The sequence below is a fragment of the Devosia equisanguinis genome (genome assembly GCF_900631955.1).
Lineage (GTDB): Bacteria > Pseudomonadota > Alphaproteobacteria > Rhizobiales > Devosiaceae > Devosia > Devosia equisanguinis.
On the sequence record NZ_UZWD01000025.1, the window covers coordinates 110,262 to 162,961 of the forward strand.

The 52,700-nt window shown below is 63.5% G+C and carries 63 protein-coding genes (2 of these 63 cut by a window edge); 24 read left to right on the plus strand and 39 right to left on the minus strand.

Going from position 1 to position 52,700, the window contains the following annotated elements:
- Positions 1–93 carry the start of an iron chaperone gene (locus tag DEVEQU_RS10015; protein ID WP_126150431.1) on the minus strand. The gene continues 306 nt to the left of window position 1, outside the view, so the window shows 93 of its 399 coding nt (coding positions 1–93); it begins with the start codon at positions 91–93; its stop codon lies off the left edge, out of view.
- Between the two features lie 93 nt (positions 94–186).
- Between DEVEQU_RS10015 and ispG the strand changes: the two genes are divergently transcribed.
- Positions 187–1,428 (plus strand): flavodoxin-dependent (E)-4-hydroxy-3-methylbut-2-enyl-diphosphate synthase, encoded by a 1,242-nt coding sequence (gene ispG / locus DEVEQU_RS10020; RefSeq protein WP_126150432.1) that lies wholly within the window; start codon positions 187–189, stop codon positions 1,426–1,428.
- A gap of 87 nt (positions 1,429–1,515) precedes the next feature.
- Here ispG and DEVEQU_RS10025 read toward each other — a convergent pair whose 3' ends face one another.
- The 6 genes from DEVEQU_RS10025 to DEVEQU_RS10050 all read right to left on the minus strand — a co-directional run bounded on the left by DEVEQU_RS10025 (position 1,516) and on the right by DEVEQU_RS10050 (position 5,159).
- Positions 1,516–1,830 (minus strand): hypothetical protein, encoded by a 315-nt coding sequence (locus DEVEQU_RS10025; protein WP_126150433.1) that lies wholly within the window; start codon positions 1,828–1,830, stop codon positions 1,516–1,518.
- A 42-nt stretch (positions 1,831–1,872) separates the two neighbouring features.
- Entirely contained in the window at positions 1,873–2,301 is a 429-nt protein-coding gene (locus tag DEVEQU_RS10030; protein WP_126150434.1) for a PACE efflux transporter, read from the minus strand.
- A gap of 124 nt (positions 2,302–2,425) precedes the next feature.
- Positions 2,426–3,058, minus strand: coding sequence for a class I SAM-dependent methyltransferase (locus DEVEQU_RS10035; RefSeq protein WP_223214167.1), 633 nt, complete (start codon positions 3,056–3,058; stop codon positions 2,426–2,428).
- Positions 3,040–3,507 carry a YbaK/EbsC family protein gene (locus DEVEQU_RS10040; RefSeq protein WP_126150436.1) on the minus strand — a complete coding sequence of 156 codons (468 nt, stop codon included), beginning with the start codon at positions 3,505–3,507 and terminating at the stop codon, positions 3,040–3,042. The genes DEVEQU_RS10035 and DEVEQU_RS10040 overlap by 19 nt, the downstream gene beginning before the upstream one ends.
- Positions 3,508–3,621: 114 nt before the next feature.
- On the minus strand, positions 3,622–4,254 hold the full coding sequence (locus tag DEVEQU_RS10045; RefSeq protein ID WP_164550340.1) for an MOSC domain-containing protein: 633 nt from the start codon (positions 4,252–4,254) through the stop codon (positions 3,622–3,624).
- A 2-nt stretch (positions 4,255–4,256) separates the two neighbouring features.
- Entirely contained in the window at positions 4,257–5,159 is a 903-nt protein-coding gene (locus DEVEQU_RS10050; RefSeq protein WP_126150438.1) for a polyprenyl synthetase family protein, read from the minus strand.
- Positions 5,160–5,240: 81 nt separating this feature from the next.
- Between DEVEQU_RS10050 and DEVEQU_RS10055 the strand changes: the two genes are divergently transcribed.
- From DEVEQU_RS10055 to DEVEQU_RS10080, 6 genes are all read left to right on the plus strand, one after another.
- Complete coding sequence (locus tag DEVEQU_RS10055; protein ID WP_126150439.1) at positions 5,241–5,951, plus strand: biosynthetic peptidoglycan transglycosylase; 711 nt, start codon at positions 5,241–5,243, stop codon at positions 5,949–5,951.
- Positions 5,952–6,003: 52 nt separating this feature from the next.
- On the plus strand, positions 6,004–6,243 hold the full coding sequence (locus DEVEQU_RS10060) for a type II toxin-antitoxin system VapB family antitoxin (RefSeq protein ID WP_126150440.1): 240 nt from the start codon (positions 6,004–6,006) through the stop codon (positions 6,241–6,243).
- Entirely contained in the window at positions 6,243–6,644 is a 402-nt protein-coding gene (locus tag DEVEQU_RS10065; RefSeq protein ID WP_126150441.1) for a type II toxin-antitoxin system VapC family toxin, read from the plus strand. Before DEVEQU_RS10060 ends, DEVEQU_RS10065 begins: the two co-directional genes overlap by 1 nt.
- Before the next feature lie 194 nt (positions 6,645–6,838).
- A complete protein-coding gene (rpmF, locus tag DEVEQU_RS10070; RefSeq protein WP_126150442.1) occupies positions 6,839–7,018 on the plus strand; it encodes a 50S ribosomal protein L32 in 180 nt (59 codons plus the stop codon).
- A 120-nt stretch (positions 7,019–7,138) separates the two neighbouring features.
- Positions 7,139–8,539 (plus strand): class II fumarate hydratase, encoded by a 1,401-nt coding sequence (fumC, locus tag DEVEQU_RS10075; protein WP_126150443.1) that lies wholly within the window; start codon positions 7,139–7,141, stop codon positions 8,537–8,539.
- Between the two features lie 118 nt (positions 8,540–8,657).
- Positions 8,658–9,089 (plus strand): nitroreductase/quinone reductase family protein, encoded by a 432-nt coding sequence (locus tag DEVEQU_RS10080; RefSeq protein WP_126150444.1) that lies wholly within the window; start codon positions 8,658–8,660, stop codon positions 9,087–9,089.
- Between the two features lie 38 nt (positions 9,090–9,127).
- On the opposite strand, the gene DEVEQU_RS10085 is transcribed toward DEVEQU_RS10080, so the two are convergent.
- Complete coding sequence (locus DEVEQU_RS10085; RefSeq protein ID WP_126150445.1) at positions 9,128–9,607, minus strand: VOC family protein; 480 nt, start codon at positions 9,605–9,607, stop codon at positions 9,128–9,130.
- A 141-nt stretch (positions 9,608–9,748) separates the two neighbouring features.
- On the opposite strand from DEVEQU_RS10085, the gene DEVEQU_RS10090 reads away from it, so the two are divergent.
- Positions 9,749–10,198, plus strand: a complete 450-nt coding sequence (locus DEVEQU_RS10090) for a hypothetical protein (RefSeq protein ID WP_223214168.1) — start codon at positions 9,749–9,751, stop codon at positions 10,196–10,198.
- 90 nt (positions 10,199–10,288) lie between these two features.
- Here the strand turns inward: DEVEQU_RS10090 and DEVEQU_RS10095 are convergent, their stop codons facing one another.
- Positions 10,289–11,260 (minus strand): DUF2125 domain-containing protein, encoded by a 972-nt coding sequence (locus DEVEQU_RS10095; RefSeq protein ID WP_126150446.1) that lies wholly within the window; start codon positions 11,258–11,260, stop codon positions 10,289–10,291.
- A gap of 156 nt (positions 11,261–11,416) precedes the next feature.
- Here DEVEQU_RS10095 and DEVEQU_RS10100 point away from each other — a divergent pair, with 156 nt between their 5' ends.
- A complete protein-coding gene (locus DEVEQU_RS10100) occupies positions 11,417–11,986 on the plus strand; it encodes a gamma-glutamylcyclotransferase (protein WP_126150447.1) in 570 nt (189 codons plus the stop codon).
- Here the strand turns inward: DEVEQU_RS10100 and DEVEQU_RS10105 are convergent.
- From DEVEQU_RS10105 to ftsE, 5 genes are all read right to left on the minus strand, one after another.
- The gene (locus tag DEVEQU_RS10105) at positions 11,974–12,315 is read right to left on the minus strand and encodes a hypothetical protein (protein WP_126150448.1); all 342 of its coding nucleotides are present in this window, start codon (positions 12,313–12,315) and stop codon (positions 11,974–11,976) included. The genes DEVEQU_RS10100 and DEVEQU_RS10105 overlap by 13 nt on opposite strands.
- Positions 12,316–12,434: 119 nt before the next feature.
- Positions 12,435–13,238, minus strand: coding sequence for a lysophospholipid acyltransferase family protein (locus DEVEQU_RS10110; protein ID WP_126150449.1), 804 nt, complete (start codon positions 13,236–13,238; stop codon positions 12,435–12,437).
- 28 nt (positions 13,239–13,266) lie between these two features.
- Positions 13,267–13,791 carry a YcxB family protein gene (locus DEVEQU_RS10115; RefSeq protein WP_126150450.1) on the minus strand — a complete coding sequence of 175 codons (525 nt, stop codon included), beginning with the start codon at positions 13,789–13,791 and terminating at the stop codon, positions 13,267–13,269.
- A 5-nt stretch (positions 13,792–13,796) separates the two neighbouring features.
- Positions 13,797–14,726 carry a cell division protein FtsX gene (locus tag DEVEQU_RS10120; RefSeq protein WP_126150451.1) on the minus strand — a complete coding sequence of 310 codons (930 nt, stop codon included), beginning with the start codon at positions 14,724–14,726 and terminating at the stop codon, positions 13,797–13,799.
- A complete protein-coding gene (gene ftsE / locus DEVEQU_RS10125; RefSeq protein WP_126150452.1) occupies positions 14,719–15,381 on the minus strand; it encodes a cell division ATP-binding protein FtsE in 663 nt (220 codons plus the stop codon). The genes DEVEQU_RS10120 and ftsE overlap by 8 nt, the downstream gene beginning before the upstream one ends.
- 213 nt (positions 15,382–15,594) lie before the next feature.
- On the opposite strand from ftsE, the gene DEVEQU_RS10130 reads away from it, so the two are divergent.
- Together DEVEQU_RS10130 and DEVEQU_RS10135 are read left to right on the plus strand one after the other, a co-directional pair.
- Positions 15,595–16,566: a zinc-ribbon domain-containing protein gene (locus tag DEVEQU_RS10130; RefSeq protein ID WP_126150548.1), complete on the plus strand. Its 972-nt coding sequence runs from the start codon at positions 15,595–15,597 to the stop codon at positions 16,564–16,566.
- 12 nt (positions 16,567–16,578) lie between these two features.
- Entirely contained in the window at positions 16,579–16,986 is a 408-nt protein-coding gene (locus DEVEQU_RS10135) for a response regulator (protein WP_126150453.1), read from the plus strand.
- A gap of 1 nt (position 16,987) precedes the next feature.
- Here the strand turns inward: DEVEQU_RS10135 and lysA are convergent, their stop codons facing one another.
- The 3 genes from lysA to argH form a co-directional block, all read right to left on the minus strand.
- Positions 16,988–18,247 carry a diaminopimelate decarboxylase gene (gene lysA, locus DEVEQU_RS10140; RefSeq protein ID WP_126150454.1) on the minus strand — a complete coding sequence of 420 codons (1,260 nt, stop codon included), beginning with the start codon at positions 18,245–18,247 and terminating at the stop codon, positions 16,988–16,990.
- A 180-nt stretch (positions 18,248–18,427) separates the two neighbouring features.
- On the minus strand, positions 18,428–19,147 hold the full coding sequence (locus DEVEQU_RS10145; protein WP_126150455.1) for a gamma-glutamylcyclotransferase: 720 nt from the start codon (positions 19,145–19,147) through the stop codon (positions 18,428–18,430).
- A 355-nt stretch (positions 19,148–19,502) separates the two neighbouring features.
- Positions 19,503–20,948: an argininosuccinate lyase gene (argH, locus tag DEVEQU_RS10150; protein WP_126150456.1), complete on the minus strand. Its 1,446-nt coding sequence runs from the start codon at positions 20,946–20,948 to the stop codon at positions 19,503–19,505.
- Between the two features lie 22 nt (positions 20,949–20,970).
- Here argH and DEVEQU_RS10155 point away from each other — a divergent pair, with 22 nt between their 5' ends.
- Positions 20,971–21,633: a TlpA family protein disulfide reductase gene (locus tag DEVEQU_RS10155; protein ID WP_223214169.1), complete on the plus strand. Its 663-nt coding sequence runs from the start codon at positions 20,971–20,973 to the stop codon at positions 21,631–21,633.
- Here the strand turns inward: DEVEQU_RS10155 and DEVEQU_RS10160 are convergent.
- The 6 genes from DEVEQU_RS10160 to DEVEQU_RS10185 form a co-directional block, all read right to left on the minus strand.
- Entirely contained in the window at positions 21,630–21,839 is a 210-nt protein-coding gene (locus DEVEQU_RS10160) for a hypothetical protein (RefSeq protein ID WP_126150457.1), read from the minus strand. The genes DEVEQU_RS10155 and DEVEQU_RS10160 overlap by 4 nt on opposite strands.
- Before the next feature lie 18 nt (positions 21,840–21,857).
- Complete coding sequence (locus tag DEVEQU_RS10165; protein WP_126150458.1) at positions 21,858–22,040, minus strand: putative motility protein; 183 nt, start codon at positions 22,038–22,040, stop codon at positions 21,858–21,860.
- A gap of 68 nt (positions 22,041–22,108) precedes the next feature.
- Positions 22,109–22,792: a rhomboid family intramembrane serine protease gene (locus tag DEVEQU_RS10170; RefSeq protein ID WP_126150459.1), complete on the minus strand. Its 684-nt coding sequence runs from the start codon at positions 22,790–22,792 to the stop codon at positions 22,109–22,111.
- Positions 22,793–22,853: 61 nt separating this feature from the next.
- The gene (locus DEVEQU_RS10175) at positions 22,854–23,450 is read right to left on the minus strand and encodes a cob(I)yrinic acid a,c-diamide adenosyltransferase (protein ID WP_126150460.1); all 597 of its coding nucleotides are present in this window, start codon (positions 23,448–23,450) and stop codon (positions 22,854–22,856) included.
- 16 nt (positions 23,451–23,466) lie between these two features.
- Positions 23,467–23,661 (minus strand): twin transmembrane helix small protein, encoded by a 195-nt coding sequence (locus tag DEVEQU_RS10180; protein WP_126150461.1) that lies wholly within the window; start codon positions 23,659–23,661, stop codon positions 23,467–23,469.
- Positions 23,662–23,668: 7 nt separating this feature from the next.
- Positions 23,669–24,583, minus strand: coding sequence for a LysR family transcriptional regulator (locus DEVEQU_RS10185; RefSeq protein ID WP_126150462.1), 915 nt, complete (start codon positions 24,581–24,583; stop codon positions 23,669–23,671).
- A gap of 87 nt (positions 24,584–24,670) precedes the next feature.
- Here DEVEQU_RS10185 and DEVEQU_RS10190 point away from each other — a divergent pair, with 87 nt between their 5' ends.
- A complete protein-coding gene (locus DEVEQU_RS10190; RefSeq protein WP_164550341.1) occupies positions 24,671–25,633 on the plus strand; it encodes an NAD-dependent epimerase/dehydratase family protein in 963 nt (320 codons plus the stop codon).
- Here the strand turns inward: DEVEQU_RS10190 and gluQRS are convergent.
- On the minus strand, positions 25,630–26,475 hold the full coding sequence (gene gluQRS, locus DEVEQU_RS10195; protein WP_126150464.1) for a tRNA glutamyl-Q(34) synthetase GluQRS: 846 nt from the start codon (positions 26,473–26,475) through the stop codon (positions 25,630–25,632). The two genes, DEVEQU_RS10190 and gluQRS, sit on opposite strands and share 4 nt — an antisense overlap.
- A gap of 22 nt (positions 26,476–26,497) precedes the next feature.
- Here gluQRS and DEVEQU_RS10200 point away from each other — a divergent pair, with 22 nt between their 5' ends.
- The 6 genes from DEVEQU_RS10200 to DEVEQU_RS10225 all read left to right on the plus strand — a co-directional run bounded on the left by DEVEQU_RS10200 (position 26,498) and on the right by DEVEQU_RS10225 (position 31,761).
- Entirely contained in the window at positions 26,498–27,172 is a 675-nt protein-coding gene (locus DEVEQU_RS10200) for a DNA-3-methyladenine glycosylase family protein (protein WP_223214170.1), read from the plus strand.
- 22 nt (positions 27,173–27,194) lie between these two features.
- Positions 27,195–28,277 (plus strand): helix-turn-helix transcriptional regulator, encoded by a 1,083-nt coding sequence (locus DEVEQU_RS10205; protein ID WP_126150465.1) that lies wholly within the window; start codon positions 27,195–27,197, stop codon positions 28,275–28,277.
- A gap of 9 nt (positions 28,278–28,286) precedes the next feature.
- The gene (locus DEVEQU_RS10210; RefSeq protein ID WP_126150466.1) at positions 28,287–29,378 is read left to right on the plus strand and encodes a helix-turn-helix transcriptional regulator; all 1,092 of its coding nucleotides are present in this window, start codon (positions 28,287–28,289) and stop codon (positions 29,376–29,378) included.
- A gap of 130 nt (positions 29,379–29,508) precedes the next feature.
- The gene (locus tag DEVEQU_RS10215) at positions 29,509–30,321 is read left to right on the plus strand and encodes an outer membrane protein (RefSeq protein WP_126150467.1); all 813 of its coding nucleotides are present in this window, start codon (positions 29,509–29,511) and stop codon (positions 30,319–30,321) included.
- A gap of 136 nt (positions 30,322–30,457) precedes the next feature.
- Complete coding sequence (locus DEVEQU_RS10220; RefSeq protein WP_126150468.1) at positions 30,458–31,114, plus strand: alpha/beta hydrolase; 657 nt, start codon at positions 30,458–30,460, stop codon at positions 31,112–31,114.
- An 89-nt stretch (positions 31,115–31,203) separates the two neighbouring features.
- Positions 31,204–31,761 (plus strand): HNH endonuclease, encoded by a 558-nt coding sequence (locus tag DEVEQU_RS10225; RefSeq protein WP_126150469.1) that lies wholly within the window; start codon positions 31,204–31,206, stop codon positions 31,759–31,761.
- A gap of 12 nt (positions 31,762–31,773) precedes the next feature.
- Here DEVEQU_RS10225 and DEVEQU_RS10230 read toward each other — a convergent pair whose 3' ends face one another.
- Positions 31,774–32,277 carry a disulfide bond formation protein B gene (locus DEVEQU_RS10230; protein ID WP_164550342.1) on the minus strand — a complete coding sequence of 168 codons (504 nt, stop codon included), beginning with the start codon at positions 32,275–32,277 and terminating at the stop codon, positions 31,774–31,776.
- Between the two features lie 79 nt (positions 32,278–32,356).
- Positions 32,357–33,187 carry a DUF72 domain-containing protein gene (locus DEVEQU_RS10235; protein ID WP_223214171.1) on the minus strand — a complete coding sequence of 277 codons (831 nt, stop codon included), beginning with the start codon at positions 33,185–33,187 and terminating at the stop codon, positions 32,357–32,359.
- A 264-nt stretch (positions 33,188–33,451) separates the two neighbouring features.
- Here DEVEQU_RS10235 and DEVEQU_RS10240 point away from each other — a divergent pair, with 264 nt between their 5' ends.
- Both DEVEQU_RS10240 and DEVEQU_RS10245 read left to right on the plus strand, forming a co-directional pair.
- Entirely contained in the window at positions 33,452–34,264 is an 813-nt protein-coding gene (locus tag DEVEQU_RS10240; RefSeq protein ID WP_223214172.1) for a thermonuclease family protein, read from the plus strand.
- Complete coding sequence (locus tag DEVEQU_RS10245) at positions 34,261–35,739, plus strand: M48 family metalloprotease (RefSeq protein WP_164550343.1); 1,479 nt, start codon at positions 34,261–34,263, stop codon at positions 35,737–35,739. The genes DEVEQU_RS10240 and DEVEQU_RS10245 overlap by 4 nt, the downstream gene beginning before the upstream one ends.
- A gap of 14 nt (positions 35,740–35,753) precedes the next feature.
- Here DEVEQU_RS10245 and DEVEQU_RS10250 read toward each other — a convergent pair whose 3' ends face one another.
- The 4 genes from DEVEQU_RS10250 to argJ all read right to left on the minus strand — a co-directional run bounded on the left by DEVEQU_RS10250 (position 35,754) and on the right by argJ (position 38,515).
- On the minus strand, positions 35,754–35,957 hold the full coding sequence (locus DEVEQU_RS10250) for a Flp family type IVb pilin (RefSeq protein ID WP_126150473.1): 204 nt from the start codon (positions 35,955–35,957) through the stop codon (positions 35,754–35,756).
- Positions 35,958–35,987: 30 nt separating this feature from the next.
- Positions 35,988–36,395 (minus strand): 8-oxo-dGTP diphosphatase MutT, encoded by a 408-nt coding sequence (gene mutT / locus DEVEQU_RS10255; protein ID WP_126150474.1) that lies wholly within the window; start codon positions 36,393–36,395, stop codon positions 35,988–35,990.
- Entirely contained in the window at positions 36,392–37,144 is a 753-nt protein-coding gene (locus DEVEQU_RS10260; RefSeq protein WP_126150475.1) for a GNAT family N-acetyltransferase, read from the minus strand. The genes mutT and DEVEQU_RS10260 overlap by 4 nt, the downstream gene beginning before the upstream one ends.
- 135 nt (positions 37,145–37,279) lie before the next feature.
- Positions 37,280–38,515: a bifunctional glutamate N-acetyltransferase/amino-acid acetyltransferase ArgJ gene (gene argJ / locus DEVEQU_RS10265; RefSeq protein WP_126150476.1), complete on the minus strand. Its 1,236-nt coding sequence runs from the start codon at positions 38,513–38,515 to the stop codon at positions 37,280–37,282.
- Positions 38,516–38,693: 178 nt separating this feature from the next.
- On the opposite strand from argJ, the gene DEVEQU_RS10270 reads away from it, so the two are divergent.
- Positions 38,694–39,128: a VOC family protein gene (locus DEVEQU_RS10270; protein WP_126150477.1), complete on the plus strand. Its 435-nt coding sequence runs from the start codon at positions 38,694–38,696 to the stop codon at positions 39,126–39,128.
- A gap of 81 nt (positions 39,129–39,209) precedes the next feature.
- Here DEVEQU_RS10270 and DEVEQU_RS10275 read toward each other — a convergent pair whose 3' ends face one another.
- On the minus strand, positions 39,210–40,139 hold the full coding sequence (locus DEVEQU_RS10275; RefSeq protein ID WP_223214173.1) for a peptidylprolyl isomerase: 930 nt from the start codon (positions 40,137–40,139) through the stop codon (positions 39,210–39,212).
- 395 nt (positions 40,140–40,534) lie between these two features.
- On the opposite strand from DEVEQU_RS10275, the gene secA reads away from it, so the two are divergent.
- The gene (secA, locus tag DEVEQU_RS10280) at positions 40,535–43,231 is read left to right on the plus strand and encodes a preprotein translocase subunit SecA (protein WP_126150478.1); all 2,697 of its coding nucleotides are present in this window, start codon (positions 40,535–40,537) and stop codon (positions 43,229–43,231) included.
- A gap of 91 nt (positions 43,232–43,322) precedes the next feature.
- Here the strand turns inward: secA and DEVEQU_RS10285 are convergent, their stop codons facing one another.
- From DEVEQU_RS10285 to DEVEQU_RS10310, 6 genes are all read right to left on the minus strand, one after another.
- On the minus strand, positions 43,323–44,033 hold the full coding sequence (locus tag DEVEQU_RS10285; protein WP_126150479.1) for a hypothetical protein: 711 nt from the start codon (positions 44,031–44,033) through the stop codon (positions 43,323–43,325).
- Positions 44,034–44,112: 79 nt separating this feature from the next.
- Positions 44,113–45,120 (minus strand): L,D-transpeptidase family protein, encoded by a 1,008-nt coding sequence (locus tag DEVEQU_RS10290; RefSeq protein ID WP_126150480.1) that lies wholly within the window; start codon positions 45,118–45,120, stop codon positions 44,113–44,115.
- A 198-nt stretch (positions 45,121–45,318) separates the two neighbouring features.
- The gene (locus DEVEQU_RS10295) at positions 45,319–46,308 is read right to left on the minus strand and encodes an esterase-like activity of phytase family protein (protein WP_126150481.1); all 990 of its coding nucleotides are present in this window, start codon (positions 46,306–46,308) and stop codon (positions 45,319–45,321) included.
- Positions 46,305–48,194 (minus strand): cobaltochelatase subunit CobT, encoded by a 1,890-nt coding sequence (gene cobT, locus DEVEQU_RS10300; protein ID WP_126150482.1) that lies wholly within the window; start codon positions 48,192–48,194, stop codon positions 46,305–46,307. Before cobT ends, DEVEQU_RS10295 begins: the two co-directional genes overlap by 4 nt.
- A 177-nt stretch (positions 48,195–48,371) precedes the next feature.
- A complete protein-coding gene (gene cobS, locus DEVEQU_RS10305) occupies positions 48,372–49,355 on the minus strand; it encodes a cobaltochelatase subunit CobS (protein ID WP_126150483.1) in 984 nt (327 codons plus the stop codon).
- Positions 49,356–49,451: 96 nt separating this feature from the next.
- On the minus strand, positions 49,452–50,075 hold the full coding sequence (locus DEVEQU_RS10310; RefSeq protein WP_126150484.1) for a J domain-containing protein: 624 nt from the start codon (positions 50,073–50,075) through the stop codon (positions 49,452–49,454).
- Positions 50,076–50,120: 45 nt separating this feature from the next.
- Here DEVEQU_RS10310 and DEVEQU_RS10315 point away from each other — a divergent pair, with 45 nt between their 5' ends.
- Positions 50,121–50,384 carry a BolA family protein gene (locus DEVEQU_RS10315; RefSeq protein ID WP_126150485.1) on the plus strand — a complete coding sequence of 88 codons (264 nt, stop codon included), beginning with the start codon at positions 50,121–50,123 and terminating at the stop codon, positions 50,382–50,384.
- Here DEVEQU_RS10315 and DEVEQU_RS10320 read toward each other — a convergent pair.
- Both DEVEQU_RS10320 and aroB read right to left on the minus strand, forming a co-directional pair.
- A complete protein-coding gene (locus DEVEQU_RS10320; protein ID WP_126150486.1) occupies positions 50,381–51,670 on the minus strand; it encodes an HlyC/CorC family transporter in 1,290 nt (429 codons plus the stop codon). The two genes, DEVEQU_RS10315 and DEVEQU_RS10320, sit on opposite strands and share 4 nt — an antisense overlap.
- Positions 51,667–52,700 carry the 3' portion of a 3-dehydroquinate synthase gene (aroB, locus tag DEVEQU_RS10325; protein ID WP_126150487.1) on the minus strand. It continues 82 nt past the right edge of the window, so only the last 1,034 of its 1,116 coding nucleotides appear in the window; the start codon falls outside the window, past its right edge — the gene reads right to left on this strand; its stop codon occupies positions 51,667–51,669. Before aroB ends, DEVEQU_RS10320 begins: the two co-directional genes overlap by 4 nt.

Sequence of the window (52,700 nt, forward strand, 5' to 3'; positions counted from 1 at the left end):
GGCGCGCAGATGGCTCAGCGCCGCGCGGAAGGGTGGCTCCAGCCCGTCAAGATAGGCATCGATGCGGACCGTGGCATCGGTCTCTTCGCTCATCCTCTCCTCCTTCTGCGCCCCGTCACTTTATTGTTCAGTTGCGCGCGCAAAAGGGAAGGCCTATCTCGGAGACGATATTGAACGGGGTGTGAAATGGCCGGTCCAGCACAGCGCAGGCAGTCGGTTGGCGTCAATGTCGGTGGCGTCATGGTGGGCGGCGGCGCGCCGGTCGTGGTGCAATCCATGACCAATACGGACACTGCCGATATCGATGCGACCGTAAAACAGGTCATGCAGCTGGCCCGCGCCGGCTCGGAAATCGTGCGCATTACCGTCGATCGCGACGAGAGCGCCGCGGCCGTACCCATCATCCGCGATCGCCTGGCCTTTATGGGCTATGACGTGCCGCTGGTGGGTGACTTCCACTATATCGGCCACAAGCTGCTGACCGACCATCCGGCCTGTGCCGAGGCTCTGGCCAAGTACCGCATCAATCCGGGCAATGTGGGGTTCAAGGCCAAGCGCGACACGCAATTCGCGACGCTGATCGAGATCGCCAACCGCTATGACAAGCCGGTGCGCATCGGGGTCAATTGGGGCTCGCTGGATGAAGAACTGCTCACCCGGCTGATGGACGAGAATGCCGTCTCGGCCAATCCGATTTCGGCCGCCGCCGTGCAGCGCGAAGCGATCATCCAGTCGGCGCTGCTCTCGGCCGCTCGTGCAGAAGAGCTGGGCATGCGCCGCGACCAGATACTGCTCTCCACCAAGGTTTCCGACGTCCAGCACCTGATCGCGGTCTATCAGGACCTCGCCGCGCGCTGCGACTATGCGCTCCATCTCGGTCTCACCGAGGCGGGCATGGGCTCCAAGGGCATCGTCGCTTCATCAGCCGCGCTGGGCATCCTCTTGCAGCAGGGCATTGGCGACACCATCCGCATTTCGCTCACGCCAGAGCCGGGCGGGGATCGCACCACCGAGGTCAAGGTGGCGCAGGAATTGCTGCAGACCATGGGCTTTCGGCAGTTCCTGCCGGTTGTCGCCGCCTGCCCGGGCTGCGGCCGCACCACCTCGACGACGTTCCAGACCCTGGCCAAGGATATCCAGGATCACCTCAACACCTCGATGCCGGAATGGCGCGAGCGCTATCCGGGCGTCGAGACGCTGTCGGTGGCGGTGATGGGCTGCATCGTTAATGGGCCGGGCGAGAGCAAGCATGCCAATATCGGCATTTCGCTGCCCGGTACTGGGGAAACCCCGGCCGCGCCGGTGTTTGTCGATGGCGAGAAGGTGGCCACGCTGCGCGGGGCAGACGTGGCCGACCAGTTCAAGGTGATGGTGGCCGACTATATCGAAAAGAAGTTCGGCACTGGCCGGCAGGACGCCGCCGAATGATGAACGAACGCAATCAGCGCCGACTGTTCTGGATGGCCATGCTGTTGCTCGTGCTGGGCGGGCTCAAGCTGATGGGCCAGATCTGATCTATTCGGCGTCCTGCGACATCACCATGACAGGCAGCTCGCCGCCGATCTCGACGGTCTTGGCTTGCTTGTCGAAGACGCAGATAATGGCGCCCTCGCCGCCGCTCGGAAAGGCGCCGGAGACCAGTGCAAGCCCATAGCTCTCGCTGCCGAAAGGATCGACCGTCGCCGTGGGTTCGGTGAAGACGCCTTTAGTCGCGGTGAGGCAGGCATCCTCCACCTCTTTGGCGAATTCGGCCCAGGCGTCGTCCGACGCAGCGGTGGCGAGGGAGACGCCGCCAAGGGTGATGGCAAGGATGGCGAGGGGTTTCAGCATGATGTGGTCCTGGTTGCGCAGAAAGCTATGCTGACCGCACAATCAGGCATTTTCTTGCCATTCGGGCAGCGGAAACACCCGATCATAGGCCCAGTTGAAGACGAAGGCATAGGCCATATAGAAAACCGCCAGCGCGATATCCATGACCAGCGCCTGCCAGATCGAAATCTGCAGATACCAGGCGATGGCCGGCAGCATGATGGCGAGCAGGCCCAACTCGAAGAACACCGCATGGGCGACGCGAATGGGCGTGGTCTTTTCGGTGGTGCGGCGCACGCGCACCATCAGATGGTCGAAGCCAAGATTGTAAACATAGTTCCAGATCATGGCGACGGTGGCGCTGGCCACGACGATGACGGCGCTGTTTTCACCGGGCAGGTGGAAGGCGAAGGCGGCCAAGGGGGTCGCCAGAATAATGCCTATGACTTCGAAGGAAATGGCGTGGCGGATACGGTCGGCGGTGGTGCGCATGGCGCTCTCCAAAACTGCCGGGCCGTCCCGAAACGATACCCATGACGGGGGAGGTCGTCCTCACGCGGGGAGATATAGGACAGGGCGGCTAAGGCGGCAAGATCGCCGGGGCATATCCGATATTCTAGGGGCGCAGGGCAAAGATACCCGCTCGCACCAAAGCGGCGGAGCCCATGTCAGGCACGTCATACGCGCCAATCTGCTCGATCCGGTCGCGTGGCAGGTCGCGGCGAAAGGGATCGCCGATAAGAACAGTGGCGCCGCGGGCGGCATGGGCGGCAAGCGTCGGCAGCGTGCGCGCGGCGACATCGGCGTCATAAAAGACGTCGCCGGCAAGGACGATGTCAGCCGCGGCGTCGGCATTGGCCGATGTTATGCGCACGCCATTGGCGTCGGCATTGAGCGCCAGTGCTGTCTGCCCCAAGGGGTCGGGCTCGAAGGACAGCACCTTAGTCGCGCCGGCCTTGGCGGCCGCGATGCCAACGAGGCCTGAGCCCGCCCCGAAATCCAGCACCGAGCGGCCGTCCACGATCTCCTGATGGTCGCGGAGATACAGCGCCAGGGCGGCCCCACCTGCCCAGGCATAGGCCCAAAAAGGCGGGTCATCGGTGCGGCCCTGGCTGGCCAGAAAGGCGATCAGGCCTGACTTCGGCGTGGGTTGATGCAGCGCGATATCGGGACGGAAGGAGAGCGGCACCAAAGGCAGGCGCGTGCGGATAAAGTCTGCTGGCGAGGGGCCTATTCCGGCAGCTGGCACGCATCCACCCATTGTCTGCCGCACAGCTCGGCCAGGCGCTCGACCGAAAGTTTGACCGAGGCATGGGTGTCGCCGCCGGCCGGCAGCACCTGGTCGTAGATCTTGAGCGAGACGTCGAGATAGATCGGCAGCGGCGCCGGCAGGCCGAAGGGGCACACCCCGCCCACTTCATGGCTGGTCAGCCGCAGCACATCCTCGGCGCCCAGCATGCGCGGGCGGCCGCCAAAGGCGGACTTGGATTTGGCATTGTCGAGCCGCGCATCGCCGCGCGTGACGAGCAGAAATTCTTCGTCTCGCACCCGGATGCACAAGGTCTTGGCGATCTGGCCCGGCTCGACCCCATGCACTTCGGCGGCCAGTTGCACGGTGGCGGTCGAGGCCTCGGTGACGATGACCGAGAGGTCGGGGGCGCGGGCGGCGAGATCGGTTTGGACGGAAGAAAGGCTCATTGGGATAGCTCTAAAACTCTGATGGACGTCATTGCCCGGCTTGACCGGGCATTCCAGCGTCCTGGGCATGGACCCCAAGGTCAAGCCGGGTGGCGACGATCGTTGGGGCTTGGCTCAAAACAAGCTCGCCAGCCGGTTTTCGTATTTGAACCGCGTCTTGTCGCGGATGGGCGTGGTGAGTGCCCGGCTCATGAAATCGCGCGGGATATCGGCCACGCCGTCAAAGCCCATGAGTTCGGCCACCGAAATGCGCTCGCCGGCAAAGGGCATTGCGATCACCGCCATGCCCGCCGCGACGCTGCCAGGCTGGAGCACCCGGCAATAGGCGCCGGGCCGCCGGGCCTTGTGGAAGCGTTTCAGCCAGCGCGGATCGCCCATCTTGGCGGAAAAGGTCATGCAGGGCGTGCGGTGATAACTCACTTCCAGCACGCAATCGCCGATGGCGAAGCGGTCGCCAATGCAGGCCGAGGCGCTGTCTGGTCCTTCAATGGTGACGTTTTCGCCGAAGAGGCCGGGAAAGGTTGTTACGCCTTGGTCGGCCCAAAAGTCGTAATCGGCCTGGAAATAGACATAGATGGCCTGGTCCACGCCGCCATGGTGGCGCCGGTCGGCAATGACATCGCCAGGAATGCCGTCGCGGGTGATGGCGACCGGGCCGGATACGGGCTCCTTATAGATGCCCGTGAGCGTGCCGGTGCCGGGGATGTTGCGCGGCGCGCCGATATTGACGCTGAGGAGGCTGGCCATGCTCATTTTTCCCGGCTGGCGAAATAGCGCGCCGTGGCGCGCAGGCCATCGGCCCTGGGGCCAAAGGTGCGCAGCGCCGAAACGGCTTCGCTAACAGTGCGGTCCAGCATTTCCCTGGCGCCCTCGAGCCCGAGCCGGGCGACCACGGTCTGCTTTCCCGCCTCGGCATCCTTGCCGGTGGCCTTGCCCATGGTTTCGGGAGTTGCCGTCACGTCCAATATGTCGTCGGCCAATTGGAAGGCACGGCCGGCGGCCTCGGCATAGGCGGTGAGCGCGGAAAGGGCGCGGGCATCCGCACCGCCGATCAGCGCGCCCATCCGCACCGAGGCCCGGATCAGGGCGCCGGTTTTCATCGCCTGCATGACGGCGATCTCGGCCTCGGTAAAACCGCCCTTTTCCCCCTCGATATCACGCATCTGCCCGCCCACCATGCCGCCGGTGCCAGACCCAGCCGCCAGTTCGGCCACCAGCCGAATGCGCACTTCGGCATCGGGGTGGGTTCCGGGATTGGCGAGCAGCGCAAAGGCCTCAGTGAGCAATGCGTCGCCGGCAAGGATAGCGGTGGCCTCGTCGAAGGCCTTGTGCACGGTCGGTCGGCCGCGTCGCAGATCGTCATCGTCCATGGCCGGCAGGTCGTCATGGATCAGCGAATAGCAATGGATCATTTCCACGGCGAGCCCTGCGGGCAGGGCCTGTTCACGCGGCACTGAGAAAATGGCGGCCGCTTGCCGCACCAGCAGCGGCCGCAGGCGCTTGCCACCTTCGAGGCTGCCATGGCGCATCGCCGCAATGACGCGGTCGGCAGCCGGGCCGGGGCCGGACAGGCGCGCGCCGGTCAGGTATTCGGACAGCCCGGCCTCCACGGCGCGGGCGCAATCGGCACTGTCGGCAGCAAAGTCATACATGGAGGTGTTGCTAGCCCTTTGCCGCAGGGGCGGCAAGGGGTGAGGGCTTGCATCCGCTTCGCGAGCCGGTCATGAACACCCATGGCTCGCCGCATTCGCAAATTCTGGCGCTTCCTGCGCATTCCCCTCGGCATTCTGGCTGTGCTGGTGGCCATTCCGCTGCTGCTGACCCCGCTTTACCTGGTGGTGCAGCCGGTCTCGGTGCCCATGCTGGAGCGCTATGTCACCGGGCGGCCGGTGGTGCGCGTTTGGCGCGATATCGACGACATTTCCGACCGGCTGAAGGCCGCCATCATCCTGTCCGAAGATGGCCAGTTCTGCCGCCATTGGGGCATCGATCTCGGCGCCTTGCGCGATGAGGTCGACAATTACCTCGCCGGCCGGGAAACGCGCGGCGCCTCGACCATCACCATGCAGGTGGCGCGCAATCTCTTCCTCTGGAACCGGCAGAGCGCTTTGCGCAAGGCGCTGGAAGTGCCGCTGGCCGCCTATATCGACCTGGTCATGCCCAAGAAGCGGATCATGGAGATCTATCTCAACATCGCCGAATGGGGCCCTTCGGGGCAGTTCGGCGTCGCCGCCGGTTCCGAACATGCCTTCGGGCGGGAGCCGCAGAACCTGGACTGGCAGACGGCGAGCCTTCTCGCCGTGACCCTGCCCAATCCCCTGGTTCGCAATCCCGCCCGGCCCAATGCCGGCCTCAGCCGCGTTGCTTCCATCGTCGAGGAGCGTACGCGCCAATATGGCGACCGCGCCGCCTGCGTCGGCAAGGATGGACGGCTGGCCTTGTGAGCTTGAAGGTCGATGGATGCTTTTGTATATATTCTTTCGAAGGAGAGTATATATGGCTTTCTATGTTCGGGATGAAGCGACGGATGACGCGGTGCGCAAGCTGGCGCGGTTGACCGGCCAGAGCCTGACCGTGACTGTCCGGCATGCGGTGGAAGCCGAATATGCTCGGCGTAAGCAGGCGGTTCCGCTCATGGAGCGGCTGAAACCGCTGGTTGACCGCTATCAGGCCTTTCCGGCCTCCGGCGAGCAGGCCGACAAGGCTTTCTTCGACGCGCTTTCGGGCGATGAGTGATGTTTGTCGATGCCTCGGCGATTATCTCTATGCTCAGCGGCGAAGAGGATGCACCGTCTCTGGCTCGCGCGCTTGAGCAGGCGCCCAAAATCCTGATTTCGCCGATGGCGATCTATGAGGCCGTTGCGGGTCTGGCGCGAAAGCGGGCATGCCCGATAGACGAGGCGCAGGCGCTGGTCGATCTCTTTGTGGCAGAGACAGATGCCCAAATGGTCGAGATCACTGAAAATGTGGGCCGGCTGGCGGTCGAGGCCTTTGCGCGTTTCGGCAAGGGGCGCCACCGTGCAGACCTCAATATGGGCGATTGCTTTGCCTATGCCTGCGCACGTGCCAACCATGTGCCGCTGCTGTTCAAAGGCAATGACTTCATCCACACCGATATCGAGCAGGCCCAGCACTAGCACCCGCCATTCGCGCTGAGCTCTCATGGGCTTGTCACCCAAAATCGTTCCGCTGGAGCGAATTTGCCGTCGGCACGGCGCGAAGCCCCTAGCCAAGCCTCGCGTCTTCCTCTATAGAGCCCCCCAATCCCATCAGAGATACGTCTCTGGGCCGCTTTCGGCGGCGCAACGATATTGAATTCGGAGTACCGACCATGGCAGTGCCAAAACGCAAGACTTCGCCGATGAAGCGCGGTTTCCGCCGCTCGCACGACGCGATTGCCAACCCCACCTATGTCGAAGACAAGGATTCGGGTGAGCTGCGCCGTCCGCACCACGTCGATCTCAAGACCGGCATGTATCGCGGTCGCCAGATCCTGGCTGCGAAGAACTAAGCCGAAAGGCTGTTTGGCGCAGATGCGCTTTATCTGATATTCGAGCGGCCGGCCCCCACAAGGGTCGGCCGTTTTCTTTTTCGCCGCCAACAGAAGCGGCCCAAATGGAGCAAGAGGCATATGAGCACGCGCGTCGAATCGGACACCATGGGCACGATCGAAGTCCCGACCGATAAGTATTACGGCGCGCAGACCGCTCGCAGCCTCATGAATTTCGATATCGGCGGGGAGAAGATGCCCGTCGAGATCATCCGCGCCTTCGGCATTCTCAAGAAGGCGGCGGCACTGGCCAATTTCAAGCTCGGCCTGATGGACGAAAAGACCCGTGACCTCGTGGTCGCGGCCGCCGACGAGGTGATTGCGGGCAAGCTTGCCGCCCATTTCCCGCTTGTCGTCTGGCAGACCGGTTCGGGCACCCAGTCCAACATGAATGTCAACGAGGTCATTTCCAACCGCGCCATCGAGATGGCCGGCGGCACCATGGGTTCCAAGAAGCCCGTGCACCCCAATGACCACGTCAATATGAGCCAGAGCTCGAACGACACCTATCCCACCGCCATGCATATTGCGGCGGTCGAGGCGGTCGAAAACTATCTCTATGAGCGCGTCCAGTTGCTGCGCGATACGCTCAATGCCAAGGCCGAAGCCTATATGGACGTGGTCAAGATCGGCCGCACCCATTTGCAGGACGCAACGCCCCTGACCCTGGGCCAGGAAATCTCCGGCTGGGTGGCGCAGATCGACTATGCCATGGCCGCCATCAAGGCCAGCATGCCTCAGCTCAAGGAACTGGCGCTGGGCGGCACAGCCGTCGGCACCGGGCTCAATGCCCATCCCGACTATGCCGTCACCGTTGCCAAGGAAATCGCCGATCTCACCGGCCATGACTTCGTCACCGGGCCGAACAAGTTTGCGCTCCTGGCCGGTCACGACGCCTTTGTCGGCACTTCGGGGGCGCTGAAGCAGCTGGCCGTCGCCTTCATGAAAATCGCCAATGACGTGCGCTGGCTCGCCTCGGGCCCACGCTCGGGCCTGGGTGAAATCACCATTCCCGAAAACGAGCCCGGCTCCTCGATCATGCCGGGCAAGGTCAATCCGACCCAGTCCGAGGCCATGACCATGGTCGTCGCCCAAGTGATGGGCAATGATGCCGCTATTGGTTTTGCAGCCTCGCAGGGCAATTTCGAGCTCAACGTCTTCAAGCCGGTCATCGCCTATAATTTCCTGCAATCGGTGCGCCTGCTGGCAGACGCCGCCAAGAGCTTTAACGACAATTGCGCCATCGGCATCGAGCCGGATCGCAAGCGCATCAAGCAGTTGGTGGACCAGTCGTTGATGCTGGTGACGGCGCTCAACCGCAAAATCGGCTATGACAACGCCGCCAAGATCGCCAAGACCGCGCACAAGAATGGCGGCACGCTGCGCGATACGGCCATCGAACTGGGCCTGCTCACCGGCGAAGAATTCGACGCCGAAGTAAAGCCCGAACAGATGGTCGGCCCGCTCAAGCTCAAGAAGTAAACTGGTTCAGCGATCCAAAAAGAATGCCGCCCCCACCGGGCGGCATTTTGCTGTCTGTGGCCTTGTTCGGCGGCCCTGCGACACCTAGCTTTAACCGCAGCGAGCTACGAGAGCAGACATGAGCAATTTCAACGACCAGGTGATCGCCGATTTTAATGCCAATGGCGGACAGCCGGGCGGCTATTTCGAAGGCAAGCCGGTGCTGCTGCTGCATGCCATCGGTGCCAAATCCGGCGTCGAGCGCACCCAGCCGCTGATGTATCTGCGCGAGAACGATACCGGCCCCTGGTATGTCTTCGCCTCCTATGGTGGCGCACCCAACAACCCGGCCTGGTATCACAATGTGCTCGCCCATCCCGATTTCGACATCTCGGTGGGCGATGGCAAGACCATCAGCCGCCTGCCTGTCCGCGCCAGCGTCGTCGATGGGGAAGACCGCGACACCATCTATGCCCGGATGGCCAGCCTCTTCCCGCAGTTTGCGGACTACGAGAAAAAGACCACGCGCGAGGCCATTCCGGTCATCGCATTGACCCCTCGCGCCGCCTGACCAGAGCGGGGCCCGCCGATCGCGCCGAACCGGAGAGCCTAGCCCTTTGCCGCTGCCTCGATCGCGGCCACGTCGATCTTTTTCATCGTCATCATTGCCTCAAAGGCCCGTTTTGCGCTGGGCCCGCCTGCCGCCATGGCGTCGGAAAGCGCGCGCGGGGTGATCTGCCAGGAAATGCCCCATTTGTCGCGGCACCAGCCGCACATGCTTTCCTCGCCGCCATTACCGACAATGGCGTTCCAGTAGCGGTCGGTCTCTTCCTGGTTCTCGGTGGTGACTTGGAAGGAAAAGGCTTCCGAATGCTTGAAGGCCGTGCCGCCATTGAGCCCGATGCAGGGAATGCCCATGACGGAAAATTCCACCGTCAGCACCGCGCCTTGCTTGGTCGAGGGATTATCGCTGGGGGCGCGGCTTACGGCGCCGACATGGCTGTCGGGAAAGGTCTGGGCATAGAAGCGGGCGGCGGCTTCGGCTTCAGTGTCGTACCAGAGACAGACGATATTTTTGGCGCTTTGCATGATGCTCTCCTCAAAAGCGTTGCGTGTATCCAAGCAACGATTGGCCCATCCTCGCTTCGACAGCGCAACACCCAAAAATTCCCGTTCCGCGCTTGATAAAGCTCTGGCATGGTGCCGGTCCCGATGCGGAGACTGAAAGATATGACCGAAACCGTCGTCCTTCCCACCCATCCGGCGCCACGGCGCAAGGGCACGTTCATTCCGCCGCTGCTGGTCTTCCCGTTCCTGGCCTATAACCTGATCGTCTTCGTGTTTTTCGGCGGCAATCCGGTCAATTGGGGGTTCGGCATGTTCTCCCTGCCCATGCCCTCGGGCATGCCCTGGGCGATCACCGCCGGCGACTTCCTCCTCGTCGTCGGCATTATTCTGCTGTTTTTCGAAGTGCTCAAATCCACCGGCACGGCGCGCGCCTCGATCATCGAGCACATGCTCTCCATGGTGCTGTTCGTGATTTTCCTGGTGGAGTTCCTGCTGGTCGGCGCAGCCTCGAGCTCGGTCTTCTTCCTGCTCATGGTGATGAGCCTCATCGACGTCGTCGCCGGCTTCACCGTCTCGATCACCAGCGCCAGCCGCGATGTGTCAATGAGCTAAGGCGTTTCCAGGGTTCGGTGGATGCAATGATCGCTCCTTTGCCACAAGGGGAGGGGCGATCAGTGTCAGGTCAAGCGAGCTCTGGAATGGCTAGAACAGTGGCGGCAGGGTGGTTATGGGGACGAGGCCCGAGGATAGATTGCCGTTGCTGAAATTGAGCTGGTTGGTGTGCCGGCCATCGGCGCCGGGGGTGCCGAGGACCAGGGTGCGCCAGGGTTCCTCGATCATCGGGCCGATGCGTTCGGCGACGCCGGCCGAGGAGATGTCGATCTTGCCATTGGGCCGGCCCTGATCGTCCAACTGCACCTGGCCGGAGGCCTCGAGATCGGCGCTGGCATCCTTGGCGCGCAGCGAGACCAGGTTCAGCGTGCCGCCATTGCGCTGCCAGAGCGGCAGGATGGGTTCGGCGCCGATCCTGCGCAGATCGTCGGGCAGGCCGCTCAGTTCGGCTTCAAGCTCGATATCGGCCGCTGCCAGCGTCATCATCGGCACATCCAGCGCCTGGGTTCGCAGATAGACGGCGAGGGCCGAGAGGCCGCGTTCGGCATCGTGCATTTCCGGGATGTCGAGCAGATGCAGTTCCAGCGCATCGGTCTTGGCCAGCAGCGCGTCGCCGAACAGGCGGTCGGTCCAGGAAACCTCTGAGCCGACGATCGACAGGCGGGCGATGCGCCAGTTCTCGACGCGCAGGCTGCCATTGAGCTCGGCCCAGGCCAATTCGCTCTGCTGGCCGGTAAAGGCGTCGGAAATCTGCGCCGGGCCCCGCGCTGAGGCCAGCACATGATTGGGCCGGTAGATGAGGGCGCTGGCGCGCACCGCCGGGATTTCGGCCATGACGTCGCCCGACACCACGACGGCATCGACACATTCGACATCGACGCTGAAGGGATAGCCGGAGATGTTGAGCGTGGCGCAGGTCAGCTGCGGGCTGGTCTCACCATCGGCGAAGGCAAGGGCATCGATCTGCTGGCGCAGCTGATTGGCCAGGAACAGCCAGCCGCCGCTCCAGGCGAGGGCCACGACAAGGACGACGACGCCCAGAATGATGATTCGTTTCTTCATGGCTTCAGTCTTAACGCTCCAGCCGGCTTGTCAGAAGCGGGTTTCCGCCACTGGCGTTCATCTGCGATCAATCCGAGATGCGGCATATTTGCATCAAGGGCCTGCGCGCTCCCCGCTTGCCGCCTGGTTTGCACACGAATAGGTTTTGGTCGACACATGGCACTGATCGAAGAGCATGAGGGCACTGCGGCCCATTGGGTTTTCGGGTACGGATCACTGATCTGGAATCCGGGCTTTGCCTATGTCAGCGCCCATCTTGGTCTTTTGCGTGGCGCCCACCGCTCGCTTTCCATCATTTCCCACCATCACCGCGGCACGGTCGAGCGCCCGGGCCTGGTGTTCGGGCTGACGCGTGGCGGCTCCTGCCGGGGCATGGCCTTCGAGGTGGCGCCGGCAGACTGGCCGGCGGTGCGGGCCTATCTCGAGGAACGCGAGCAGGTAACCTCGGTTTATCGTGATGTGATGCGGCCGGTTACCCTGGCCGATGGGCGGCGTGTCGCGGCGCTGGCCTTCGTGGTCGATGAAAGCCATGACCAGTTTGCCGGGCTGCTGAGCCCGGAACAGCAATTGGCCATGGTGCGCAATGGCGTGGGAATATCGGGCCGCAATATCGACTATGTGGTCAATACCGCCCGGCATCTGGCGCAACTGGGCATTCGCGACCATGCCTTGATGGCGCTCGTGGCTCAGCTCGAGGCCCTGGAGGCGGAGGGTCAGGCCGCCTGAGCCGACGTCTCCGGCAGCGGCATGGCGCCTTCGAGATCCCAGATAGTGCTGAGGCGATTGCCCTCGGCGGGGTCCGTCGCCAGGCGAAAGACCCGGTCGGCACAATCGAGCGCCAGGCGGAAGCGGGTGCGGCTCATCGGGTCGCTGACCAGATCCTCCGTCGAGCCCACCCAGAGCACATTGCCGCCCTTGCTGATGAGATAGAGGACGCCGGCATTCATGGAAAAGTCGCTGAAGCTTTCGCCGATCAGGTCGTAATCCCGGCCTGAACGCCCATGCCAATGCGCAAGCTTGAGCCCGGTCCGATCACTGGCTTTGACATGTCGCATCTGGCCGTCTCCCCTGCTTCCCCAGAAGAAGAACAAAATTAGAACAAATTGTTCCATTCGTCAAGCCGATATCGGCTCGACGCTACATGTATGTTTTTGTTCGCTGGCGCTGTCAATATCTAGTGGGTGGTGCTGGGGCGCAGCATATCGAGACGCGCTTGCAAGGGCGGGTCGAGCGGGCGGTTCAAACCGGCATCGACGGCCTCGAGAATGAGTCGAGTAGACTCCGGCTCGATGGCGGATTTGAGGCGCTCGAGAAAAACATCGGGGGCGAGGCCCGGCTCGATTGGCGCAAGAATGCGGGCGCGCGCCGTGCCGGGCCAGATATTGAGGCTGTTGCGGCCCCAGAACAGGCCGGCATTGAGGGCCACCGGCACGACCGGCACGCCGAGCTCGACATACATGCGCACCAGGCCCTGCTTGTAGTCGGGCGGCGCCAGCGGCGCCTTGCGGGTGCCTTCGGGGAAAATCACCAGGCGGCAGCCGCGATCGAGGGCGCTGCGCGCCTGGCGCATCATTTCGGGAATGGCCTCGGCACCCTTCCTGCGGTCGACCTCGATGCAGTCGAGCGAACGCGCGGCCCAGCCGAAGAAGGGAATGCGCATCAGTTCCTTCTTGACGATATAGGCGGGGCGGCCGGTATGCGGAAAGATGGAGAACACGTCCCAGTCGGACTGGTGTTTGGAGGCGATGATGCAGCCGCCGGCCGGGATGTTTTCCTGGCCCTGCACGTCGGTCTTGAGGCCGGCGACGACGCGCAGAAATTGCAGATTGGACCAGCACCAATATTGAGCCATGGCCCAGCTGAAAGACGTGCGGCCCGCCACGAGGCCCACGATACCGAGGACAATGGCGATGACGGCGGTCTGGCCGATGAACAACAGGTAGAAGAGAATTGTCCTGAGCGTCTGCACGAAAATCATGAGGCCTTCCTGGCTAGCCTAGTCCGTCTCAGGTGCCGATGGCCGCCAGGCAGTCGCGAAAACGATCTTGCTGGTCGGCGTCGAGGGCCCGTTTGGGGATTATCCTATAGAGCCGCTCGGACTCGAACAGCAGAAATACGCGTTTGTCCTCTGTCCAGCGCTTGAAGTGGCTCCAGGGCATGGCGAATTGTCCATATTCGCTGTCGAAGGCCAGTTGATCGCGGCTCCAGGAGAGACCCAGTTCGCCCTGCAGCGAGCGTTGCTGGCGATAGGTGCGCCGGGCCAGCAACGGATTGAGGACGACGCCGAGCGCCAGCACCACAGCGAAGGGCAGGAGGCTGAGGCCCAGAAGTGCCGGCCAACGGCTGGCGAGGCGCTCGGGATCGAGAGGGAAGGCAATGTCGAGCACCATTGCCATCAGCACCACGACGAGCACGAAGGTGATGACGAGCCCGATCCGGCGGCGCGGCGAGCGAACGGCATCGACGCCATAGAGGCGCGCCGCGTCGGCCATATCCTGCTCGGTGAGGGCAAAGCGGACGCTGTCGGACATGGCTCTCAGGAGGCTTCGCTGAGATAGCGGCGCACGGTCATGCGCGAGGTCACTGCCGTCAGCACGGCGATTACCGGGATCACCGCGGCCACGCCGATTATGCCGTCCCAGCCCAAGAGGAACTGTCCGAACAGCACCCCGACCTGGGCATTGGCTTCCGAGGGCAAAACGCTGCCGGCTGCGGCGCCGATCAGGGTGAAAAACAGCGTCGCCAAAACCGTGCCGAGCAACCCGCCCTGCAGGCCGATGGACAGGAACCGCCCCTGGAATTCGCCGGCAATGAACTTGTTGGAGGCGCCGATGAAATGCAGCACATCGACGATTTCGCGGTTCGAGGCCATGGCGCCGCGGGTGGCAAAGATGATGGCGAGCACGGTGGCCACGCCGATCAACCCCAGCACCAGAAGACCCGAGAGCACCACGGTTCCGGCCATGGTGTTGAGCTGCTGGCGCCAGGCGGCGTGGGTATCGAGGCTGGCGCCGTTGATGGCACCGAGATTGCGCTGCAATTGCTCGATATCGGCATCCACCGGATCGGCCAGTTGCACGACGATGAGGCGGGGAATGGCGATGGCCGAGAGGTCGAGCCCGGCGCCGAGCCAAGGCTCGAGCAGGGCCTGGCTTTCCTCGATGGTGAGGGCCCGCGCACCGGAGACGCCGGGAGTGGACTGGGCCAGCGACACGGCGGTGCGCAGATTGCTCTCCATCACCTCGCCCTCCACCGGGCGGATCTGGATGGTGAGTTCGCGCCCGACATCGGCGGACCAGGCGATGGCCGATTTCTGTACCAGGACCACGCCGCCCAGCGTCACCGCCGAGAGAAAGGCCATGATGGTGATGAGCAGCAGCAGGGTGCGGCCCGCCACGCTCTTTTCGGGGACGATGGGCGCGGCACCGGCGCGACGCGGCAACAGGGCGAGCACACGATCAAGCATGGATTTTCAGCTCCCCCTTGTTGAGCACCATGCGCGGATAGGGGAACCGGTCGAGCAGGGGCAATTCATGGGTGGCCAGAATGATGGTCATGCCCAGTGTGCGGTTGAGCTCGGCAAACAGGTGCACCAGCCGGCTCGACAGGTCCGGATCGACATTGCCGGTGGGCTCGTCGGCCAGCAGCACCTTGGGCCGGGCGATGACGGCGCGGGCAATGGCGGCACGCTGCTTTTCACCGCCCGAGAGCAGGGTGGGCAAAGCATGCATGCGCTCGCCCAGCCCGACCCATTCGAGCAGTTCGGTGACATTGGGCCGATATTCGCTCTCGGGCTGGCCGAGCACGCGCAGCGGCAGCGCCACGTTTTCGAAGGTGGTCAGATGGTCAAGCAGGCGGAATTCCTGGAACACGATGCCGATATGGCGGCGCATCTGCAGCAATTGGTCCTGGTTGAGATGGCTCACATCCTCGCCGAACATGGTGACCTTGCCGCGGCTGGGCTTCAGCGACAGCAGCAAGAGGCGCAACAGGCTGGTCTTGCCCGAGCCCGACGGGCCGGTGAGGAAATGGAAGGAGCCGGGCTCAATGGAAAAACTGAGATCCTTGAGGATTTCGGGGCCATTGCCGTAGCGCAGGCCCACATCGGAAAAGTCGATCAAGAACGGGTGCTCCCAGTCCATCCGGTGTTGGTGGCGCCGCCTTCGGGCGAATCAGTTGGCGCATCATAGCAGCGTGACGGCGCCTGGGCGGCATGCCTGGGCGTTTTGCGCCGGGGAAAGCGGCACATTTGTGATCTTGGGGAGGATTTGAGGAGTTTTAACCCCGGCAGGGCTAGGGTCGGGCTGCATGCTTCTTGTCCCAGCGCCGGTCTGATGATCATCACCTGTCCGCATTGCCAGACCAAGTACCAGGTGACCTATGAGGCCATCGGTGCGGCTGGTCGCAAGGTGCAATGCGCCCATTGCCAGCAGGCCTGGCAGCAGGCCGCGCCAATGATCCCCGAGCCCGAGCCGTCCAGCATCGAGGAAGACGACAAGCTCTACGGCGAAATGGCCGAAGACGTGCTCGACGAGGCCTTCATGGCCGAAGCGGCGCGGGTGGCGCCATCTCCGCCGCCTGCCCCGACGCGCGCCGAGCCGGTGCCGCGCACCGGACGAACGCCGATGCGATCGGTCGATCCGGCGGAGCTCAAGAAGCGCCAGCAGGCATTTTCACGCCGGCAGAGCGCCATGTTCTCGCGCCTGCCAATGGCGCGGCTGCGTCGCACCGCCAGGCTGGCCAGCGTGGTCATGCTAGTCGGCCTTGTGGCGCTGCTGTATTTCGGCCGCACCCAGCTGGTCGAGCGCTATCCCGATCTGGCCGGCGTCTATGCGGCGGTGGGCATGGGGGTCAATGTGGTCGGCCTCGAATTTTCCAATCTCGACACGCTGAAAACCCTGACCGGAGGCGACGAGGTGCTGGTGGTCTCGGCGCAGATCGTGGGCCTGATGCCCAAGCCGGTGCGGGTACCCCCGGTGGTGGTGAGCCTGCTCGATGCGCGCGGCAAGACCGTCTACGAATGGAGCGTGGCTTCGCGGGTCGGCGACCTGATGGCCGGCGAACGCGCCACCTTCGAGACTCGCCTGACCCTGCCGCCGGTCAATGCCGAGCGGGTGCGCCTCACCTTTGCCACGGCCAATGCCCTTCCCGAGACGCGCGAGGAGCCAGCGCCGCTGCAGGCGCCTGAGGCGAGCCAGCATCCTGCGGCCCCTGCCGCAACCGAACACGCTGCCGAAGCCCCGGCTGCCGATATTTCAGAGCCGGAAAGCGCCCATGGCGCCGCGCCGGCCGCCGAACACCATTAGGAGTGCAGTTTCTTGGCCAGAATTCTCGTTGCCGAAGACGATCCGTCCGTCCGCGCCTTCGTGGTCAGTGCCCTCACCATGAAGGGGCATGAGGTGATTGCCGAGGAAGATGGGGGCCTCGCCGCCGAGACCGTCGATGCCGAGGACGGCCAGTTCGACCTCTTGCTCTCCGATATCAAGATGCCGGTGATGGACGGGATCGCGCTGGCCCTGCATGTCGGTGCGCGTTTTCCCGAGCTCACCATTCTGTTGATGACCGGCTTTGCCGACCAGCGCGAACGAGCCCATGGGCTCGATGCGCTGATCTACGACGTCATCCCCAAGCCGTTCACCCTGGCCGACCTCCTGGCCAAGGTCGAGGACGCGCTTTCCGGCAAGCCGGTGGAAGTGGTGTCGCTGGCGCGCCAGCCCCTGCAATAGTTCAGAGCCAGTCGGGAACGCTATCGAGCGCGATCAGCTCGTCGATGGATTTGCGCGGGCGGATCACGTGCCAGCGTGGTCCATCGACCAAAACTTCCGGGATCAGCGGGCGGGAATTGTAGGTCGAGGCCATGACCGCGCCATAGGCCCCGGCGCTCATGATCGAGATGAGATCGCCTTCCTTGACGCCGGGAATGGTGCGGCCCTTGGCCAGATAGTCGCCGGTTTCGCAGACCGGACCGACAATATCCCCGGTGATCGGGGGCAGGTTGGACTGGTTGACCAGTTCGACATCGTGATGGGCTTCGTAAAGCGTGGGGCGGATGAGATCGTTCATCGCCGCATCGACGATGATGAAGTTCGAGCTCCCCTCCTTCACATATTCGACCTTGGTGACCAGGATGCCGGCATTGCCCACCAAGAGGCGGCCGGGCTCGATCACCAAGTTGCAGCCCAATTGCCCGACCTTGTCGCGCACCACGGCGGCGTAGGCGTCGGGATGGGGAGGAGCTTCCTGGTCGTGATGATAGGGAATGCCCAGGCCGCCACCGATATCGACATGGTGGATGGTATGGCCATCGGCGCGCAGGGCGGTCACCAGTTCGGCCATCAGACCGAAGGCATTGCCGAAGGGCTCGAGATCGGTGATCTGGCTGCCGATATGCATGTCGACGCCGACGGCCTCGATATTGGGCAGCTCGGCAATGCGCCGATAGACCTCGTGGGCGCGCTTATAGGAAATGCCGAACTTGTTCTCGCTCTTGCCGGTCGAAATCTTGGCATGGGTGCGGGCATCTACATCGGGATTGATGCGCACGGAGACGCGCGCGGTCAGGCCCATATCGGCTGCGATCATCGACAGCCGCTCGAGCTCGGGCTCGCTCTCGACATTGAAGCACTTGATCCCGGCCGCCAGGCCCTGGCGCATTTCCGCAACGGTCTTGGCCACGCCGGAAAAGACGATCCTGTCGGCCGGAATGCCGGCGGCGAGAGCCCGCTGCAATTCGCCGCCCGACACCACGTCGGCGCCGCAGCCCTCCGAGGCCATGAGCTTGAGCACGGCCTGGTTGGAATTGGCCTTCATCGCATAGGCGAGCAGGGTGGGAATGCCCTCGAAGGCGCGCTGCACCACCTGCACATGCCGGCGCAGCGTGGCGCTGGAATAGACGTAAAAGGGCGTCCCTACCTTTTCGGCGAGGTCGTTGAGATTGACGTCCTCGGCATAAAGCGTGCCGTCGCGATGGTTGAAGTGGTGGACCATTTTATGCCCCGCAATCCTGTCTTCCCCTCTCCCCTTGTGGGAGAGGGTGCCCGAAGGGCGGGTGAGGGGTTCTCACACGCTCCGCGCCCCCTCATCCGGCGCTTGCGCGCCACCTTCTCCCACGAGGGGAGAAGGGGACCCGGTGATCTAAACTGAGAGCGACAAAAACAAAAGCCAGACTTATCGATCCGGCTCATAAACCGCTTCGATGCGCTCGGCGACCAGATGTTGCAAACGCCACAGATGCGGATCGCGGATACCGAGCTGTTCGAGATGGGCGACGGTGGAAAAGAGATATTCGGCCATCGAACCGCGAGAGCCCACGGCCTTGGCGAGCACGTCAGCGATCTGGTCTTCACTCAGTCCGGAAACGTAACGGCCCGAATTGCGGTCGATGCAGAAGGTCAGCGCCGTCATTGTGCGCTCACCCGCCTGGACATTGACCCAGCGCGGCGGAAAGGCAGAGGGCCGCCAGGCCATTTCCCGCTCGAACAGTTTGATCAGGTTGTCTTCGATGGCGTCCGGCGGCAGGCGATAGGCGACGCCCTTGCAGGCGCCACCCCGGTCGAGCGCCAGCATCAGGCCCGGATGTTCATCACTGCCGCGCCAGCGATTGTTCCAGCCGAGGCAAAAGGCGCGATGCCAGCCGCGAATCGTGCCGGTGCGCATTTCGATGAAATCGCAGGCCGGTTTCCAGATCAGCGAGCCATAGGCGAAGAACCAGATTTCGCCGGGATCATCGATCTGGGCCAGCAGTTGCGCGATGGTGGCGCGATGATCGTCCTCGCTCGCCCGATACATGCCCTCGGGCGGATCGGGCATGTCCTCGCTGATCTCCGTCGGCTGGAGATAGGCGACATGCCGGTCGCTGAGGCGCATGGTTCGGGGCTTTGGCGGCAATGGTCTCTCCGTCTTCCCTCTCCCTGTGCGCGGGCAGTGTCTACTTTGGACGTTTTGACAACCGGCTTTGGTGCTCGTTCGCCTTCCTCCCCCTTGAGGGGCTTCGAAGCGTGCCGGAAGCAAAATCGCTCCAGTGGAGCGATTTTAGGTGAGAAGGCCATTTTGAGCTACGCTCAAACGGACTGTGAATGAGGGTGGGGGGCCATCAGTGAATCACTGAACCACCCCCCACCCCGGCCCTCCCCCTCAAGGGGAGAGGGAGAGCAGGAACCGCGGTTACCGTGCCTCCCGATGAGCCCAAAGTAAACACTGCCCCTTGCGGGAGAAGGTGGATCGCGCCTTTGCGCGAGACGGCTCAAAGCCCGCCATCACCATGGCTGCCATGCGTCTTCTTGCCGAGCGCCTTGGGCTCATGGGTCTCGCCGGTGAGCAGGCTCTTCCAGCGCGCCGCCTGCACAACCACATTGGCTGGCGCGGTGCCGCCATAGGATTTGCGGGCGGCCACCGAGGCCTCGACCGTAAGAACCTTGTGGATGCGGCTGTCGATACGCTGATCGATGAACTTGAAGTCCTCGATGGTGAGGCCTTCGAGGCCGCAATTCTTCTGCTCGGCCAGGGCCACGATCTGCCCGGTAATGTGGTGGGCATCGCGGAAGGGAATATTGAGTTCGCGCACCAGCCAGTCGGCGACGTCGGTGGCGGTGGAAAAACCGGCCGAGGCCGAAGCGTGCATGCGGGCGCGATTGGGCGCCATGTCGGCCACCATGCCGGTCATGGCGGCCAGCGACAGGGAGAGCGCGTCGAGCGCGTCGAAGGCCACTTCCTTGTCTTCCTGCATGTCCTTGGAATAGGCCAGCGGCAGGCCCTTCATGACGACAAGCAGCGAATTGAGCGAGCCCATGATGCGGCCGATCTTGGCGCGCACCAGTTCGGCGGCGTCCGGATTGCGCTTCTGCGGCATGATCGAGGAGCCGGTGGTGAACTTGTCGGAAAGCTTGATGAAGCCGAACTGCGCCGAGCTCCAGATCACCATTTCCTCGGCGAAGCGGGACAGGTGCATGGCGCAGATCGCCGCTGCCGCAAGAGTTTCGAGAATGAAGTCGCGGTCGGAGACGGCGTCGAGCGAATTGGCAGTGGGGCGGTCGAAGCCCAGGGCCGCCGCGGTCATGTCGCGGTCGATGGGATAGGGCGTGCCGGCCAGCGCCGCCGAGCCCAGCGGATTCTCGTTGAGGCGCTTGCGCGCGTCGATGAGCCGGCCGGCATCGCGGCCGAGCATTTCGACATAGGCGAGCAGATGGTGGCCGAAGGTCACCGGCTGGGCGTTCTGCAGGTGGGTGAAACCGGGCAGGATGGTTTCGGCCTCCTCCTCGGCGCGTTTGACAAGGCCAAGCTGCAGCGTCTGGATCTGGGCCACCAGATGGTCGATGGTGTCGCGCACATAGAGGCGGAAATCGGTGGCCACCTGATCATTGCGCGAGCGCGCGGTGTGCAGGCGTCCGGCGGCATCGCCGATCTTTTCGCGCAGGCGGCTTTCCACATTCATGTGAATGTCTTCGAGCGCGCGCGAGAACGTGAAGGTGCCACCCTCGATTTCGGCGAGCACCTCGTCTAGACCGGCCAGAATGGCATCGCGGTCCTCATGCGTCAGAATGCCCGTCGCGGCGAGCATTGTGGCGTGAGCCTTCGATCCGGCAATATCCTGGCGGTAGAGACGCTGGTCGAATCCGATCGAGGCGTTGATTTCTTCCATGATGGCGTCGGGTCCGGACGCGAACCGGCCGCCCCACATTTTGTTGCTCATCTTCAGGCCTTTCGGAGACACCATGTCGGACATGAACCCCACCCAGCCAACAGCACGCAATCGTCTGGCGATGGTCGCTGCATTGGGGGTAGCGGGCGTGGGCGTAGCTATAGCGGCGTGGGTCTATCTGGGCAATGCCGCCACGGCAAGCAGCTGCCCGGTGCAGTCGATGCAGGCCCAGGTGATCGATGCCGCGGCAGTCGGGCAGCTGGCGGCGCTCAACGGCACCGGGGAGGGACGCGGCTATGCCGACATGGCGTTCAAGGATGCCTCGGGCAAGGACATGACCATTGCCGATTTCTCCGGCAAGGCGCTGCTGGTCAATTTCTGGGCCAGCTGGTGCGTGCCGTGCCGGGAGGAAATGCCGGCGCTCGACGCGGTGGCGACCGAATACAATTCGGACAAGTTCATGGTGCTGCCGATCAATCTCGATATCGGCGCCGGTGGCCAGGAAAAGGCAGAGGCTTTCCTCGACGACGGCCAGTTTGCCAATCTGCCGCTTTATGCCGACAGCACCTTTTCAGCCTTCGAGCGGCTGAAGCGCGAAGCCGTCGCGGTGGGCCTGCCCGCGACGCTGCTGCTCGATCCGGAAGGCTGCGAATTGGCGGTGCTGCAGGGCCCGGCTGAATGGGACTCCGAGGACGGCAAGGCCGTGGTCAATGCACTGATCGGGCTGCGCGGTTAAACCAGCTTTTCGACCTCGGCGCCGTTGATCGGCGTCACCAGCGGCACCTCGTGCACGCTCGCCTGGGCCTGGTTCTCGGCCTGATTGAGCAGCATTTCCATGCGCAGTTGCGCCACCTTGGCCAGTTGCGTCGCGAGCGAGGCGCCCTGGTTCTGGGCGATGCGGGTGACCATGGCGGAAGGATTGGTGCCCAGAGCATTGATCATTGCGGGCTCCTTTTGGGGTTAGGCGAGCTTGTCCACCTTCGCGCCCTGGCCGGGCGGGGGTGGGCTCAGCGCGGTTTCCATCAGCATGTTGAGCAGGTCGGTCTGCATGTCATGCGATTTCTTGACGATGGCGATCTGCGTCGCGTGCTGGGTCTGCGCCGAGCGCATGGTCAGCATCTGCGTTGTGAGATCGGTGTTCACGTCGGCTGGCCTTTCGCGCTTTGCGAGAAGACTAGCAGCGGCCCCTAAAGAAACCGTTCATGATGCGGTCATCTGCCGCCAAACAGCCCGACGCCATGCCGGCGCAAGGGGGCGGCCAGCACCAGCCCGGCAGCGAAACCGCCGATATGGGCCCACCACGCCACCGGTTCGTCGGAGCCGATAAGCCCATAGAAAAGCTGGGTCAGGATCCAGAATCCGAGCATCCAATAGGCCGGGACCGGCAGAGGAATGAGCCAGACGATGCGGGCCAGGACGAAGACCCGCACATGGGGAAAGAGCAGGATATAGGCGCCCATGACCCCGGCCACGGCCCCTGACGCCCCGATCAGCGGCCCATTGCCGTCGAGGTTGAACAGCAGGTGGGCGAGGGCTGCAAGGACGGCGCAAGCGAGGTAAAAGCCGAGGAATTTCAAGTGCCCGAAGGCATCCTCGATATTGTCGCCGAACACCCAGAGGAACAGCATATTGGTGAGCAGGTGCATCCAGTCGGCGTGGAGGAATGCATAGGTCACCAGCGTCGCCCAGTCCGGCAGCCAGGGCACCGGCTGGGGGTAAAGATCGCGCACGACGATGGGGATCATGCCGAAATCGATGGTCGCCTGATCGAAGGCTGCCGGCGGCAGCGCCGCCTGTACCAGAAATACCAGAATGGTGATCCCGATCAGCCCATAGGTGACGAATGGAAACTCGACATGCTTGATCGGATTGGCGTCATGCAGGGGCAAGAACATATTCTGTCACGTCTCTCCTGCGCGGCACCACTATCTGCGGCAACCGGGTGCGTGTTGCCGTTCAGTCGGTCTTCTTCACGTCACCATAATTGCCCGGCACCCACAAGACATCGTCGGCACCATTGGCATTGGCCACGCGGCCCAGCACAAAGAACAGGTCCGAGAGGCGGTTGAGATAGCGCAGGGTTTCGGGACTGGTGTCGGGCTCGATCTCGAGCAGGGCCGAGACCACGCGCTCGGCGCGACGGGTGACGGTGCGGGCAAGGTGCAGGGCTACCGAGAGCGGCGTGCCGCCGGGCAGGATGAAGCTCCTGAGCGGGGAGAGATCGGCGTTGAACCGGTCGATCTGGTCTTCCAGCCAGTTCGTCTGCACCGGGCGGACGCGCAGGCTGGGATATTCGGCATCGGGATCATCCGCGCCGGGGGTCGCCAGGTCCGAGCCCACATCGAAGAGGTCGTTCTGGATGCGAGCAAGGATGGGGTCCAGCACATGGTGGGCGCCGGCGGCGAGGCGCGCATTGCCGACAAAGGCATTGGCTTCCTCGACCGTGCCATAGGCCTCGATGCGCAGATCGTGCTTGGAGCGGCGGGGGCCGCGCACCAGCCCGGTGGTGCCGCTATCGCCGGTGCGCGTATAGATGACGTTGAGCTTGACCATGACTGGTGCCCGCGGCTCAGCCGCGCCCGAACAGGAACAGGGCGCCCATCAGCAGCAGGATGGCCACGGCCTGGCCGATGACGCGCAGGCGCATCAGCCGCTGGCTGGTATTGCCCGGCCCGCCCTTCATCATGTTCCACAGGCCCATGCCCAGAACGATGACGACGAAGAGCAGCGCGAGTGCGATGGCAATGTTCAATAGGGTCTGCATGTCAGCCTTAACGGGTCGGGTGGCGGTCGAGTTCACCATTGATATAGGCGAGGAGCCCGGCGGCCAATGCGTCAAAGATGGCACGGATCCGGTGTGAGGTGAACAATTCCCTGTGCGTGGTCAGCCAGATCGGCAAGGGCGGGATCTGCGGGTCGATGTCGAGCGCCACCAGCCCGGGCGTGGACGCCACCAACTGCTGCTGTCCGAAGGCAATGCCGAGCCCGGCCTTGAGCAATTCCCAGCAATGGGACTGGTCGTCCGAGCGCAGCATGAAGTTGTCGCGGCTGACTGCAAATCCCATGCGCTGGGCATGGCTGACGATAAGGTCCGAACGGTCAAAGCCGATGAGGTCGTGTGACCAGAGGTCCTGCAGTGTCTGTGGCCGGCCGCGCCGGGCGAGATAATCCTCATGTGCGGCTGCCACCAGCGGCACCTCGCCCAGATGCCGGGTGATCAGCTCCAGCTGGGTGGGGCGGAACATGCGGATGGCGATATCGGCCTCGCGCATCAGCAGATTCTCCGAAGTATCGGAGGGCACGATTTCTATGGCGATGCGCGGATGCAGCGCGCGAATGGATCTGAGCAGGGTGGGCAGAACATGGTTTGAGATCATGACGCTGGCAGTGATGCGCACCGTGCCTCCCTCATCCTGCTGAGCGCCCTGGGCGAGGATATTGGCCTCGGCGAGGGCAGATTGGGCGTCCTTGACCCGACCATAGAGCCGCAAGGCCGACGCAGTCGGCTTGAGACCCGAAAGGCTGCGGTCGAAGAGCGTAAGGCCAAGGGCGGTTTCCAGCGCTTCGACATGACGGCCGATGGTGGGCTGGCTGATGCCGAGGTCGCGCGCAGCCGCCGATAGCGAGCCCTCCGCCACCACCGCTGCAAAACTGCGCCATAGCGCCCAGTCCGGCTCTCTATTCATTTTTGAATGTCAAATGTCGAATTGTAGGGAATTTCTATTCTTCAATGTATCGACGACCGTGCGCTCATGCAATCCAAGGAGGATGAAATGAGTGGACGCAATGTGACGGTTCTGGGCAGCAACGGCCATCTGGGCCATGCCGCCATGGTGGGATTTGCCGAGGCGGGGTGGACAGTGACGGGCTTGGGCCGAAGCAATCGCAAGCCGGTGGCCGGGACGCGCTTCCTTGCCGGCGATGCCAATGATGTCGCCGTGGTCCGTGCGGCCATTGCGGGGGCCGATGTGGTGGTCCAGGGTCTGCATCTGCGCTATGACCAATGGGGCAATGGGCGCGCCGAAGCGCAATTGCAGGTGGTGCTGGACGCCATGGCGGGTAGCGGCAAGACGCTGCTGTTTCCCGGCACGATCTACAATTACAGCGCCGGTGACCGCGTGGTGTCACCGCAATTGCGGCAGCAGGCGGAAAAGCCGCGCGGGGAAATCCGGATTCGGCTCGAACGGATGCTCGCAGAGGCCGCGGCAGCAGGCGATATCCAGGCGATCATCGTACGGGCTGGGGATTTTTATGCGCCCGGCGATCAGGGCGGCTGGTTCGAGCAGGCCATGCTGATGAACTGGCGGCGTGGCAAGGTCTATCATCTGGCCGACCGCAATTTACGGCACAGCTGGGCCTATCTGCCCGACCTGGGACGCGCCTTTGCCCGGGTCGCCGAGCGGCGTGAGACTTTGGGGCCGTTCGAGAATTTCCACTTTGCAGGCCATTGGGTCAGCCATGGACAGCTGATGGCGGCGATCCAGGCGGCTGCGCCGAAGCCACTCAAGCCCTCGCCCATGCCCTGGTGGCTGTTGCGCGCCATGGGCCTGTTCGATCCGGTGATGCGCGATATTTTCGAAATGCGCTATCTCTGGACCCATGAGATGGAGCTGGTCGATCCCCGTCTGGATGCGCTGCTTGGCCCCGGCGTCCTGACCCCGTTCGAAACGGCCGTGGGCGAGACGGTGGGCACGGTGTTTGGCAGCCAAGGGACGGTTAAGGTGGACGCTGCCTAAAACCCCACGGCGCGGCGGACGTCTTCTGCCGTCCAGCCGTCTGCCCGCAAATCCCGCAGGCTGGGTGAGCCGCGGGATTTGGCCAGCTTCTCGCCATCCGCGCCCTTTATCAGGCGATGGAAATGGTAATAGGGGCTGGGCAGACCCAGCAGCATTTGCAGCAGGACGTGAATGTCGGTGGCCGCTTCCAGATCCTTGCCGCGGGTGACATGGGTTATGCCCTGCGCCGCATCGTCCACCACCACGCTCAGATGATAGGAGGTCGGCACATCCTTGCGCTGCAGCACTACGTCGCCCCAGCGCTGGGGGCGAGCATAGCGAATTTGCGGGCGGTCGAGGATGGTGGGGCCGATGACCGAATAGGTCAGCATGCCGGTGCGGGCGAGAGCGGTTTCCGTGTCGAGCCGGAACTGGACGGGATCGCCGCGCTCCAGGCGCTCGATGCGCTCGGCATTGCTGAGATGTCGGCAGGTGCCCGGATAGAGCGGGGCGCCATCGGGATCGGTATCGGTTGCCTGCTCGGCGATTTCTGCGCGGCTGCAGAAGCAGGGATAGAGCAGGTCCGCCCGTCGCAAATGGTTGGCGGCATCGGCATAAGGCTCGAAGCGATCGGACTGGCACAGCACCGGCTCGGGCCAGTCGAGGCCGAGCCAGGCGAGGTCTTCGAGGATCGCCTCGGCAAAATCGGGTTTACAGCGGCCGATGTCGATGTCCTCAATGCGCAACAAGGCGCTGCCGCCCAGCTTTTCGGCGGCATCCCAGGTCACCAGGGCCGACAGGGCGTGGCCCAGATGCAGATAGCCATTGGGGCTGGGTGCGAAGCGGAGCAGTGGCTTGGACATGGACCGGATAAGGAAATGATGTTTGCCCCTCACTAGCATTTTGACCACCGAGGCGACACCACGCATCGATACGCCGGAGGGGGTGGCCTGGCATCTCGATACGCTGGTGGGACTGGTGCCGGCGCTGGCGCCGATGCGCCAGGCGGTGGGGACGGTACTGCCCCGGGTCAACCCGAAGCATTTTGCCGGCATGGCCAAGGTGATCTGTGGCCAGCAATTGTCGGTGCAGAGCGCGGCGGCGATCTGGGGCCGGTTCGAAGCGCTGCCTGGGGCGCTGGAGCCCGAGACCTATCTGGGATTGAGTGAGGACATTGTGCGCGGCGTCGGCTTTTCGCGCGGCAAATTTCTGTCGCTGCGGGCGGTGGCTGAGGCGGTCCTGGGGGGCGAGCTGGACTTTGCCCAGGTTGATGCGCTACCGGCCGAAGAGGCCATCGCGCGGCTGGTGGCGCTCAAGGGGGTCGGACCATGGACGGCGGAGGTCTATCTGCTGTTTTGCGCGGCGCATCCCGATATCTTCCCGGCCGGAGACCTGGCTTTGCTCAAGGCCGCCCATCATGGGCTTGGGCTCGAGGCACGTCCCAGCATCAAGGAAATGATTGACATCGCCCAAAAATGGTCGCCCCATCGCTCGGCGGCGGCGCTTCTGTTCTGGCGGTATTTCGCCAGAATGCGCGATCGCGAGGGAGTTTTGCTTTAGGCGGTTTTGATCGGGACGCGAAATGGAACTGGTCGATCAGGTCTACGAGGCCGCTTTTATCCCGGAATATTGGCCAAAAGTGCTCGATGGACTGGCGCAGTCCAGTGGCTCGGTATCGGGTGCGCTGCTGGTCATCGACCCTGACCTGCCCCCACTGTGGTCGGCAACCGAAAATGTCGCCGATCTGGTCGGCGCCTTTGCCGCGACGCCCGCCTGGTATGCCAATAGCCGCCTCAAGCGCATGCTGGTCAAGGACCATGGCGGCTTCATGCGCCTGACCGATTTCTCGACGCTGGACCAATTGCGCGCCGACCACTGCAATGCCTTCTTGTCGCTCGCCGACCTGGCCGGCCAAGCCGCGACGGTGGTGCCAATGCCGACGGGAGAAACCGTGCTGTTCACGCTGGAGCGGACGGTGGGCATGGAGAATTATTCGATTGAGGACCTGCAGGTGCTCGATGGCGTCAGGCCACATCTGGCGCGGGCCAGCCTTATCGCCTCGCGGTTGAAATTGCAGCAGGCGCAGTCGACCGTTGCCGGTCTCTCGGCGCTGGGGCTCGCGGCGGCCATCGTCTCCGAACGCGGGCGGGTCATTGCCGTCAATGATATCTTTGAAAGCCAGGCGGATTTCCTCAAGCCCGGTGCCCATGGGCAATTGCGCCTCACCGACCGGCGGATCGATGCGCTGATCCGTGCCGCCTTCGCCGAGCAATCCGAAATGGGGCGACGCGCCCTGCGATCCATTCCCGTTCCGGCCGAAGATGGCCAACGCGCTCCTGCCGTCATCCATCTGGTGCCCCTGCTGCGGGACGCGCGCGACGTTTTTGACCTTGGCGCGACCCTGGTGGTCGTCACTGGACTGTCCGGGGATGCACAGGTGCCGGACGACGCCATTCTGCGGGGCCTATTCGATCTTACCGCAGCGGAGGCGGCGGTGGCCGCGGCCCTGGCGCGCGGAATGGAACTCAAGGACATTGCGGCCGAACGTGGCATCGGGATCACCACGGTCCGTACCCATTTGGCGCAGGTGTTCCACAAGACCGGCACGGGCCATCAGGCGCAATTGGTGGCGCTGCTCAAGGGCGTCAATTCGGGGGTGTTCTAGGCAGAAGCGATGAGTGGCATCGAAGACCATATCTATGAAGCGGCCTTCGTTCCCGAACTGTGGCCTGACCTTTTGAGCAGGATCGTCGAGACCCGCGGCATTGCCTCGGGCTGCATGATGATCATCGACCCGCAGCGCCAGCCATTGTTCAGCGCTACGCCCAATATCGAGGCGGTGGTCGCCCATTTCGCCACAAGGCCGGAATGGTACACAAATAAACTGCTCTCAAGTCTCAGGCGTCGGCGCTATGCCGGGTTTCTGGAGGTCACCGACTTCCTGGCGGCTGAGGATCCGAAGGACGTGGCCTTTCATGGCGAAAACATGCGCCGCATCGGCACGGCATGGCAGCTGGGTTCGGTCGTTGACATGCCGCAGGGCGGCTTTGTGGCCTTCACTTTCGAGCGGGCGCTGGGGGAGCCCGACTTCTCCGCGGCTGAAGTGGCCCATTTCGACGCCTTGCGGCCCCATCTTGGACGGGCCAGCATGATGGCCATGCAGCTCGAAATGCAGAAGGCGCAAGCCAGCGTGGCGGCAATGGAAGCCTTGTCCATGCCGGCGGCGATCGTAGGCGCCGGTGGTGGCGTTATCGCGGCCAATGGCCTGTTCGACGCGCTATCGTCAATCCTGCGGCCCGCCGCGTTCGGCGGCGTTTCGCTGGCCAATCGGGAGGCCGCGGCGCTGCTCAAGCAGGCTCTGTCGGATAGCGCCTCCAACCCCATGCCCATTCGCTCGATCCCGGTCGGCACCGCCGAACAGGCAAATCTGGTACTGCATGTCTTGCCGCTGCGCCGGGCGGCCAGCGACATCTTTGCCCAAGGCACGGCGCTGCTTACCGTGACCGGCTATGCCGCCGATGCCAATGTGCCGTCGGACGCGATACTGCGGGGGCTGTTCGACCTCACCGCCGCCGAGGCGGGTCTGGCGGCGGGCCTGGCGTCTGGCCTCAGCCTTGCCGAGGTCGCGGCCCGGCGCGGCATTGCCATTGCGACCGCCCGCACGCATCTGGCGCAGACCTTTCGCAAGACCGGCACCAGCCATCAGGCGCAGCTGGTGGCTTTGCTCAAGGGCTTTGCCGGCGTCAATACCGGCAATCTCGCCTAAAGCATTGTGGCTCACGGGCAACAGGCGCGCCCCGGTGTCCATTTTCTCGCCCGCACTTCATTCATCTGGATGATGCCAGTCCCATGTGCCCCTTCCATGTTGGCCGCAGTGATTTGGAAGAGGGCGCGTGATGAGCAATTTTGGACGGGTGTTTCTGGGTGTGGCGCTGCTGGCGGGGGCCGCCTCGAGCGCCAACGCGCAGCAGGTGACCGACTGGACCGGCTTTTATGCCAGCGTCTTTGCCGGCTATGCGCTTGACCCACAACAGGCCGGCTCGAGCAGTACGACAATTCCACCCACGCCGTCTGGGGGATATGTCATCTCCGGTGTGTCCAGCGGCGCAAATACGCGTATTGACGGCGTCTTCGGCGGCGTCGGTGCCGGCTACAACTATCAGGTCAACCAATTCGTTCTGGGCGTTGACGGTGCGGTCCATATCGGTGGGCTTTCCAAGGGAACGTCGTCGCTGGAACAGTACACCGCTTACGATGCCGTCGACACGGCGAGCATCCGGATCGCCAGCAATCTCAAGGTCAATGTGGATTGGTACTCAACCTTTGCCGGGACTTTGGGCGTCGCTTTCGATGAGGGGTGGCTGGTCAGCGTCAAGGGCGGCCTGGCCGTTGCCAATGTCAGCTCGAGCGCCACGGCCAATCTGGATTTCGCAACCACAAACCCCGCCTTTCCTGGCGGAGTCCCTTTTGCCCCCGGCTCCACAAGCAATTCTGCGTCGTCGAGCCAGCTGGTCATGGGGCCGACAATCGGCCTCGGGGTGGCCAAAAAGCTAAGCCAGAACGTCTCGGTGGGCGTTGAATATGCCTATGTCGGGCTGCCTACGGTCAATGCACCCCAGCCAGTGCTTATATTGGGCGCTGGAGGCGGCTCGACGCCGGTGGATATGGGTTTCCATACGCTCAAGGGCTCGCTGAAATACCACTTCTAAGGAAAAGTGCTTCCTGACCGCGCATCGTGGTGCGTTCGGTTCCTGGCCCGGCAGCGGGGGCATGCCGGGCCTTTTTGTCTCGTGGATTTTTGAAGAGGGGCGAGGCATGGTGGCGCGACCAAGTTCAGGAGCCCCCATGTCGACCAAGCTTTCCGGCCCCATGCTGCCGCCCGCCAATGGCGGCGCCCCCGATAGCGCCGTGGTGCTGCTGCATGGCTATGGCAGCGACGGCAATGACCTGATCGGGCTGGCGCCGCACTGGCACGGCATCTTGCCGGGGGCGCTTTTCGTCTCCCCCAATGCGCCGACCGCTCTGGGCATGGGCGGATTTCAGTGGTTTGCCATCGACTGGACCGGGGACCGCCTCGCCAGCCGGCAGACCGGGGTTATTTCGGCGCAGCCGGTGCTTGTTGGCTTTCTTGAGGATTTGTGGGCCCAGACCGGGATTGCGCCGGAGCGGACATTGCTCGCCGGCTTCAGCCAGGGCGCGATGATGGCGCTGCATGTGGGGCTGTCACTGCCGCAGGAGCTGATGGGCATCGTCGCTTTCTCGGGGGCCCTTGTGCCGCCCGAGGGTTTTGGCGCGCCAGGCTCGGCCAAGCCTGCCATATGCCTGGTGCATGGCGATATGGACGAGGTGGTCGACCCCAATCTCAGCGCCGATGCCAAGCGTCTGCTTGCCGAGAATGGCTATGATGTCCGCTTCCATATCAGCCATGGGGTCGGCCACGGCATTGCGCCTGACGGCCTGGCCTTTGCCAGTGAATTCATCGCCGAAGTCGCGAAAAAATAAGCCAGCGCTCCCCGCTTCACACGGCCGACACAAAGGGCTTAGTATAAGGGAGCTATGGACTTACACGATTCCCGCTTCGGGAGACTCACGTGACTATCCATGTGTCGCCTGAGGCCTGTCCCGCCCTTGTGTTGAACGCCGATTTTCGGCCGCTCAGCTATTACCCGCTGTCGCTGTGGTCTTGGCAGGATGCGATCAAGGCGGTGTGCCTGGATCGCGTGAATATCGTCTCGCTCTACGACACGGTGATCCATTCTCCCAGTTTCGAGATGCGGCTGCCCAGCGTGGTCTCGCTCAAGGATTATGTGAAGCCGGCGCGCCATCCCGCCTTTACCCGCTTCAACGTGTTCCTGCGCGATCGCTTCCAGTGCCAGTATTGCGGCAGCACCCACGATCTGACCTTCGATCACGTCATTCCGCGGTCGAAGGGCGGCCTGACCACCTGGGAAAATGTCGTTGCCGCCTGCGCGCCGTGCAATCTGCGCAAGGCCAACCGGATGCCCAGCGAGATCAAGATGTTCCCGCATCAGGCGCCCTATGCGCCCACCGTGCACGATCTGCACAATAATGGTCGGGCGTTCCCGCCCAACCATCTGCACAAGAGCTGGCTCGACTATCTCTATTGGGACATCGAGCTCGAGCCCTGATCGGGCGCGGTCTTAGCCGCGCTTCCGCTTGGCCTGGAACACAATGGCGCCGATGAGCATGGCGACCATGGCGAGCGAGATCAGCGCGTTATAGCCGGCCAGCGAAATGCCGAGGAAGCGGAACTGCACCACGTCGCAGCCGATCACTGGCGTCATGTTGCTCATCTGGTCGAAGCTGAACGTGTCGCCGAGGCCGGTGCAGGCGGTGGGACCGGGCCAAAAGCCCCATTCGACGCCGGCATGGAAGCCACCCATATAGGTGCCCCAGGCGAAAATAGCGGTCGCGGCCAGCATGGCGACATACCACACGCCCAGCGGCAGCCGGTTCCACAAGAGCAGGATCGCGGCAAGCAAGGGCAGGCCGATATAATAGGCCATGCGCTGCTCAAGACAGAGTTCGCAGGGATAGAGCCCGCCGATATATTGCGAGCCGAGCGCTGCCGAAATGGTGACGAGGCCGAGGAGGAAGGAAAGGCCGGCAAGGATCTTGTCGAGCGGGCGGTGGGTGGAAGTCATATTCGAAACTCTGGTGACGCGTTGGATCTGCGCAATAGCGCCGCATTGGGGCAAAAGCCAGCCTGGCACAGGGTCGTGATCATGGGCCCGGCGGTGCCTTCCCCAAGGCCGCTGCCAGGGCCATGGCATTGGCAGGAGCGTGCAATTTGTCTTCATGCACAAAATAGGCAAAGACATCGTGTCCGGCGGCCAGCCAGGGCTTCATGGTGCTGGCCAGTGCGGCGATATCCTCGGGGTCATAACCCGTGGCATCGGGACGAGCCGGGCCCTGTAGTCGGCAATAGGCGAAATCGGCGGTGAGCGAGCGGCGCGGATCGGCCACCGTATCGGAAATGACGCGAGCCACATTGTAGCGGCTCAACAGCTCATCCACTTCCGGCGTTTGAAAACTAGGATGCCGCATTTCGATGGCATGGCGGATTTTGGTCACCCCCTTTGCATCGACAAAGGGCGGGGCCTTGCCGGTATCGGCCTCGCCAGCCAGGGCGAGATAGGCATCGAGTGCGTGCGGGAGTTGCGCCAAAAATCCCGCCATGCTGTCGGGGTCATAGGCAAGATTGGGCGGCAATTGCCAGACGAAGGGGCCGAGGCGGTCGCCCAGGGCCAGCGGGCCGGAGGCGAAGAAATTGGCGAGGTCCTGCCGGCAATTCTTGAGGCGCCTGATATGGGTGATCAGTTGCGGCCCCTTGACCGAAAAGACGAAATCGGGCGGGGTTTCGGACGCCCAGCGAGCAAAGCTTTCCGGCTTTTGCGGGCCGCGAAAGGTGGCATTGATCTCGATGGTGCCGAGTTTGCCGGCGGCAAAAGCCAGTTCTTTTTTCTGCACCAGCCCCGTCGGGAAGAAGCTGCCGCGCCAGGGGGCATAGACCCAACCCGCCGTGCCCGATCTGAAACTGCCACTTTGGGTCACAATTTTGCTCCTTGTCGCAGCTGTCGCCGGACTGCCCTCAGCAGGGCATGAGGTCGTGCGCCTTTCGAAGGGTAGACCGCCCCGAATGCGGATGTCGAGATGGCCGAGGCGATGGCAGTGGTTGAGAGCATGACGCTGTGATCACGCAGAAATGTGCGGTCTCCGAGAATTGGCAGGTCAAGGCGGGCAAAGCCGCAGGATCTCGGTAATCATTTTTTGCCTTATTTGGGTGCATGGTGAACGAATGCTTTCCGAGGGCCTGGTGTGCGTCGACCTGTTCTTGCTTCCGTGGTGGCGATGAGCGTGCTGGGCGGGGTTTGGCCCGTGCAGGCCATGGCTTGCGACGGCTTGCGGATGGTCAAGGGCGGCACGGTGGTCAATGTCGTCGATGGTGACACGGTGCTGCTCGATTCGGGAATGGTGGTGCGTCTGATCGGCACGCAGGCGCCCAAATTGCCCTTGGGGCGGGAAAATCATCCCACCTGGCCGCTGGCGCCTGAGGCCCAGGCCGCTTTGCAGGCGCTGGCGCTCAACAAATCGGTCAGCCTCGGCTATGGCGGGGAAGAGGTCGATCGCTATGATCGGGCTCTGGCCCATGTCTTTATCGAGACGGCCTCCGAACCTGTATGGGCGCAGTGGGAGATGGTCGCTTCGGGGCTGGCGCGGGTCTATTCATTCCCGGACAACCGGGCCTGCCTTGATCAACTTTTTGCGGCGGAGCGACAGGCGCGGGCGGAACGGCTTGGAATCTGGGCCGATCCCTATTACAGCGTGCGAGCAGCGGATCGGCCCGAAGCGCTGTTGCAACGGGCCGGCCACTACGAACTCGTGGAAGGACGGGTGCTGCGCGCCGAACGGAGCGGGCAGCGCGTATTCCTCAATTTCGGCCGGTTCTGGAAGGAAGACTTCACTGCCGTGATCGAGGCCCCTGCGCTCAAGCTGTTCGAGCGCGACGGCATCGATCCGCTGGGGCTGGACGGCGTGCTGGTTCGTATTCGGGGATGGGTGGACGATCGGGATGGTCCACGTATCGAAGTGACCCATCCCGAGCAGATCGAGGTTCTGGCGACGCGATGACGGCGCTCATTGGCAAAAAGGTGCTGCGCACCTCAATTCTGGCGACACTGGTGCTGGTCCTGACCGGCTGCACCACGCTGACCGGCTCGTCTGTTCAGGTCGGGCGCACCGGCGACAATCCTGCGCCCATGGTGGTGCCGGAAGGCACTGCGCCGGGCGACGATGTCATCGGGCGGCGCGAGCATCCGCGCATTATTGCGGCCTATGGCGGGGTCTATTCCGATCGCCAGGCTGAAATCATGGTGGCGCGCATTGTCGGCCGGCTGCTGGCGGCGGCCAACCAGCCCAATGCCCAATTCCAGGTGACCATTCTCGACACCTCCGAGGTCAATGCCTTCGCACTGCCCGGCGGCTATATTTATGTAACGCGCGGCATCCTGGCGCTGGCCTCCGATACGAGCGAACTGGCGGCGGTGCTGTCGCATGAGATCGCCCACGTCACGCTGCGCCATGCCCGCGCCCGCACCGACAAGACCCGCACCACCCAGATCGTCGATCGGGTGATCACCGGCATTTTCGGCGGCGATACCTCGACCGACGCGACCGCCAATCGCACCCGCCAGTCGCTGGCCTCGTTCAGCCAGAACCAGGAACTGGAAGCCGACAAGGAAGGCATCAAGTTCGCCGGCAAGGCGGGCTATGATCCGCAGGCGGCGGCCCGGTTCCTCGGGGTAATGAGCCGGTTTGCCGCCTTCTCCGCCGGCGCCAGCATGGGCGATGACGGGTTCCTCTCTTCCCACCCGTCGACGCCCGCCCGGATCGAGACGGCGCTCAGCACGGCGCGCAGCATGTTCGGCAGCGGCACGGTCGGCGAGACCGATCGCGAGGGCTATCTGGCCGCCATTTCCGGCATGACCTTTGGCGACAGCCCGGCACAGGGCACCATTGTCGGACAGCGCTTTATCCATTCGGCCAGCCGGTTCACCTTCACCGTGCCGCAGGGCTATGCGTTGCAGAACGCGCAAAGCGCGGTGGTCGGCGTTGCCGGCGATGGCGAGGCGGTGCGCTTCGACAGCGCCCAGGTGCAGCCCAATATGGCGCTGACCGACTATCTCAAATCCGGCTGGATTGCCGGGCTCAAGGCCGAGACTGTCAAGGCGCACAGCTATAATGGCATCGAGATGGCCTCCGGCCTGGCGCAGACCGACCAGTGGTTCTTCCGCGTCGCCGTCATGCGGCTCGATGGTGAGGTCTACCGCTTCATCTTTGCCGCCAAGGCCGATAGCGCGCGCTTTGCCGCCGGCGCCGAGGCCACGATCCAGAGCTTCCGCCGGGCGGAAAATTCCGATCTCAACCAGATCCGCAAGCTCAGCATTCGCCTGGTGACGGCGCGGTCCGGCGACACGGCCGAAACGCTATCGCGGCAGATGGCGTCCATTCCAGGCGGGCGCGACCTGTTCTTCATCCTCAACAATCTCTATCCCGGCGATCCCCTGGCCGCAGGACAGAAATACAAGGTCGTGGCGCTGCAATAAGCGCCACGTCCCGATCATTGGGGAATGAGCTTTACCTGATTGGCGATCGTGTCGGAGGCGCCGCCGGTGCCGACGCCGAACAGGGCGAGCACCGTATCCCCCAGTATGGTGAAGGTTGCCGCCAGAGCCACGCCGAGGATAGTGCCTAAAAGGGCGTATTCAATCGCCGTAGCGCCGGACTCATCCCGGCAAAAGCGTCCGATCGTCGTCGCCAGCATGTCGCCCCCAAGCTGAAAAGTACGGCTGGTCTACAATAGGTCACACAGGGCCGCGATCAGCGGCTCGTCGGCTGGCGGCATGGGATAGTCACGCAGTGCCTGCGGCCTGACCCATTTGAGCGCCGCGTGTTCTATTGCCTGCGGCTGGCCCTGCCACTTCCGACAGACGTAAAGTGGCATCAACAGGTGAAGTTTTTCGTAAGAATGGCTGGCGAATGACAATGGAGCCAGGCACGCTTGCTTGGTCTCGATGGCCAGTTCTTCGCGCAATTCTCGGATCAAGGCATCTTCGGGGGTTTCGCCGGGCTCGAGCTTGCCGCCGGGAAATTCCCAAAGGCCTGCCATATGCTTGCCTTCCGGGCGCTGGGCGATGAGCACGCGCCGGTCTGGATCGACCAGGGCGCAGGCCACGACCAGCAACAGGGGTTTGTCGGTCACGCGGAACCTCCGGGAATGCGGTATATGTAGTCGTACTGGTGGGTATAGCCGAGGGAGCGGTATAGCGCCTGGGCGGCGTCATTGTCGGCCTGGACATTGAGGGCGGCGTAGCGGGCGCCTTCGCGCTTCGCCCAGGCGAGACCGGACTGCATCATGGCGCGTGCCAGACCCTGCCGGCGCCGGGTGGGATCGGTCACGACATTGCCGGTGATCACAATGCCATCGGCCACAGCCATGATGGAGGAAGCAACGGCTTGCCCGTCCCGGCTCAGCACGATGCCGGCGGATGGTATGGCAAAGGCGGCAAGCAGGTTCTGCATCGCCGCCATCTGCGTGTCGTCATAACCCTGCAGCCTTTTAGCGACAGACAGAAATTTGGGGTCGAGCACCGCAAGGGTCTGCGCCTCGGGGTCTGCCTCTACATCGCCCAGCTCCATCGCGAAGAGGTGGCTGGGGTCGATGGATTGCCAGCCGGCCTCATCGAGAGTGGCATTGAGTTCGGGGCTCGCCAGCGGCGTGGTCCGGAATACCGGCTTGATCTTGTGCCGGATCATCCAGGACGAGGCAGAGATGACGCGCAGGTCCGCATCTTCGAAATCATCGGGGTCGAAGCACTGGGTGGAATTGGCGCGCTTGGTATAGCCGCCGGCAGCGCGACGTATCCAGGAGCGATCCCAGTCGACGGTAATGCCGGGCCAGGCCTTGAGGCCGGCCCGTTCGAACGCTTCGGTGGAGGGCAATTGGGTCATGGGTCTGGTGGCTTCACGTCTATTGATCCATCGGCTGTCATGCCGGCGACGACCAGGATCCCTCTTTACATATCAGGATGGCCCCCGGCTTTTGCCGGGGTGACAATCGCGTGTTGGGAAGGTTTGGACCGGGCATCAGCTCCGGTAGTCACCATTGATGGTGATATAGCCATGGGTGAGGTCACAGGTATAGACCGTGGCCTTGCCCTCGCCCAGACCGAGAGACACGGTCAGCTCCAGCTCCTCGCCCTTCATATAGGCAGAAGTGGCGGCTTCGTCGTAACCGGCGGCGCGTTCGCCGTTCCTGGCGACGGTAAGGTCGCCGAAGCGGATGGAGAGGCGGTCGCGGTCGGCGGGCTCACCGGCCTTGCCTACGGCCATCACCACGCGGCCCCAATTGGCGTCCTCGCCGGCAATGGCGGTCTTGACCAGCGGGCTGTCGGCAATGGCCTTGGCGATACGGAAGGCGCTTTCGTCCGAGGTGGCGCCCTCGACATGCACGGACACCTGCTTGGTAGCGCCTTCGCCGTCGCGCACCACATGGATGGCGAGTTCGAACAGCACGTCGCTGAGGGCCTGCCCGAAAATCTCGGCACGCGGGTCCTCGAGGCTCTGGATCGGCTCGACCCTGGCCTGGCCGGTGGCGAAGGCCAGCAGGGTGTCGGAGGTCGAGGTGTCGCTGTCGACAGTGATGGAATTGAAGCTGGTCTGGTTGTGCCGGGCCAGCAGCGCCTGCAGGACCGGGGCGGCGATGGGCATGTCGGTGACGACGAAGGACAGCATGGTCGCCATATCGGGTGCGATCATCCCCGAACCCTTGGCGATGCCGTTGATCCTGACCTCGACGCCGTCGATCTCGAGCACGGCGCCCGAGAGCTTGGGGAAGGTATCGGTGGTCATGATCGCCTTGGCCGGTTCGATCCAGGGCAGCGTATTCATGCGGGTAGCGGTCTCGTCGAGCACGCCGTCGAATTTGGAGGCGTCGATCAGCTCGCCGATAACGCCGGTCTGGGCAATGAACACTTCTGACGGGGCGCAGCCCAGGGCCTCGGCCGCCACCCTGGTGATGTATCGAACGCTTTCGCGGCCCTTCATGCCGGTAAAGGCATTGGAATTGCCCGAATTGACCACGAGGCCGCGGGCAACCCCGCCCACAAGGTTTTCGCGGCACAACTCCACTGCCGCGGACGAGCATTTGGAGCGCGTCAGAACGCCGGCGACAGTGGTGCCCTCGTCAAAGGCCATCAGCAGAACGTCGGTGCGGTTCTTGTACTTGATGCCGGCTTCAGCGGTGGCGAAGCGCACGCCTGAGATGGCCGGCAGCTCGGGATAGGATTTGGGGGCGAGGGGCGAAACCGGATGGGCGGCCATGGCACAAGACCTTTTTGGGCAACATATCCGCTCTCGTGTGCCTCACTTGTGTGGCGGGCGCAAGACGTCGAGGCCCGGCGCAGCTCAAAGCTGTGATCGAAACCGGATGGGGCTGGCTCGGTTGGGTGTATCGGCGCGGCGCATCTGCGCCTAGACTCACCATTCTGGAGGCAGGGATATGAGCGTCAACCGCATGGACAATGTCGGCATCGTGGTCGAGGACCTCGATGCGGCCATCGAATTTTTCCTGGCTCTGGGCCTGGAGCTGGAAGGGCGCGCCATGGTCGAGGGCACTTGGGCAGGGCGGGTCACGGGCCTCGGCGATCAAAAGGTGGAGATCGCCATGATCCGCACGCCCGACGGTCACAGCAGGCTGGAACTGTCACGCTTTGATGCCCCCGCGGTCATCGCCGATCATCGGACCGCCCCCGTCAATGCTTTGGGCTATCTGCGCGTGATGTTCGCGGTCGAGGATCTCGACCAGACATTGTCACGGCTGGGGGAGCGGGCGCAGCTGGTCGGCGAGGTGGTGGATTACCAGGGCGTCTATCGCCTCTGCTATGTGCGTGGCCCCGAAGGCATATTGCTCGGCCTGGCGCAGGCGATGACCTAACCCCGTCGTCGTCGCGAAAAAGCCACCCGGGGGATGCCGGGTGGCCTCAAGGGATGGGTATGGCTGGTCAGCCCCCGCAGATTACTGCGCGGTCGCGCCTTCTTCGGCGGCGGCGTCCTGGGCATCCTGGGCGTCGAGCGCGGCCTTGAGGGTGGGGTCGGTCACGTCGATGGTGACGCCGCTCATCAGTTCGTCCACCTTCTTGGTGAAGGTCTGCATCAGCACCTGCTGCTGCAGCTGGCTGGCAACCTGTTCGAAGGGCTGGGGGCTGGACTGGCGCTTTTCCTCGAGCTTGATGATGTGCCAGCCGAACTGGGACTGCACCGGCTCGGAAATATCGCCCGGATTGGCCAGGGCAAAGGCAGCGTCCTGGAAGGGCTTGACCATCATGCCGGGGCCGAAGAAGCCGAGATCGCCGCCATTGGCCGCGCCCGGATCGATGGAGTTCTCGCGCGCCAGCGTGGCGAAGTCGGCGCCGCCATCGAGCTGGGCCTTGAGTTCCTTGGCCTTGTCCTCGCTTTCGACCAGGATGTGGCTGGCGCGGATTTCGTCTTCCGGCTTGAAGTCGGCGACATAGGCGTCATAGGCGGCGCGAACGGCTTCCTCGGTCACGGCGCCGGCAATGGCGTCGGCAAAATAGGCGCGGCGCAGGGCGCGCTCCTCGAGATATTTGAGGCGCTGGGCGAAAAGGGCAGTCTGGTCCATGCCGGCAGCCTTGGCGGCGCCCGACATCACCTTCATGTCAATGAGCACGCGCAGAAGGAAGGCGCGGCGCTGCTCGGGCGGCATCTGCGCCAGATCCTGGGCCATGTCCTCGGCGGCAAAGCTGAGATCGGCCTCGGTGATGGCTTCGCCGCCGACAGTGGCGACTACGGTCTCGGGCGTGACCGTGGCTGCAGGTGCCGGAGCGGCCGGCGCTGCGTCCTGGGCAAAGCTGGCGGTGAGGGTCGTGGTGGCCAGAAGGGCCGCCAGGCTCAGCGTGCGGACGAGGCGCATGGAATGGGTAAACATGAGGGTCTGGTTTCTCCTTGGCCGTCCTTGGGTGGCGACGGCGGAAATTCGGCGTGGCTCGACTGGCACGACAAGGCGGCTAAAATATGCAGGCCGCAAATGCCTTCGGCGCATGGCCAAGAGGGGCCCGCATCGGAAAACCGCACGGCGGCGCAGGTGTGGCCCATTTCGCATACGTTGACAAGACACCACCCCGCTCTTACATCTCACCCGCTTTTTCCAAAGCATGCGTCCGTCGGCGCGCAACGTCACGCCACAGCCATGCGACCACGACAGACCCCGGGGAGCCAAACGGCTTCTCAAAAGTTGTGACGAGGCGAAGTGGGTCGGCCCGCGCCTGAGACGCGAAGACGCCCCATTGTCCAGCCCCGCCGCCGAAACGAAGGACCATAAATATGGCACTTGCTGCGCTTGCCCGAAAAATCTTCGGGTCACCGTCCGACAGGCAGGTCAAGCGATATCAGGGCAAGGTGGCGGCGATCAACGCGCTCGAACCAGAGCTGGCCAAGCTCAGCGACGAGCAATTGCGCGCCCGCACCCAGGAGTTCAAGGCCCAACTGGCCCAGGGCGCCTCGCTCGATGACCTGATCGTTCCGGCCTTCGCCACGGTGCGCGAGGCCAGCAAACGTGTGCTGGGCATGCGTCATTTCGACGTGCAGCTGATCGGCGGCATGGTGCTCAACGATCGCGCCATTGCCGAGATGCGTACCGGTGAAGGCAAGACGCTGGTCGCGACGCTCGCCGTCTATCTCAATGCCCTGACCGGCAATGGCGTACATGTGGTGACCGTCAACGACTACCTCGCCCGCCGCGACGCCGGCTGGATGGGGCAGATCTACAATTTCCTCGGCCTCAGCTATGGCATCATCGTGCATGGTCTTAACGACCAGGAACGCCGCGACGCCTATGCTGCCGACATTACCTACGGCACCAATAACGAATTCGGCTTCGACTATCTGCGCGACAACATGAAATATGCGCGCAACCAGATGGTGCAGCGCGGCCATGCCTATGCCATCGTCGACGAAGTGGACTCCATCCTCATCGACGAAGCGCGCACCCCGCTGATCATTTCGGGCCCGTCCGAAGACCGGTCGGAGCTTTACATCAAGGTCGACAGCCTGATGCCGATCATCGGCGAGGACGATTTCGAACTCGACGAGAAGCTGCGCGCCGCCACCTTCACCGACCAGGGCGTAGAAAAACTCGAAGCGGCGATGACCGAGGCCGGGCTGCTGAAATCGGGCTCGATGTATGACGTCGAGAACGTCATGCTGGTGCACCATGCCAATTCGGCCCTGCGCGCGCACAAGCTGTTCCGCAAGGACAAGGACTATATCGTCCGCAATGACGAAGTGGTGATCATCGACGAGTTCTCCGGTCGCATGATGCCGGGCCGCCGCTATTCGGAAGGCCTGCACCAGGCACTGGAAGCCAAGGAGCGCGTCAAGATCCAGGCCGAGAACCAGACGCTGGCCTCGATCACCTTCCAGAACTATTTCCGCCTCTACAAGAAGCTCGCCGGCATGACCGGTACGGCGCTGACCGAGGCCGAAGAATTCGCCGATATCTACAGCCTCGGCGTCATCACCATCCCGACCAATCTGCCGGTGCAGCGTATTGACGAAGATGACGCCATCTATCGCACCGCGGCGGAAAAGTTCGATGCCATCGCCGAGCTGATCAAGGAATGCCAGCTGCGCGGCCAGCCCGTGCTGGTCGGCACCACTTCGATCGAAAAGAGCGAAATGCTCGCCGACCTGCTGCGGCAGAAGAATGTCGGGCAGATGAACGTGCTCAATGCGCGGCACCACGAGCAGGAAGCCTTCATCGTCGCCGATGCCGGCCTGCCCGGTGCCATCACCATCGCCACCAATATGGCGGGTCGCGGTACCGACATTCAGCTGGGCGGCAATCTCGAAATGCGCATCGAGAAGGAGGCTGCGGGCCTCGAAGGCGCCGAACGCGATGCCAAGATCGCCGAGATCAAGGCGGTCATCGCCGAGGAAAAGAAGAAGGCACTGGCCGCTGGCGGCTTGATGGTCATCGGCACCGAGCGCCATGAAAGCCGTCGCATCGACAACCAGCTGCGCGGCCGCTCCGGTCGCCAGGGCGATCCGGGACATTCGAAGTTCTACCTGTCGCTGCAGGACGACCTGATGCGCATCTTCCCGGTGGATTCTATGGATTCCATGCTCGGCAAGCTCGGCCTAGAGCAGGGCGAGAGCATCACCCATCCCTGGGTCACCAAGGCTATCGAGCGCGCCCAGGGCAAGGTGGAGTCGCGCAATTTCGACATCCGCAAGAACATCCTCAAATATGACGACGTGATGAATGATCAGCGCAAGGTCATCTTCGAACAGCGTCTCGAATTCATGGATGCCGAGGACGTCAGCGAAACCATCACCGATATGCGCCACGATGTGGTGGCCAATGTCGTCGCCAAGGCCATTCCGCCGCGCTCCTATCCCGAGCAGTGGAACAGCGAAGAGCTCGAAATTGCCGCCAAGACCCAGCTCAACGTTGCCGTGCCGGTGCGTGAATGGGCCAAGGAAGAAGGCATCGACGCCGAGATCGTCGAGGACCGCATTCGCGAAGCCGCAGATGCGCTGATCGCCAACAAGGAAGAGCGCTTCTCCGCCAACATCATGCGGCAGGTGGAAAAATCCATCCTTCTGCAGTCGGTGGATGGGCTGTGGCGCGAGCATCTGGTGATGCTCGACCATCTCTCCAAGGTGGTGGGCTGGCGCGGTATCGCCCAGCGCGATCCGCTGACCGAGTACAAGCAGGAAGCCTATGAGCTGTTCCAGGGCCTGTTGGGCAATCTGCGCGAGCAGGTGACCAGCCAGATGGCGCATGTGGAAATCCAGATGCGCCAGCCTGAACCGCCGCCGGCGCCCGATTTCAGCCGCATGGCCGAAACCCATATCGATCCGCTGACCGGCGAGAATGACGCAGATGGCGACGAGATCACCTCGCCCGAAGGGTTGCCGCCGATCGATCCCAAATTGCTGGTCGGCGTGTCGCGCAATGCGCCCTGCCCCTGCGGTTCGGGCAAGAAATTCAAGCACTGCCACGGCGCCTTTGCGTGAGGCTGGTGCCACCAATTGAAAAGGGCGGTCCTTCGGGGCCGCCCTTTCTTTATTGGGTGCTTGTTCGGCGGGCTAAAGCGCCAGGGCCGGCTCAGCAGGTGACCCGAATTTCGGCATAGCCGGTGACGCCCTCGTCGCCGCCCGAGGTGACGCCGATCATGCAGCTGGTGCCGGGAAGCGGCATGGTACCCCCGGATACCACCATGGTGCCATCGGAGAGCGACATGAAGCCATTGTCGACATTGGCAACTGTGATGGCGGTGTTCTGACCGCAAATGGGGTAACTGTCGCCCGCCGCCACCAGGATGCGCATGCCCGAGGGCAGGCAATCGTCGCCGGCTCCGGCGCTGGTCGGCGCAGGCGTCGCCGTCGAGGGGGCAATGGCGGGCAGTGCAGTCGCGCCACTCCGCCAGTTCTGTTCGAGAATGGCGAGGCGGTTGGAAAGATCGGACAGCTCGGCGTTGGGGCTGGCGACGGCCGGGGTCGCGGGCGTCGCCGTGCCGATGGAGCGCGCATAAAGATCAAGGCTCAGCCGCACCTGCGCCAGGTCGGTGGCGAGCCGCAGGGTTTCGCGTCGGGTTTCACTATAGATCCAGGCCGAGGCGGCCAGCGAGGTGACGCCGACAAGCGCAGCAACGACGCTGAGCGTGGTTGTGGCACGTGGCAGGCGCCGTTGGCGACGAGGCGAGGGGCCATCGAAAGCCTGGCGCATGCTGGGATCGGCGGCGCCGATGCGGATTTCCGGAGTGACGCTGGCCATGTCGGCCCTGTCGGTCGGGCGTTCGGTTTGCTTGGACTCCAATTGGGCTCTCCGATCGCTGGTTCGGCTTTGCGTTCCCATCAAACTGGGGCCGAACTAGGGCCCCGGCCCGCAGCCATGGTCAGGAGCGGCGCAGCGGCGGCATGGGCTTGGGTGCCGTCTTGCCCGAGATGACGGGTGCAATATTGGGGTCCTGTCCGCCACCGCCGAACATGTTGCCGATCCCCGAGAAGAAACTGCCGACGGCTTCGCCGCGCGCCTTCACGGCTTCGGCCTCGGCTTCCTTCTTCTGCTCGGCCGCGGCATAGCTGCTCATGGCGTTTTCATCGGCCTGCTGCTTGGCGGTCAGGGCGGCATTCTGGATGGTGGCCGGGCAGGGGCCCAGGGCATTGAGCGGACCGGTGGAGGCGGGATTGAAGATATACTGCTTTTCGCAGACGTCCCAGACCGGCGGGGTCTTGGTGACTTCGAACAGATCGTAGCCTTCCTTGATGTCCTTCCAGAAGCCGATGTGCTGGTTCTGGCTGTAGCGGGCCATGTTGGCGGCGCTCATGCGGAAGGGGAAGGCCTGCAGCTGGAAGCTGGAATTGCCGCCCTTGAAGCTCTCGCGGGCCAGCGCATAGATCTCGGCGATGCCGGCATCGGTCATGGCGTAGCAGCCGCGCGAGGAGCAATCGCCATGCACCATCAGATCGGAGCCAGTGCGGCCATGGGCGCGGTCGAACTTGTTGGGGAAGCCGGTATTGAAGGCCAGGTAGTAATTGGACTTCGGATGCATCAGGCCCGGGGTGATGGTGTAGAAGCCTTCCGGGCTCTGCCGGTCGCCTTCCTTGAATTTGGGGCCGATATCGCCGGAGAAGGCGCAGATTTCATAAGCCTTGAACAGCTTGAACTGGCCAGAATTGGTCTTCTTCCAGATTTCGAGGGTCTTTTCTTCCTTGAAGATGCGCACGACCATCGGCGCTTCGGGCGAAGAGCCCATCGCCTTGAGGCCCGCCACCACAGTGCTCGACAGCGGCTGGTTATGACGGTTGTCGCCGCCCTTGACGAAGCCGGCACAGGCGGCCAGCCCGACGGCCAGCCAGACCAGGATCACGAAGGCGCCGAGGCGATGCAAAAAGGAAGACATTAGGGAAGTCCAAGGCCCGTAGGGGGAACAGTTCCGTTATGGGGCAGAGTGGTTACCGGGTCATGACCTGACAGGGTTAACCGCCTCTTACCATGCAGGGCAAAAGGCCGGAAGCCGGGGGTGTTCACGCAAGCGTGTGAGTGGGACGGCGGCGGCGACAGGCCGGCAGGGCGCACTGCAGCCGGGGCTAGGAGGCCCTCATTGCGGCAAAGCGAATTCGAGGATGAGGTTGCGCTGCCAGTCGTTGAAATTGTTGTCCGAACCCATGAGGATGCGGGTCTCCCCGCCCGGTGTCTGGTGCACCATCAGGCTTTCCATATTGTCGATCTCGGCCCCCTGCGCCGCGAGCAGCAATTCGCCCTTCATGAGATTGCCGGGGCGCACTTCGGCAGCCGGGACGCGGCGCAAATTCATCACGAAGCTGAACAGCGAGACGCCGCGTTCGAGTACCAGCAGGTCGCCATTGGGCAGGAAGGCGCAATCGGTGGGATTGACGATGGGCGAATTGACATAGCCGATCGGTCCCTTGTCGTTGATGCCCAGAAGCCAGCCGCGATGATTGCCATCGGCATCAAGCGCTTCCTCTGTGATCAGGAGGGTCGAGCCGGCAACTGGCGAGGTCGGCGGAGCGATGCAGATCGATTCCAGCGATTCATTGGTGCGCAGATCGGTCAGCCATTGGGGAATGGGCACTTCCTTGGCCGGGCCGCCAGGCCGGCCATCGGTGACGGCGAAGTCGGCGACGCGGGTCAGGTGCTCGAAGCTGACGCGCACCCCGGTGGCGACGCCATCGCGCCAGATGGTATCCATGCCCTCTGCGTCGCGGGCATATTGGCGCGGCAAGGGCGCACCCTTGGAATTCTGGATCGGCTCGATGGTGACGCCGATAAAGCCGAACAGCCTGTCGTCATCGTCATAGGCCAGGCGCCCGGAGACGAACTGGCCACGATCGGACACAAAGGCGATCTGGTGATCCGGGCCGGTCGTGGTGACGCTGGAGAGGCCGCCGAACATATCATCGGGGCTGATCAGGGTCATGCCGCCGCGAAAGATCAGCTTGTCCACCGGCGCATCGAGACCGATGCCCTTGAAGCGCATGACCTGGGCAGCGCTGACCGTCGCCTCCACCGCCCCGGCCGGCAGAGCCAGGCACGCAAAGAGCGGCAGGAGGGCAGCGACGCGGATCATCCCCGCGCGCGCCGCCGGGTCTGGGCCGGCATTTCTTCGTCGAAGAGGGCTGCCAGCTCGTCGGTCAGCGCCCCGCCAAGCTCTTCGGCATCGAGCAGGGTCACGGCGCGGCGATAGTAGCGCGTCACGTCGTGGCCGATGCCTACCGCTACCAGCTGGATGGGCGAGCGGGTTTCGATATCCTCGATCACCTGACGAAGATGGGCCTCGAGATAATTGCCGGCATTGACGCTCTGGGTGCTGTCATCGACCGGGGCGCCGTCGGAGATCACCATGAGGATACGGCGCTGCTCGGGGCGGGCCATCAAGCGCTTGCGGGCCCATTCGAGCGCCTCGCCGTCAATGTTCTCCTTGAGCAGGCCCTCGCGCATCATCAGGCCGAGATTGCGCCGCGCATGGCGCCAGGGCTCGTCGGCGGCCTTGTAGATAATGTGGCGGATATCGTTGACGCGGCCGGGATTGGGCGGACGACCGGCCTCGAGCCAGGCCTCGCGGGACTTGCCGCCCTTCCAGGCGCGCGTGGTGAAGCCGAGGATTTCGACCTTCACGCCGCACCGCTCCAGCGTGCGCGCGAGAATATCGCCGCAGATCGCCGCAATGGTGATCGGGCGGCCGCGCATGGAGCCGGAATTGTCGATCAGCAGCGTCACCACCGTGTCGCGGAAATCGGTGTCGTTCTCAACCTTGAAGCTCAAGGCCTGCAGCGGATCAGTGACGACGCGGGTGAGGCGCGCGGTGTCGAGCAGGCCTTCTTCGAGATCGAACTGCCAGCTGCGGTTCTGCTTGGCCATGAGGCGCCGCTGCAGCTTGTTGGCAAGGCGTGCGACCGCTCCCGCCAGGTTTTCGAGCTGCTTGTCGAGCAGGGCGCGCAGCTGATCGAGCTCGTCGGGTGGGCACAGTTCGGCCGCCTTGATGATCTCGTCGTATTTCTGGGTGAAGACCTTGTAGTTGAACTGGTTCGACAGACGCTCGCCGCCATCCTTGGCCGGCGGGGGCATGGGAGCGTCTTCGCCAGCTTCGGCCTCGGCATCCTCGTCGGCATCGGCCATGTCGGCCTCCATGCCTTCGACGTCGCCGGTATCTTCGCTGTCGCCGGCCTGCTGGTCTTCTTCGCTCTCGGACTGCTCGTTCTCGCCGTCACCCTGCTCCTGGGCCTGGTCGGCGCCCTGGGCCTGTTCGGGCTGGTTGTCCTCGCTCTCGCCTTCCTCGCCATCGGCGGGGTCCTGCATGTCGCTTTCAGCGATGAGGTTGAGGTCGCGCAGCACATTGCGCACGGCGCGGGAGAAATCCTCCTGGTCCTCATAGGTGCCCAGCAGCGCCTCGAGCGAGCTGCCGGCCTTGTTCTCGATCTCGTCGCGCCACAGATCGACCAGCGCATGGCCGGAGGGCGGCACGGCAACGCCGGCCAGGCGCTCACGCAGGATGAGGCCGAGTGCTTCGGCGAGCGGGGCATCGCCCTTGTCTGCCACTTCGGCGAAATTGGAGCGGAACAGCCTGTCGTCCAGCATTTCGTGGATATTGGCGCCCATGCCGGGCATACGGATGACGCCCAGGCTCTCGACGCGAGCCTGTTCCAGCGCGTCGAAGGCGGCGCGGGCCTGCGGGTCCATCGGGGCGCGCTTGCGGTGGGCTTCGGGATCATGGCTGGCCAGGCGCATGGCCATGGCGTCACCCTGGCCGCGGGCAATGGCAATGTCGCGCTTTGTGGGCAGGCGCGGCAGATTGGCCAGCCGCGCCTTGTCGGAGGTCAGCAACGGCCGGTCGGCGGTGAAGCTGACTTCCAGATCGGCCTTGCCGCCAATGGCGCGCACCGTGGCGCCCATGGCCGATTTGAAGACCTGGGTCTGGTCGGGCTTGTTGGCTTTGCTGCGCGGGGGAGTGGCCATTATTACGCTCGTCGGTTGGTACGGCGCATTGGCTTCCCACTGGAATGTGGCTCATGCGCCCCCTCCCCATTGAGGGGAGGGTCGAGGAGGGGGTGGCTCAGTGATTAACCGATGGACCCCCACCCCCAACCCCTCCCCTCAAGGGGGAGGGGAGCAAGAGGGCCCACATGCTGTATTTTAGGCCATCACCGCCAGATTGGCGGAGCTTTCCGGCAGGTCTTCGCCGAAGACGCGCTGGTAGAACTCGGCAACCACCGGGCGTTCGAGCTCGTCGCACTTGTTGAGGAAGGTCAGGCGGAAGGCAAAGCCGATATCGCCGCCGAAGATGACAGCATTTTCCGCCCAGGTGATGACGCCACGCGGCGACATGACGGTGGAGATATCGCCATTGATGAAGGCCGAACGCGTAAGGTCGGCCAGGCGCACCATGTTGGAAATCTGCTTCTTGCCCTTGTCGCTCTCGCCATAGGATTTGTTCTTGGCGAGCACGATGCCGACTTCCTTGTCGTGCGGCAGGTAGTTGAGGGTGGTGACGATGCTCCAGCGGTCCATCTGACCCTGATTGATCTGCTGGGTGCCGTGATAGAGGCCCGATGTGTCGCCCAGACCGATGGTATTGGTGGTCGAGAACAGGCGGAAGGCCGGGTGCGGAATGATCACGCGGTTCTGGTCGAGCAGGGTCAGGCGACCGGATTGCTCGAGCACGCGCTGGATCACGAACATCACGTCCGGGCGGCCGGCATCGTATTCGTCGAAGACGAGCGCCACATTGTTCTGCACGGCCCAGGGCAGGATGCCGTCGCGGAATTCGGTGATCTGCTTGCCGTCCTTGAGGACGATGGCGTCCTTGCCGACGAGGTCGATACGGGAGACGTGGCTGTCGAGATTGACGCGGACCAGCGGCCAGTTGAGGCGCGCCGCGACCTGCTCGATATGGGTCGACTTGCCGGTGCCGTGATAGCCCTGCACCATGACGCGGCGGTTATAGGCAAAGCCGGCCAGGATCGCCAGCGTGGTATTGCGGTCGAACAGATAGTCCGGATCGATCGGGGGGACATGGCCGGTCCGTTCCTTGTAGCCCTTGACCACCATGTCGGTGTCGATGCCGAAGAGATCCCGTGCCTTGTATTCGGTGTCGGGAAGATTGGTGAACTCGGTCATGGAAAGGCTCTTGACTGTCAAGGAAAGCAAAGGGAAGGCGGGAGGCTCTATAGCAGCATTGTGACGGGGCGGGTAGCCTCGGAAGGGCGTGGCGGTTCAGCGCGCCACGAAACCCTGTTTCTTGAGGTGGGAATAGGCGGCGATCACCGAGCGCAGCTTGTCCTCTGAGGACGCGTCGCCGCCATTGACGTCCGGGTGGTGCTTCTTGACCAGGGCCTTGTAGGCCGCCTTGATCTCGTCGGACTTGGCATGGCCGGTTATCCCCAGCGCCTCGAGCGCGCGGCGGTCGGGCTCGTTGAGCGGCTTGACCCGTTCGGAGGCCGGGCGCTTGGACTGCTGGTAGCGGTAGCGCGCGAACACGCCGAAGGGGTCGCCATATTTGTCGCCGGGCCGTCCGGCGGCGGCGCTGGCCGCGCGCGCGGCGCCGGCATTGCCGGTGGCGAAGCTGGAGCGCGATTCGACCTTGGGCGGGGCATGCAACGCCTCTTCGAGGTCTTCCGGGCTCATGCCGGCGAAATAGTTGAATGCCTTGTTGTAGTGGCGCACATGCTCAAGGCAGAAATTGTGGTACTGGCCTTCCGAGCGCACGCCCTTGGGGGCCCTGTACTCGCCGGGTTCGTCACAGCCTTCCCAATCGCACGGAGTCGTCACCGGTTCGGCCTTCTCCTCCTGGCGCGGGCGGATGCGAATGTTGTCGAAGAGCTTGGATTGCAGTTTCATCGTACCCAGTTACTTGCCTGAACAATATTTCGCAGGAGCCGACCCATGTCCGTCGCGGACACTATCCGAGCCAAGCTCACCGACCGGTTTTCGCCCCTCCAGCTGGAGGTCATCGACGAATCCGAGAGTCACCACGGTCACTCGGGCTGGCGAGAGGGTGGTGAAACCCATTTTCGTGTCAGAATCGCGACCCGCAATTTTGACGGTCTAAGCCGCGTCGCGCAACACCGTGCGGTGATGGATGCGCTCGACGCGGAATTGAAGGACAGTGTGCACGCCCTGGCCATCGAGGTGCTGCCCGCCGCCTAGCTGGTTTTGGCGGCCTCGAGCGGCACGATCCGCACCTTGGACACGCGCTGCCGGTCCCGTTCCAGCACCAGGAAGCGGAAGCCGTGGGCGCTGACCTCGTGGCCAGGCTCGGGAATGAGCTTGGCCGCCGTGATCACGATGCCGGCAACGGTATTGGCCGTGTCGTCGGGCAGGCTCCAGTCGAGCAGGCGGTTGATGTCGCGAATGGCGATGCTGGCATCGATGTCGTAACTGCCGTCGCCATTCTTGTGGATGCCGAACACCGCCTCGTCGTCGGGTTCATCATGTTCGTCGGAAATGTCGCCGACGATTTCCTCGATGATGTCTTCGAGGGTGACCAGTCCTTCGAGCACGCCATATTCGTCCAGCACCAGCGCCATATGGGCGTGGCGCTTGAGGAAGGCGCTGAGCTGCACCTGCACTGGGGTGGATTGCGGAATGAACCAGGGTTTGGTCATGATCTTGCGGACATCGACCTGGCTGGTATCGCCATTGGCGTCCATCAGGGCCCGCAGCACGTCCTTGGCGTGCAGCACGCCGACGATATTGTCGCTCTCGTTTTCATAGAGCGGCATGCGGGTATAGGCGCAGTCGAGCACGTCGCGCACCAGTTCGTTCACCGGACGGGTAACGTCGAAGGCGGTCATCTGCGTGCGATGCACCATCACGTCGCTCACCACCAGGTCCTTGAGATCGAGCAGCCCGCCGAGCATGTCCCGGTCGTCCTTGACCACTTCGCCTTCCGAATGCAGCAGGTCGAGCGTGCCTCGGATTTCGTCATGCCCGGAAATGGCGCTGGCATTGGTCGCGTCGAGCCCGAAAAGGCGCAGGATGGAATTGACGACGGCCTGCACCGCCAGGGTAACCGGCGCGAAGAACACCACCACGACCCGCACGACCGGCACCACCGCCAGCGCAAAGCTGTCTGGGCGCATCAGGGCCAGGGTCTTGGGCAAAACCTCAGAGAAAATCACCACGGCCGCGGTCATAGCGATGGTGGCATAGGCGATACCCGCCTCGCCAAACACCGCAATCAAGACGCTTGCCGCCAGCGTGGAGGCCAGGATGTTGACGATATTGTTGCCAAGCAGGAGGGCGCCGATCAGGCGTTCCTTTTCCCGCGTCAGCGTTTCCACCAGCACGGCCCGGTTATCGCCATTGCGCGCCAGCTGATGCATGCGGGCCCGCGAGGCGGCGGTCAGTGCGGTTTCCGAGCCGGAAAAGAAGAAACTCATGGCCAGCAGCACAATGATGCCGGCAGAGGTCAACCACAGCGTCGTCGTCATGGGGCGCGCATCTCCTCGAGGAAAGTCCTGACCTTGTCGGGATCGACATTCCTTTCGATGAAGGCCTTGCCGATGCCGTGCGTGAGAATGAAGGTCAATGCACCGCGCTGGACCTTCTTGTCCTGCGCGATGGCGGTCATCAACGTGTCGGTGGTGCCGAGCGTTCCGGGGATGTCAGCCAATGTGGTGGGCAGGTCCGCGCGCTTCAAGTGGCTGGTGACGCGGCCGATATCCTGCCCCGGTGCGAGGCCCAGCCGCGCCGAGAATGTGTGCGCCAGCACCATGCCGATGGCGACGCCCTCGCCATGCAGCAAGCGGTCGGAATAGCCGGTATCCTTTTCCAGCGCGTGGCCGAAGGTATGGCCGAGATTGAGCAGGGCGCGGACGCCGTTTTCCTTCTCGTCCTCGATGACCACACGTGCCTTGTGGGCGCAGCAGCGCGCCACCGCTTCCCCGCGGGCCGGGCCGCCGGCGAAAATCTCGTCGAGATTGATATCGAGCCAGTCGAAGAAGTCGGGGTCGTCGATCAGCCCATATTTGGCCACTTCGGCGTAGCCGGCAGCGAATTGGCGCTTGGGCAGCGTGTCGAGCGCGGAGAGATCGGCCAGCACCAGCTTGGGCTGGTGGAAGGCGCCGACCAGGTTCTTGCCATGGGGCGAATTGATGCCGGTCTTGCCTCCGACCGAGGAATCCACCTGCGCCAGGAGCGAGGTGGGCATCTGCACGAAATCCATGCCGCGCCTGGTGATGGCGGCGGCAAAGCCGGCGAGGTCGCCAATGACCCCGCCGCCCAAGGCGATGACGAGATCGCCACGTTCGAGCCGTGCGGCCAAGAGGCCCTCGATCACGGTTTCGAGATTGGCATAGCTCTTGGTGCTTTCACCGGCGGGCAGGACGATGGTGTCGTAGCCAAGGCCTGCGGCATCGAGGCTCCTGGTCAGGCGTGGCAATTGTGCCTCGGCCACGGTCCTATCGGTGACGATGCCGTAGCGGCGCCCGGGAAAGCGATCAGCGAGAATCGGACCTGCAT

What these genes read in the sequence shown, in the direction of transcription:
- ispG (WP_126150432.1), top strand. Translation starts at nt 187, where the DNA reads ATGGCCGGTCCAGCACAGCGCAGGCAGTCGGTTGGCGTCAATGTCGGT.
- DEVEQU_RS10025 (WP_126150433.1), bottom strand. Translation starts at nt 1,830, where the DNA reads ATGCTGAAACCCCTCGCCATCCTTGCCATCACCCTTGGCGGCGTCTCC.
- DEVEQU_RS10030 (WP_126150434.1), bottom strand. Translation starts at nt 2,301, where the DNA reads ATGCGCACCACCGCCGACCGTATCCGCCACGCCATTTCCTTCGAAGTC.
- DEVEQU_RS10040 (WP_126150436.1), bottom strand. Translation starts at nt 3,507, where the DNA reads ATGAGCCTTTCTTCCGTCCAAACCGATCTCGCCGCCCGCGCCCCCGAC.
- DEVEQU_RS10045 (WP_164550340.1), bottom strand. Translation starts at nt 4,254, where the DNA reads ATGGCCAGCCTCCTCAGCGTCAATATCGGCGCGCCGCGCAACATCCCC.
- DEVEQU_RS10050 (WP_126150438.1), bottom strand. Translation starts at nt 5,159, where the DNA reads ATGTATGACTTTGCTGCCGACAGTGCCGATTGCGCCCGCGCCGTGGAG.
- DEVEQU_RS10055 (WP_126150439.1), top strand. Translation starts at nt 5,241, where the DNA reads ATGGCTCGCCGCATTCGCAAATTCTGGCGCTTCCTGCGCATTCCCCTC.
- DEVEQU_RS10060 (WP_126150440.1), top strand. Translation starts at nt 6,004, where the DNA reads ATGGCTTTCTATGTTCGGGATGAAGCGACGGATGACGCGGTGCGCAAG.
- DEVEQU_RS10065 (WP_126150441.1), top strand. Translation starts at nt 6,243, where the DNA reads ATGTTTGTCGATGCCTCGGCGATTATCTCTATGCTCAGCGGCGAAGAG.
- rpmF (WP_126150442.1), top strand. Translation starts at nt 6,839, where the DNA reads ATGGCAGTGCCAAAACGCAAGACTTCGCCGATGAAGCGCGGTTTCCGC.
- fumC (WP_126150443.1), top strand. Translation starts at nt 7,139, where the DNA reads ATGAGCACGCGCGTCGAATCGGACACCATGGGCACGATCGAAGTCCCG.
- DEVEQU_RS10080 (WP_126150444.1), top strand. Translation starts at nt 8,658, where the DNA reads ATGAGCAATTTCAACGACCAGGTGATCGCCGATTTTAATGCCAATGGC.
- DEVEQU_RS10085 (WP_126150445.1), bottom strand. Translation starts at nt 9,607, where the DNA reads ATGCAAAGCGCCAAAAATATCGTCTGTCTCTGGTACGACACTGAAGCC.
- DEVEQU_RS10090 (WP_223214168.1), top strand. Translation starts at nt 9,749, where the DNA reads ATGACCGAAACCGTCGTCCTTCCCACCCATCCGGCGCCACGGCGCAAG.
- DEVEQU_RS10095 (WP_126150446.1), bottom strand. Translation starts at nt 11,260, where the DNA reads ATGAAGAAACGAATCATCATTCTGGGCGTCGTCGTCCTTGTCGTGGCC.
- DEVEQU_RS10100 (WP_126150447.1), top strand. Translation starts at nt 11,417, where the DNA reads ATGGCACTGATCGAAGAGCATGAGGGCACTGCGGCCCATTGGGTTTTC.
- DEVEQU_RS10105 (WP_126150448.1), bottom strand. Translation starts at nt 12,315, where the DNA reads ATGCGACATGTCAAAGCCAGTGATCGGACCGGGCTCAAGCTTGCGCAT.
- DEVEQU_RS10110 (WP_126150449.1), bottom strand. Translation starts at nt 13,238, where the DNA reads ATGATTTTCGTGCAGACGCTCAGGACAATTCTCTTCTACCTGTTGTTC.
- DEVEQU_RS10115 (WP_126150450.1), bottom strand. Translation starts at nt 13,791, where the DNA reads ATGTCCGACAGCGTCCGCTTTGCCCTCACCGAGCAGGATATGGCCGAC.
- DEVEQU_RS10120 (WP_126150451.1), bottom strand. Translation starts at nt 14,726, where the DNA reads ATGCTTGATCGTGTGCTCGCCCTGTTGCCGCGTCGCGCCGGTGCCGCG.
- DEVEQU_RS10130 (WP_126150548.1), top strand. Translation starts at nt 15,595, where the DNA reads ATGATCATCACCTGTCCGCATTGCCAGACCAAGTACCAGGTGACCTAT.
- lysA (WP_126150454.1), bottom strand. Translation starts at nt 18,247, where the DNA reads ATGGTCCACCACTTCAACCATCGCGACGGCACGCTTTATGCCGAGGAC.
- argH (WP_126150456.1), bottom strand. Translation starts at nt 20,948, where the DNA reads ATGAGCAACAAAATGTGGGGCGGCCGGTTCGCGTCCGGACCCGACGCC.
- DEVEQU_RS10155 (WP_223214169.1), top strand. Translation starts at nt 20,971, where the DNA reads ATGTCGGACATGAACCCCACCCAGCCAACAGCACGCAATCGTCTGGCG.
- DEVEQU_RS10160 (WP_126150457.1), bottom strand. Translation starts at nt 21,839, where the DNA reads ATGATCAATGCTCTGGGCACCAATCCTTCCGCCATGGTCACCCGCATC.
- DEVEQU_RS10170 (WP_126150459.1), bottom strand. Translation starts at nt 22,792, where the DNA reads ATGTTCTTGCCCCTGCATGACGCCAATCCGATCAAGCATGTCGAGTTT.
- DEVEQU_RS10175 (WP_126150460.1), bottom strand. Translation starts at nt 23,450, where the DNA reads ATGGTCAAGCTCAACGTCATCTATACGCGCACCGGCGATAGCGGCACC.
- DEVEQU_RS10180 (WP_126150461.1), bottom strand. Translation starts at nt 23,661, where the DNA reads ATGCAGACCCTATTGAACATTGCCATCGCACTCGCGCTGCTCTTCGTC.
- DEVEQU_RS10185 (WP_126150462.1), bottom strand. Translation starts at nt 24,583, where the DNA reads ATGAATAGAGAGCCGGACTGGGCGCTATGGCGCAGTTTTGCAGCGGTG.
- DEVEQU_RS10190 (WP_164550341.1), top strand. Translation starts at nt 24,671, where the DNA reads ATGAGTGGACGCAATGTGACGGTTCTGGGCAGCAACGGCCATCTGGGC.
- gluQRS (WP_126150464.1), bottom strand. Translation starts at nt 26,475, where the DNA reads ATGTCCAAGCCACTGCTCCGCTTCGCACCCAGCCCCAATGGCTATCTG.
- DEVEQU_RS10205 (WP_126150465.1), top strand. Translation starts at nt 27,195, where the DNA reads ATGGAACTGGTCGATCAGGTCTACGAGGCCGCTTTTATCCCGGAATAT.
- DEVEQU_RS10210 (WP_126150466.1), top strand. Translation starts at nt 28,287, where the DNA reads ATGAGTGGCATCGAAGACCATATCTATGAAGCGGCCTTCGTTCCCGAA.
- DEVEQU_RS10215 (WP_126150467.1), top strand. Translation starts at nt 29,509, where the DNA reads ATGAGCAATTTTGGACGGGTGTTTCTGGGTGTGGCGCTGCTGGCGGGG.
- DEVEQU_RS10220 (WP_126150468.1), top strand. Translation starts at nt 30,458, where the DNA reads ATGTCGACCAAGCTTTCCGGCCCCATGCTGCCGCCCGCCAATGGCGGC.
- DEVEQU_RS10230 (WP_164550342.1), bottom strand. Translation starts at nt 32,277, where the DNA reads ATGACTTCCACCCACCGCCCGCTCGACAAGATCCTTGCCGGCCTTTCC.
- DEVEQU_RS10245 (WP_164550343.1), top strand. Translation starts at nt 34,261, where the DNA reads ATGACGGCGCTCATTGGCAAAAAGGTGCTGCGCACCTCAATTCTGGCG.
- DEVEQU_RS10250 (WP_126150473.1), bottom strand. Translation starts at nt 35,957, where the DNA reads ATGCTGGCGACGACGATCGGACGCTTTTGCCGGGATGAGTCCGGCGCT.
- DEVEQU_RS10260 (WP_126150475.1), bottom strand. Translation starts at nt 37,144, where the DNA reads ATGACCCAATTGCCCTCCACCGAAGCGTTCGAACGGGCCGGCCTCAAG.
- argJ (WP_126150476.1), bottom strand. Translation starts at nt 38,515, where the DNA reads ATGGCCGCCCATCCGGTTTCGCCCCTCGCCCCCAAATCCTATCCCGAG.
- DEVEQU_RS10270 (WP_126150477.1), top strand. Translation starts at nt 38,694, where the DNA reads ATGAGCGTCAACCGCATGGACAATGTCGGCATCGTGGTCGAGGACCTC.
- DEVEQU_RS10275 (WP_223214173.1), bottom strand. Translation starts at nt 40,139, where the DNA reads ATGTTTACCCATTCCATGCGCCTCGTCCGCACGCTGAGCCTGGCGGCC.
- secA (WP_126150478.1), top strand. Translation starts at nt 40,535, where the DNA reads ATGGCACTTGCTGCGCTTGCCCGAAAAATCTTCGGGTCACCGTCCGAC.
- DEVEQU_RS10290 (WP_126150480.1), bottom strand. Translation starts at nt 45,120, where the DNA reads ATGTCTTCCTTTTTGCATCGCCTCGGCGCCTTCGTGATCCTGGTCTGG.
- DEVEQU_RS10295 (WP_126150481.1), bottom strand. Translation starts at nt 46,308, where the DNA reads ATGATCCGCGTCGCTGCCCTCCTGCCGCTCTTTGCGTGCCTGGCTCTG.
- cobT (WP_126150482.1), bottom strand. Translation starts at nt 48,194, where the DNA reads ATGGCCACTCCCCCGCGCAGCAAAGCCAACAAGCCCGACCAGACCCAG.
- cobS (WP_126150483.1), bottom strand. Translation starts at nt 49,355, where the DNA reads ATGACCGAGTTCACCAATCTTCCCGACACCGAATACAAGGCACGGGAT.
- DEVEQU_RS10310 (WP_126150484.1), bottom strand. Translation starts at nt 50,075, where the DNA reads ATGAAACTGCAATCCAAGCTCTTCGACAACATTCGCATCCGCCCGCGC.
- DEVEQU_RS10315 (WP_126150485.1), top strand. Translation starts at nt 50,121, where the DNA reads ATGTCCGTCGCGGACACTATCCGAGCCAAGCTCACCGACCGGTTTTCG.
- DEVEQU_RS10320 (WP_126150486.1), bottom strand. Translation starts at nt 51,670, where the DNA reads ATGACGACGACGCTGTGGTTGACCTCTGCCGGCATCATTGTGCTGCTG.